At 30.9% G+C, this 57,671-nt stretch carries 51 protein-coding genes and 1 tRNA gene; 21 read left to right on the top strand and 31 right to left on the bottom strand.

From position 1 onward, the window contains the following. Nucleotides 1-203 precede the first annotated feature (203 nt). Complete coding sequence (locus tag HY951_15960) at nt 204-947, bottom strand: FkbM family methyltransferase (protein ID MBI5541558.1); 744 nt, start codon at nt 945-947, stop codon at nt 204-206. Further along, nucleotides 947-1,186 (bottom strand): DUF4834 family protein, encoded by a 240-nt coding sequence (locus HY951_15955; protein MBI5541557.1) that lies wholly within the window; start codon nt 1,184-1,186, stop codon nt 947-949. Before HY951_15955 ends, HY951_15960 begins: the two co-directional genes overlap by 1 nt. A 187-nt stretch (nt 1,187-1,373) precedes the next feature. Here HY951_15955 and rpmH point away from each other — a divergent pair, with 187 nt between their 5' ends. From rpmH to HY951_15915, 8 genes are all read left to right on the top strand, one after another. Next, the gene (rpmH, locus tag HY951_15950) at nt 1,374-1,529 is read left to right on the top strand and encodes a 50S ribosomal protein L34 (protein ID MBI5541556.1); all 156 of its coding nucleotides are present in this window, start codon (nt 1,374-1,376) and stop codon (nt 1,527-1,529) included. Between the two features lie 131 nt (nt 1,530-1,660). Further along, nucleotides 1,661-2,737, top strand: coding sequence for an aminofutalosine synthase MqnE (mqnE, locus tag HY951_15945; protein MBI5541555.1), 1,077 nt, complete (start codon nt 1,661-1,663; stop codon nt 2,735-2,737). A gap of 76 nt (nt 2,738-2,813) precedes the next feature. Further along, nucleotides 2,814-4,454, top strand: coding sequence for a hypothetical protein (locus HY951_15940; protein MBI5541554.1), 1,641 nt, complete (start codon nt 2,814-2,816; stop codon nt 4,452-4,454). 15 nt (nt 4,455-4,469) lie between these two features. Continuing rightward, nucleotides 4,470-5,939: a hypothetical protein gene (locus HY951_15935; protein MBI5541553.1), complete on the top strand. Its 1,470-nt coding sequence runs from the start codon at nt 4,470-4,472 to the stop codon at nt 5,937-5,939. Nucleotides 5,940-6,058: 119 nt separating this feature from the next. Next, nucleotides 6,059-7,288, top strand: coding sequence for a DEAD/DEAH box helicase (locus HY951_15930; GenBank protein MBI5541552.1), 1,230 nt, complete (start codon nt 6,059-6,061; stop codon nt 7,286-7,288). Nucleotides 7,289-7,403: 115 nt separating this feature from the next. Further along, complete coding sequence (locus tag HY951_15925; protein ID MBI5541551.1) at nt 7,404-7,742, top strand: hypothetical protein; 339 nt, start codon at nt 7,404-7,406, stop codon at nt 7,740-7,742. Nucleotides 7,743-7,801: 59 nt separating this feature from the next. Continuing rightward, nucleotides 7,802-8,092, top strand: coding sequence for a hypothetical protein (locus tag HY951_15920; GenBank protein ID MBI5541550.1), 291 nt, complete (start codon nt 7,802-7,804; stop codon nt 8,090-8,092). 103 nt (nt 8,093-8,195) lie between these two features. After that, a complete protein-coding gene (locus HY951_15915; GenBank protein ID MBI5541549.1) occupies nt 8,196-8,513 on the top strand; it encodes a hypothetical protein in 318 nt (105 codons plus the stop codon). A 16-nt stretch (nt 8,514-8,529) separates the two neighbouring features. On the opposite strand, the gene HY951_15910 is transcribed toward HY951_15915, so the two are convergent. The 8 genes from HY951_15910 to dnaE form a co-directional block, all read right to left on the bottom strand. Next, entirely contained in the window at nt 8,530-9,714 is a 1,185-nt protein-coding gene (locus HY951_15910; protein MBI5541548.1) for a hypothetical protein, read from the bottom strand. Between the two features lie 94 nt (nt 9,715-9,808). After that, on the bottom strand, nt 9,809-12,346 hold the full coding sequence (locus HY951_15905) for a carboxypeptidase-like regulatory domain-containing protein (GenBank protein ID MBI5541547.1): 2,538 nt from the start codon (nt 12,344-12,346) through the stop codon (nt 9,809-9,811). Nucleotides 12,347-12,351: 5 nt separating this feature from the next. Then, nucleotides 12,352-13,212, bottom strand: a complete 861-nt coding sequence (locus HY951_15900; protein ID MBI5541546.1) for an rRNA pseudouridine synthase — start codon at nt 13,210-13,212, stop codon at nt 12,352-12,354. A 127-nt stretch (nt 13,213-13,339) separates the two neighbouring features. Then, nucleotides 13,340-17,476: a choice-of-anchor L domain-containing protein gene (locus tag HY951_15895; GenBank protein MBI5541545.1), complete on the bottom strand. Its 4,137-nt coding sequence runs from the start codon at nt 17,474-17,476 to the stop codon at nt 13,340-13,342. A gap of 219 nt (nt 17,477-17,695) precedes the next feature. After that, nucleotides 17,696-18,478, bottom strand: a complete 783-nt coding sequence (locus HY951_15890) for a DUF3108 domain-containing protein (protein ID MBI5541544.1) — start codon at nt 18,476-18,478, stop codon at nt 17,696-17,698. Further along, entirely contained in the window at nt 18,475-18,786 is a 312-nt protein-coding gene (locus HY951_15885) for an MTH1187 family thiamine-binding protein (GenBank protein ID MBI5541543.1), read from the bottom strand. The genes HY951_15890 and HY951_15885 overlap by 4 nt, the downstream gene beginning before the upstream one ends. A 73-nt stretch (nt 18,787-18,859) precedes the next feature. Next, nucleotides 18,860-19,177 carry a thioredoxin gene (gene trxA / locus HY951_15880; protein ID MBI5541542.1) on the bottom strand — a complete coding sequence of 106 codons (318 nt, stop codon included), beginning with the start codon at nt 19,175-19,177 and terminating at the stop codon, nt 18,860-18,862. Nucleotides 19,178-19,264: 87 nt separating this feature from the next. Next, nucleotides 19,265-22,924, bottom strand: coding sequence for a DNA polymerase III subunit alpha (gene dnaE / locus HY951_15875; protein MBI5541541.1), 3,660 nt, complete (start codon nt 22,922-22,924; stop codon nt 19,265-19,267). 236 nt (nt 22,925-23,160) lie between these two features. Here dnaE and HY951_15870 point away from each other — a divergent pair, with 236 nt between their 5' ends. From HY951_15870 to HY951_15850, 5 genes are all read left to right on the top strand, one after another. Then, nucleotides 23,161-24,210: an arsenic efflux protein gene (locus HY951_15870; GenBank protein MBI5541540.1), complete on the top strand. Its 1,050-nt coding sequence runs from the start codon at nt 23,161-23,163 to the stop codon at nt 24,208-24,210. Between the two features lie 17 nt (nt 24,211-24,227). After that, nucleotides 24,228-25,667 carry a bifunctional metallophosphatase/5'-nucleotidase gene (locus HY951_15865; protein ID MBI5541539.1) on the top strand — a complete coding sequence of 480 codons (1,440 nt, stop codon included), beginning with the start codon at nt 24,228-24,230 and terminating at the stop codon, nt 25,665-25,667. A 5-nt stretch (nt 25,668-25,672) separates the two neighbouring features. After that, the gene (locus HY951_15860) at nt 25,673-26,134 is read left to right on the top strand and encodes an LEA type 2 family protein (protein MBI5541538.1); all 462 of its coding nucleotides are present in this window, start codon (nt 25,673-25,675) and stop codon (nt 26,132-26,134) included. A gap of 81 nt (nt 26,135-26,215) precedes the next feature. Continuing rightward, nucleotides 26,216-27,040 carry a universal stress protein gene (locus tag HY951_15855; GenBank protein ID MBI5541537.1) on the top strand — a complete coding sequence of 275 codons (825 nt, stop codon included), beginning with the start codon at nt 26,216-26,218 and terminating at the stop codon, nt 27,038-27,040. 3 nt (nt 27,041-27,043) lie between these two features. Continuing rightward, nucleotides 27,044-27,484, top strand: coding sequence for an SPOR domain-containing protein (locus HY951_15850; GenBank protein MBI5541536.1), 441 nt, complete (start codon nt 27,044-27,046; stop codon nt 27,482-27,484). Here the strand turns inward: HY951_15850 and HY951_15845 are convergent. Together HY951_15845 and HY951_15840 are read right to left on the bottom strand one after the other, a co-directional pair. Continuing rightward, complete coding sequence (locus HY951_15845; GenBank protein MBI5541535.1) at nt 27,481-28,776, bottom strand: T9SS type A sorting domain-containing protein; 1,296 nt, start codon at nt 28,774-28,776, stop codon at nt 27,481-27,483. The genes HY951_15850 and HY951_15845 overlap by 4 nt on opposite strands. Before the next feature lie 264 nt (nt 28,777-29,040). Then, a complete protein-coding gene (locus tag HY951_15840) occupies nt 29,041-32,211 on the bottom strand; it encodes a hypothetical protein (GenBank protein ID MBI5541534.1) in 3,171 nt (1,056 codons plus the stop codon). A 303-nt stretch (nt 32,212-32,514) separates the two neighbouring features. Here HY951_15840 and HY951_15835 point away from each other — a divergent pair, with 303 nt between their 5' ends. Then, nucleotides 32,515-34,416 (top strand): amidophosphoribosyltransferase, encoded by a 1,902-nt coding sequence (locus HY951_15835; GenBank protein MBI5541533.1) that lies wholly within the window; start codon nt 32,515-32,517, stop codon nt 34,414-34,416. A 2-nt stretch (nt 34,417-34,418) separates the two neighbouring features. Here the strand turns inward: HY951_15835 and HY951_15830 are convergent, their stop codons facing one another. The 7 genes from HY951_15830 to sucC form a co-directional block, all read right to left on the bottom strand. Then, nucleotides 34,419-35,402, bottom strand: a complete 984-nt coding sequence (locus tag HY951_15830) for a bifunctional methionine sulfoxide reductase B/A protein (GenBank protein MBI5541532.1) — start codon at nt 35,400-35,402, stop codon at nt 34,419-34,421. Nucleotides 35,403-35,603: 201 nt separating this feature from the next. Beyond that, nucleotides 35,604-36,434: a hypothetical protein gene (locus HY951_15825; GenBank protein ID MBI5541531.1), complete on the bottom strand. Its 831-nt coding sequence runs from the start codon at nt 36,432-36,434 to the stop codon at nt 35,604-35,606. A 35-nt stretch (nt 36,435-36,469) separates the two neighbouring features. Further along, entirely contained in the window at nt 36,470-38,002 is a 1,533-nt protein-coding gene (locus tag HY951_15820) for an NAD(P)/FAD-dependent oxidoreductase (protein MBI5541530.1), read from the bottom strand. Between the two features lie 64 nt (nt 38,003-38,066). After that, the gene (locus HY951_15815) at nt 38,067-38,684 is read right to left on the bottom strand and encodes a threonylcarbamoyl-AMP synthase (GenBank protein MBI5541529.1); all 618 of its coding nucleotides are present in this window, start codon (nt 38,682-38,684) and stop codon (nt 38,067-38,069) included. Nucleotides 38,685-38,887: 203 nt separating this feature from the next. Further along, entirely contained in the window at nt 38,888-39,349 is a 462-nt protein-coding gene (gene tnpA, locus HY951_15810) for an IS200/IS605 family transposase (GenBank protein MBI5541528.1), read from the bottom strand. Nucleotides 39,350-39,575: 226 nt separating this feature from the next. Then, complete coding sequence (locus tag HY951_15805; protein ID MBI5541527.1) at nt 39,576-40,172, bottom strand: DUF4294 domain-containing protein; 597 nt, start codon at nt 40,170-40,172, stop codon at nt 39,576-39,578. Nucleotides 40,173-40,284: 112 nt separating this feature from the next. Further along, entirely contained in the window at nt 40,285-41,472 is a 1,188-nt protein-coding gene (gene sucC, locus HY951_15800) for an ADP-forming succinate--CoA ligase subunit beta (protein ID MBI5541526.1), read from the bottom strand. 75 nt (nt 41,473-41,547) lie between these two features. Here sucC and HY951_15795 point away from each other — a divergent pair, with 75 nt between their 5' ends. Continuing rightward, the gene (locus HY951_15795; protein MBI5541525.1) at nt 41,548-42,081 is read left to right on the top strand and encodes an RNA methyltransferase; all 534 of its coding nucleotides are present in this window, start codon (nt 41,548-41,550) and stop codon (nt 42,079-42,081) included. Between the two features lie 171 nt (nt 42,082-42,252). Continuing rightward, nucleotides 42,253-42,327 (top strand) — tRNA-Met (locus HY951_15790). Between the two features lie 65 nt (nt 42,328-42,392). On the opposite strand, the gene HY951_15785 is transcribed toward HY951_15790, so the two are convergent. Further along, entirely contained in the window at nt 42,393-42,854 is a 462-nt protein-coding gene (locus tag HY951_15785) for a tetratricopeptide repeat protein (protein MBI5541524.1), read from the bottom strand. Nucleotides 42,855-42,912: 58 nt separating this feature from the next. Then, nucleotides 42,913-43,821 carry a tetratricopeptide repeat protein gene (locus tag HY951_15780; protein ID MBI5541523.1) on the bottom strand — a complete coding sequence of 303 codons (909 nt, stop codon included), beginning with the start codon at nt 43,819-43,821 and terminating at the stop codon, nt 42,913-42,915. Nucleotides 43,822-43,937: 116 nt separating this feature from the next. On the opposite strand from HY951_15780, the gene HY951_15775 reads away from it, so the two are divergent. Further along, nucleotides 43,938-44,486 carry a DUF2786 domain-containing protein gene (locus tag HY951_15775; protein ID MBI5541522.1) on the top strand — a complete coding sequence of 183 codons (549 nt, stop codon included), beginning with the start codon at nt 43,938-43,940 and terminating at the stop codon, nt 44,484-44,486. A gap of 51 nt (nt 44,487-44,537) precedes the next feature. Here HY951_15775 and HY951_15770 read toward each other — a convergent pair whose 3' ends face one another. Continuing rightward, on the bottom strand, nt 44,538-45,401 hold the full coding sequence (locus tag HY951_15770; protein MBI5541521.1) for a T9SS type A sorting domain-containing protein: 864 nt from the start codon (nt 45,399-45,401) through the stop codon (nt 44,538-44,540). A 237-nt stretch (nt 45,402-45,638) separates the two neighbouring features. Here HY951_15770 and HY951_15765 point away from each other — a divergent pair, with 237 nt between their 5' ends. Genes HY951_15765 through HY951_15750 form a run of 4 tightly spaced genes read left to right on the top strand, consistent with a single transcriptional unit; the run spans nt 45,639 to nt 50,117 of the window. Beyond that, complete coding sequence (locus HY951_15765) at nt 45,639-46,688, top strand: sulfotransferase (GenBank protein ID MBI5541520.1); 1,050 nt, start codon at nt 45,639-45,641, stop codon at nt 46,686-46,688. Nucleotides 46,689-46,690: 2 nt separating this feature from the next. Next, nucleotides 46,691-47,986 (top strand): polysaccharide biosynthesis C-terminal domain-containing protein, encoded by a 1,296-nt coding sequence (locus tag HY951_15760; protein ID MBI5541519.1) that lies wholly within the window; start codon nt 46,691-46,693, stop codon nt 47,984-47,986. Beyond that, nucleotides 47,967-49,025, top strand: coding sequence for a sulfotransferase (locus HY951_15755; protein MBI5541518.1), 1,059 nt, complete (start codon nt 47,967-47,969; stop codon nt 49,023-49,025). The genes HY951_15760 and HY951_15755 overlap by 20 nt, the downstream gene beginning before the upstream one ends. 15 nt (nt 49,026-49,040) lie before the next feature. Further along, a complete protein-coding gene (locus HY951_15750) occupies nt 49,041-50,117 on the top strand; it encodes a sulfotransferase (GenBank protein ID MBI5541517.1) in 1,077 nt (358 codons plus the stop codon). Between the two features lie 13 nt (nt 50,118-50,130). Here HY951_15750 and HY951_15745 read toward each other — a convergent pair whose 3' ends face one another. The 9 genes from HY951_15745 to HY951_15705 form a co-directional block, all read right to left on the bottom strand. Then, the gene (locus HY951_15745) at nt 50,131-51,462 is read right to left on the bottom strand and encodes a B12-binding domain-containing radical SAM protein (GenBank protein MBI5541516.1); all 1,332 of its coding nucleotides are present in this window, start codon (nt 51,460-51,462) and stop codon (nt 50,131-50,133) included. Between the two features lie 11 nt (nt 51,463-51,473). After that, nucleotides 51,474-52,277, bottom strand: a complete 804-nt coding sequence (locus tag HY951_15740) for a class I SAM-dependent methyltransferase (protein ID MBI5541515.1) — start codon at nt 52,275-52,277, stop codon at nt 51,474-51,476. 4 nt (nt 52,278-52,281) lie between these two features. After that, entirely contained in the window at nt 52,282-52,974 is a 693-nt protein-coding gene (locus tag HY951_15735) for a GNAT family N-acetyltransferase (GenBank protein ID MBI5541514.1), read from the bottom strand. Continuing rightward, on the bottom strand, nt 52,975-53,895 hold the full coding sequence (locus HY951_15730) for a glycosyltransferase family 2 protein (GenBank protein ID MBI5541513.1): 921 nt from the start codon (nt 53,893-53,895) through the stop codon (nt 52,975-52,977). A 4-nt stretch (nt 53,896-53,899) separates the two neighbouring features. Then, on the bottom strand, nt 53,900-54,637 hold the full coding sequence (locus HY951_15725) for an SDR family oxidoreductase (GenBank protein MBI5541512.1): 738 nt from the start codon (nt 54,635-54,637) through the stop codon (nt 53,900-53,902). Between the two features lie 4 nt (nt 54,638-54,641). Then, nucleotides 54,642-55,754 (bottom strand): ketoacyl-ACP synthase III, encoded by a 1,113-nt coding sequence (locus HY951_15720; GenBank protein MBI5541511.1) that lies wholly within the window; start codon nt 55,752-55,754, stop codon nt 54,642-54,644. Nucleotide 55,755: 1 nt separating this feature from the next. Continuing rightward, nucleotides 55,756-55,989: an acyl carrier protein gene (locus HY951_15715; GenBank protein MBI5541510.1), complete on the bottom strand. Its 234-nt coding sequence runs from the start codon at nt 55,987-55,989 to the stop codon at nt 55,756-55,758. A 214-nt stretch (nt 55,990-56,203) separates the two neighbouring features. After that, complete coding sequence (locus tag HY951_15710; GenBank protein MBI5541509.1) at nt 56,204-57,223, bottom strand: ketoacyl-ACP synthase III; 1,020 nt, start codon at nt 57,221-57,223, stop codon at nt 56,204-56,206. 8 nt (nt 57,224-57,231) lie between these two features. Then, nucleotides 57,232-57,671, bottom strand: a 440-nt coding sequence (locus HY951_15705; protein MBI5541508.1) for a hypothetical protein, incomplete at its 5' end; no start/stop codon positions are given.

Genomic DNA, 57,671 nt, shown 5'->3' with positions numbered 1-57,671 from the left:
GGTCGAAAGACTTGACGGCAACGGATGATATTGTTACTCTTCTAGTCCTTCAATAAGCTCAGGAGAAGCCATCATGGTGACATCAAAATAGATGCTGAAACAAGTTCAGCATTACGACAAGGTGTGTTTTAAATGCTGTCAGGTCTTTCGATCTGACGGGAAAATTAATTTTGTGAGTTTTTGTGTTTTTAGAGATTTTGTGGCTATGTTTTCGCTACAAAATAAAAATCATTAACACCGTGCAGTTTTTCATCAATACTCGCTTCGGTTAGTTCGTCGTTTTCTCTTAACAAACAAGTGGTATAGCCTAATTCTTCAAAAAGAGAAATTACGAATTTGCGATTTTCTTCACCACCAAGCTCAGATTGAACTAAAGGTTTGTGTTTTAAAAGTGTGCTTTTTAAATTTTCAAAAACGTATTGCTCATAACCTTCAACGTCACATTTAATAAAATCAACTTTTGCGATTTTTGCAAATAATTCATCCGGAATGCGCATTGGTACCTCAAAAGTCTGGGCAATATTTTCTTCTCCTTTTTTTACTATATGTGTCATCCCATGATGAACAACTCCATGTACAACAGGAGTACCCATATTTACTGTAGTATTTTCGCTACCCAAAGCAAAAGGAAGTAGTTCTGTTTTTTTGCAAATATTTTGAGAAACGTTTTTTTTCCAGATTTTTCCAAAAAGTGGAATTGGTTCTACCGAATATAATTCTCCATCTTTTCCAGCAAGTTTTGCTAAAAAATGACTGTAATATCCAACATTTGCACCAATATCAATACATGTAAATCCTGGTTTAATAATTTTTTTCAGAAAAAATAATTCGGGATATTTACTTTTTAAAAAACCAAGATTAACTAATCTTAGGTAAATAAAGCTTACAAAACTTAAGTAACCACCAAATCCTAAAATTTTAAGTAACAGATTGCGAATATTTTTCATTATTTTATTTCTTCAAAGTCAATATATTCGCCTTTATCTTTGTAATTAGAAGAACTATTTGACTGGGTTTTATTATGAAAAGTGGTTGTGTCTTGAGGTTGTTGTTCGTTAAACTGATTACTAAAATTTTTTGAAGCTCTTTTTACTGCTCTTCTTAAGAATAAAACCGCTACAATGCCTAGTATTACAAAAAAAAGAATAACAAAAAGAATAAATTTTAAAATAGAAAAGATAAACATATTTCGGCTATTTTATAATGAGCCAAAGGTAGTAACAAAAACAAATTTAAAAAAATCTATTGTAAGTCTCAGAAATGCTGAGATTAAACAAAAAAAGAATATTTTCTGAAAAGATATTTGTTGTTAATAAAAAAACAACTATTTTTGCAGTCCAATTTAAAAATAACGTTATAAACGATTAAATATCATGAAAAGGACTTTTCAACCTTCAAATCGCCGTCGTAAAAACAAACACGGATTCCGTGAAAGAATGTCAACAGCTAATGGTCGCCGTGTACTTGCATCACGTAGAGCAAAAGGACGTAAAAAATTAACAGTTTCTGACGAACGTAAGGGTAAGTAATTTATAGTTAACTACATATATTGAAAAGTAAAGAGAAATCTTTACTTTTTTTATTTTCTTTTTTTTACAAAAACCAATAAGGTATTTTAACTTTGTATAAATTATTTTTGATTAAGTAATAAGTGGAATCTGTGCAAAATCAATTAGATACTATACAAAATAAAGTTGAATTAAAGCAACGTATTTCGGTAGAAGAAGCAATTTTTTTATTTGAAAATGCTCCTTTGGGTTTGCTGGGATCAATGGCTAGTCATATTAAAGATCAAATAAATGGTAAAAATGTTTATTACAACCGTAATATTCATATTGAACCTACCAATATTTGTTTATATCGCTGTAAATTCTGTTCTTTTTCAAAAGATTCAACAGATGAATTAAGCTGGAATTACACTCATGAGCAAATTATTGATATAGTTAAGTCCCATATTAAAAATAAAATAACTGAAATTCATATTACGGGTGGGGTTTTCCCAAAACGTGATATTATTTGGTTTACAGAAATTATTTCAAAGATAAAAGCGGTTATTCCAAATGTACATGTTAAGGCATTTACCGCAATAGAGTTAGATTATTTAGCTAAAATAAGTAAAATATCTATTGAAGAATGTTTACAAAAACTTAAAACTGCAGGCTTGGGATCATTGGCTGGTGGAGGAGCAGAAATATTTAATAAAGAAATCAGAAATACTCTTTGTCCCGAAAAAGGTCCGGCAAAACTATGGTTAAATATTCACGAAACCGCTCACAAACTCGGAATTTTCTCAAATGCAACAATGCTTTACGGGCATATCGAAAGCTACATTCATAGAGTGGAACATATGGATGAACTTAGAAAACTACAGGACAGAACGCATGGATTTAATGCTTTTATTCCTTTAAAATTCAGAAAACAAAATAACTTTTTATCGCATCTGCCCGAAATAACTATGGTTGAAGATTTAAGAAATTATGCTGTTGCAAGAATATTTCTTGATAATATTCCACATATAAAGGCATATTGGCCAATGATTGGAAAAGAAACATCAAGATTTGCATTACATTTTGGTGCCGATGATTTGGATGGAACAATTCATGAAACTACCAAAATATATACTCTTGCCGGATCTGAAGAGCAATCACCAGTGATGTCTCCGACTGAAATTAATGAAATAATTACAAGTGAAGGTTTTATTCCTGTTGAAAGAGATTCTTTATATAATCCTATTTAGATTATTAAATAAGTTTATAACCAAACAACCTTTTTTCCGTAAAACAAGTCTTTAAAAAAGATTAAATATATTTGGTATGAATAAAAAACTTTTGTTTTTGTTATCAATTGTAACAGTTTCAATTTTAATGAATTCTTGTTACAAAGACAAGCTCGATTTTTCTAAGCTGTCAACTACTATGGAATGGGATCCAAACATGGCAGCACCGGCAATACATTCAACATTAACTATCCGCGATTTACTCAGAGATTATGATTCAACTGAACTATTTGTTGAAGACCAAACAGGTTTTTTATACTTAATGTATCACAAAGAGGTGTTTTCAATACCGGCATCTGATATAGTTACTTTACCTGATCAGAGTTTTTCGGATAATTTTACCGGAACTTCTTTTTCTCCGGGAGCTTTTCCTGCAGGTACAACTAGGTCTGCTACAAAAAATTATACTCAGACATTATTGCTTGGTACAGATGCAATTGATAGTTTAATTTTTAAAGATGCTACTTTTACAACTAATGTAACTTCTACCTTTTTGCATACAGGATTATTAACAATTACTTTTCCAACAGTTAGAAAAAATGGCTTGCCTTATTCTAAGACTATAAATATAAATACTTCAACAGGTACATTTTCTTCTAATCAGGTATTTACTGATTTAACAGACTATAAAGCAAATCTGAAAAATCCTAGCAATAACCAATTGCCAGTAAATCTTAGTCTTACTTTTGTTAGCAGTGGTGCCCCAATAACAGCAGGAAATCAGTTAACTCTTGATATGACTATAAGCAATGTAAAATATTCTATTTTATGGGGTAATATTGGTCAAAGAAATTTTAATATTCAGGAAGATACAGTAAATATTGAATTGTTTAACAATACAATAAATGCAAATATCTACTTTATGGATCCAAAGATTCGTTTGCATATAAGAAATTCTTTTGGAGTACCTATCAGAGCGACTTTTAATAATTTTAAAATTTATTCAACAGTCTCAAATACATATGTTCCTTATGTGTTCCCATCGGCATATTCACCTTTATTAATAGCCGGGGCCACAATACCTGGCACTTTTGCACCAACAGATATACAGCTTGATACTACAAATTTTTCAAATATCAGATCTATCGTTGCCGAAAATCCAAGGTTTGTTTATTTACAAACATCTGCTATGACAAACCCACCGGGAACAACACAATATAATTATGTTATGGACACTAGTCGTCTGGCTGTTGATTTGGAAGTAGAATTACCTTTATGGGGTCGTGCTTCTTGGTGGGTAATGCAGGATACATTGGATTTTGATTTTTCAGATTTTTATAAAGATTCTGTACCCGATTTAGATAATATTGATTGGGTTAAATTAAAAATTAATATTTTAAATGGTATGCCAACAGAGGCAGGTGTTCAGATTTACTTGACAGATACTTTGTATAATGTTATTGATACAATTTTTACACCGGCTAATATGGAAATTATTCAAAGCGGTATTCTTGGTGGAACAGGGAAAGTTGTTACTCCAACAAGAAAAACAACTGAGGTTATGATTTATGGAAGCAGGCTAGCTGGTTTGATGGGTGTTAAGAAAGCTCTTGTTAGGGGTTATGTACATACAACAAATCAAGGATCTACTAATGTTAGGTTTTATTCCGATTATGCTCTTGATGTAAAAATGGGAGTTCAGGTACAGTCACATTTTAATACAGGAACTGATTTTTAACAAGGAGGAAAAATAATGAAAACAATAAAAATATTATCCATATTTATAGTTTTTTGGTTTGCGGCTACAACTATTTTTGCTCAGCAAAACCATACACTTTATTACATGCATAGGGTTCCACAAGCGAATTTATTAAATCCTGCAATACAAAACGAATGTAAACTTTACTTAAGTGGAATGATACTTCCTGTAGTTGGACAAGTATTACCTCCGTTACATATTAATTATAATAATAATGGTTTTGCATTAAATCAGTTAATAAGACCAGGAACTGGAGCACAGGCTGATTCAATGGTTTTTGACATACCTTATCTTCTTAAAAAACTTAAAAAGGTTAATTATACTTCTATCGAGTCAGATATAAATTGGTTCTCTGCCGGTTATAAGTGGAAAAGCTGGTATTTTACATTTAACCTGACCGAAAAGTTAGATATACAAGCTAGCTTCCCTAAGGATATGGTTACTCTTGCCTGGGAAGGTAATGGAAAATCATTGCTTGGTAAAGAAGCATTCTTAAGTTATGTAGGTGCTGGTGTAAATTGGTATCGTGAATGGGCAATTGGAGCTTCAAAAACATTTGGCAATAAATGGACAGTTGGTGCTCGTGGTAAATTGTTATTTGGTAAAGAAAATCTTTGGTTTAAAAGTCACCAGTTAACTTGGAAAACAGATGAAGAAGATTTTGCTTATACATTTAAAGCTGATTGGGAACTTCATTCATCTCAACAGTTTTATAATATAACAAAGCTCCAGATGGACTACCTGAACGATTCATTGATGTTTGAAATGGATACAGTTCTTGACCCTGGTAACATTACAAGCAGTGATATTAAAGGAATAATTATGGATGGAAGAAATCCGGGAGGAGCAATAGATTTAGGATTTAAATATGTTTATAATAATAAACTGAATTTTTACGGAAGTTTGCTTGATTTAGGTTTTATACGATATAAGAATAATGTGAACAGTGTTAAAGCATCAGGCGAATTTGAATTTGATGGGTGGGATATTCAACCATATTTTAACGACAAGAATGATTCTGTAGCAAAAGCACATGCAGATGCTTTTAAAGATTCTGTAATTAAAATATTTGATCCTCAGTTAGAGAAAAAGTCTTATAGTTACTGGCTTGCACCTAAGATGTATTTAGGAGGAACATATACAATTAACAATAAATTTAACGTAGGACTTTTATTCAGAGGTGATGTGTTTTTGAAACGTTTGCATGGTGGTGTAACATTAAGCGGAAATGCGAATCTTACGAAATGGTTTATGGGAACGTTAAGTTATACAGTAGAAAATAATTCATTTAAACAAGTTGGAGCAGGGGTTTTATTTAAAATACCATGGTTTCAATTTTATGTTGTTACAGATAACGTTTGTGGAATTATATGGCCTCAGGCAACAAGAAATCTTAACGTGAGATTAGGAATCAATATGTTATTTGGTTGTGATAAAAAACAAACCAGTACGTTAGTTAACTAAGTTTATTTATATCGTGTTATGATATACTGATTTATTGCATTAAACTTTTCTTAACTTTACAAAATATTACTTTAAACATAGGTCAATACTCTATGCTTATATTTACTTAGATAAACAAAATGAATTTTAAAGAATTTGGTCTCGATGAAAGATTGTTAGAAGGCATTGATGCAATTGGTTACGAGACGCCAACGCCTATTCAGGAAAAGGTTATACCGGTAATTTTAAATGGAAGTGATTTGATTGGATCTGCACAAACAGGAACAGGTAAAACTGCTGCCTTTTTATTGCCACTAATAAATAAAATTATTTCTGAGGAACAGGATAATGATATTAAAGCATTGATAATAGTTCCTACACGTGAGTTAGCTGTTCAGATTGAACAACATTTAGAGGGAATTGCATATTTTGCAAGAGTAGGTTCAATATCTGTTTATGGTGGTGGTGACGGGTTGGCATTTTCAAGAGAACAAATGGCCCTAACACAAGGCACAGAAATTGTGATTTGCACACCAGGAAGAATGATATCTCATTTAAATATGGGAAATGTTAATATTTCAGAGTTGAAATATTTAGTGCTTGATGAAGCAGACAGGATGCTCGATATGGGGTTTTATGATGATATTATGAAAATAATATCTTTTCTTCCGGTTCAAAGGCAGACATTACTTTTTTCGGCAACAATGCCAACTAAAATCAGGCAGATTGCACGAAAGATTTTAGTTAATCCTGTTGAAATAAATATTGCACTTTCAAAGCCACCCGAAAAAATAAAACAGGAAGCATATATAGTGTACTATTCACAAAAAATTCCTTTGGTAAGTGCTATACTTAGCGAAAGAAAATTAAGGAGTGTTATAGTTTTTTGTTCAACTAAACAAGGTGTAAAAGATTTAACCAGAGAATTAAAAAGAGCTAGATTTTCTGTAGCTGAAATTCATTCTGACCTTGAACAAAGCGAAAGAGAAAAAGTGCTTTTAAATTTTAAAAACAGAACTTTAAATATTTTAGTTGCAACAGATATTCTTTCAAGAGGTATAGATATTGAAGATATTGATCTGGTAATAAATTTTGATGTGCCAAATGATGGTGAAGATTATGTGCATCGTATCGGACGCACAGCTCGTGCAGAAAATGATGGTTTAGCAATGACTCTTGTAAGTGAAAATGAACAGGGTAAATTTTCTGAAATAGAAGACTTGCTTGGAAGTGAAGTTCCGAAAATGATAATTCCAGAAAAATTTGGAAAAGTTCCTGAATATAATCCTAAAAAGAATAAACAAGCCAATAATCGCAGGGGTTTCAGAAAACCAGGATTTAACAATAAAAGATCATTTCGAAAGAGTTGATGTTAAATAATAGAAAAAAAACTGGTAATTAATTTTGACTTCCAGATATTTTTAATTTAACTTTGGTTTGTAAAACAGCTATTAGTAAATTAATTGCAATAAAAAATGAGTAATTATGGAAAGTCAGAACTCAAATATTAGCGGTACTACGCAACGAAAAAAAATGGCGCCAGAGGCAATGTCTGCAATGATATGGGGAATTGCATCACTTGCTGCAATGGCTTTGTTTGGTTTTATAGCATCATTTGTTGCTTTTTCAAAACGCAAAAAAGCATTAAGAGCTTATGAAGAAAATCCAGGTATGTATAACGAGAAGTCGTTAAACCTACTGAAAACTGCAAAAACATGTGCAACTATTGGTTTAATCACCTCAATTTGCTTTACTATATTTTGGATATTATATATTGTTTTAATAGTATATTTGGTTTCAATGTCAAATAGTTATTATTATTGATATTTAAAATCATTTTATAACTTTGAATTATATTAACAAACAATTTAAAACAAATAATTATGGAAGAATTAAAAAAGAAAGTTGTACCTGGTGCAGTTTCTGCAATGATTTGGGGAATAGCTTCACTAGCAGCAATGGCTGCTTTTGGTTGGATTGCAGCAATAGTTGCATTTTCGAAACGCAAAAAGGCATTAGCTACTTATGAGCAGAATCCTTCAGATTATAGTGAAAAATCCTTAAGTGTTTTACGGTCAGCTAAAACTTTTAGCATTATTGGCTTAATTGCATCAAGTGTATTTACTTTAATCTGGATAATTTATATAATTGCTGCTATCGTAATGTTTGCTTAATTTTAAAAATAAAATTATTGAGCCTGTGTAATAATACATAGGCTCTTTTTTTAACTGTATTTTAAGTAAATTGATTGAAAAATTAATTAAGAATAACAATATTATGTACGAACAAAAAAAGAAAATTGTACCAGGTGCGTTGTCTGCAATGTTTTGGGGTATTTCCTCAATAATGGCACTTTACATGTTTGGTTGGGTTGCATCAATAGTTGGTTTCTCTAAAAAAGCTGCTGCTCAAAAACTTTACGATGAAAACCCTAATGAATGGAATGAAAAATCATTAAATATCTTACGAACAGCAAAAACTTGTAGCACTATTGGTTTATGGGTATCTATTTTTTCTACGATTATGTTAATTTTATATATCGTTTTTATAGTTTCAATGGTATCTCATAGTTACTATTCTCCTTACTATTACTAAAAATAAAAAGTAAAAGTTAAAGGTTTTCTGGAAGGAATTTATTTTTAAGTAATTTATATTCTTCGGGGAAGCTGCTTTTAAGAATAGATGTATAATAATTATATGGCTTATGTTGAAAAAACATAGGCTCTTTTTTATATAATTCTTTGTTTATAAAATATCCGTCAGTTCCTTTTTTAAAAATTTTCATTAAAGAATCGTTTTTAAGAATTTTCGGGTCTTTTAAAATTTTGGGGTAAACTACCGGATTAATTTTTATTGTGTTTCCTAATCTGCAATAGTTGATGTCCTTTACATATTGAGGTAATTCAGATGTCCCTAAATCTTTTGCAATTTGTTTGGATGCAGATGAGCTAAACAAGTTTACCGATTTTGTAATTCCACCTTCAAAAAGGTTTACAACTCCATCTGATAATGCATCTTTAATGCTAAAGGACTCATAGTCAAAAAGCAAAGTTTTAATATTATCTTTTAAATAATTTGTGTCTTTATAACTTAATGGAAGTAGAGGAACCTGATCAGATGGATTGATTAGATTAAAGCTTGTATTGTTAATACAATACCTTATGTTATATTCATCAGTAAATTGTTTGTTGCCTATCATTGGGGCGCCAAAAGAATATGTTTTAAATTTATTGTCTTTAGAAATTTCATTTCCCGATAGATTCTCTAAATATGTTCTTAATAAATTTGCCAAAGCACCTCCCTGACTGTGTCCGGTGATAATAAAATTATAAATACCTTCTTTATTTAGTATATTAATTTGGTATAAAATATCATTATGCAAATATGCTAAACCTAATGCATATCCTGCATGTACTGCGGCATTAGAATCTTTTGCAAAACAATAGTCGAATTTCTCTCCAGAAATTTTAATTATGCCCTTGGCAGGAATCATAGCAGAACTAAAATTTTCAAGCCAAGAGATTTTTTTATCTGTTGAACCTCTTAAATTTATTACAGCTATTTTATCATTTATGTAAATCTGATATTTGTTATCCATGCCAAAAATACCAGATGTATATCTTTTTAAATATTTAGGTGGTATTATTTCAGCATCGGTATTATAAATATCTAAAAAGGTATAACTGCAGCAAAGAGCCATCATATCCCTTGCTTCATATTTACTAAATCCTTCTTTTATCTGAGCAAAAGAATTTATTGAGAAAAAAAGTATTATTATAAAACTAAATATCTTCATTAATTAAATCTTATACTTATTAAGAAACAGTTACAAAGTTCAAATTATTGTTATAATTATCAAAACAAATTTTAAGCGAATAAGTTTTATTTTATTAACCGAGCTTAATAGATATTTTAACTGTAAAATTTTCTTTTGTTTTTAAAAAACCATATGGTCCCCAACGGTAATAAAAAGCTATTCCATAACCTGCAATTGATTGAGTTAATAAATTTCCGAAAACAATTCCGGATTCGTAATATCCATTCTCTAAGGTGTTAAATTGAAGCCCTTTATGCAGCTCGCTTTTATCTAAACTACCAAATCCAATATTCTGGCAAATAGAGATGCTCGGCTGAAATTTTCCTACTTTAAATAATAATCTTCCAAAATTATGTGTAAAAAATACAGAAGCAAATTTATCAGAGTAAAATTCATTCATCCTCATTGTTGCAAAAGTATTTGATGCGTCAATTGAAAATTTTGAGTAATTACTGTAACCGTTGTATAATAAAGTTAATGGTAAAGTTCTGTCAACATAACCACAGCTTAATTGTATTGATGTTTTTCCTGCTAATTTTAAATCAAAATCAGCATTTATTTTTGCTTCGTATTTCCAGTATTCAAAATTATCTTTTGCGGTTTTAAATCCATGACTAACATTAAAGAAAATAACAGGGTATTTTGAACCCAATGAATATTTTCCAAAGAAAGTTTTCATGAATTTTTCTTTGTATGCATATTTTAATTTTATACCGGCTTCTGATGATGAAAAACTGTTTTTTAATGTGTCTGGAAGTAACTTGTAGAAATAATCAGATGATGGTGTGTAATATGTTATTTTCGCATAACCTTCAGTTTTTAAATAACGTAACCATCTAAATGAAAGTGATGATTTATATTCATCGTATTTATCCATTCTGTTAACAAGAATTTGTCTGTATAATTCAGTTGAAGTTAAGGATTTATACTCGAGCATAGAATATGATCCAACTTCACTAACATCGTGCGAATATGAAGCTGTAAACTGGGTTTCGCTTTGTAAACTTGGTCTGAATTTTAATCGCCCACCATATTTAAAATCTTTGTCTTTAATACCATATGCGCCATATCCGCCAACAGATAACCAAGATAAGATTTTTTCATTAGTCATAATATCCAAGCAGGGTCTTAACCCTTCAAAATGATTATATGCAAGAATTCTTGCAAAGTCAATATTAATAAAACCCCACGAAACATAGCCTTTAGTAAGTTTCTCGAGTACTTTAAGTTTTGTGTCTAAATGTTCTGCCTGACCAATACTGTCAATTATTTTATATGTTTCTTTTTCCTTATCATTTAAAGTTTCAGTACGGTATTTTGTCCAAAATGTACTATCTTGTTTTGCAGCATCTTTGGTGATTTCGAGTTGAATGTTATTAAATTGTTTTGGAGCTAAATCAGGGTTAATTTCTATCTTATCTATATAACTTTTTCCAACACCAAGAAGTGGTAAAACACGATTTCTTATTACTGCAATTGTGTCATTTAATAACAATGTGTCGGGATGATCGCTGACTTGTAATCCCGAAAATTTTAAATCTGTATTTAGTTGAACAGGAAACCACTGAGTGTTGTTAATAAACTCATATTTCTGCTGTATTTTTGCATCAAATCCACCTTTATTTTCAGATGGTTCTGCTTTCACAGATTGTAATGCATAATGATTTGAATTAATTTGAATAACACCTTTAAGTCCGTCAAATAAAGTTCCTTTTGATGGTCTGAATGAAATTACAAATACAGTGTCATTTGATTCAGTGTAAGTGGTGTCCTCTATTTGGTAAAAATATTTTTTTATTGCTGTTTTTGCGATAGGACTCAAATATTTTTTACCACCAACATCAACTAAATCTGTATAAAAAGAAAATGATTGTAATTGTGTTGCTAGAAGTATGAAATATGGTTGTTTCAATCCTGAACTACGCGAAGCAATTACTTTTTCCTGGTTTTTATCCGGAAATAAGAATTTTCGTTCACTTACAGTCTCAGTTAAAAAAATATGTTGTTTTGAAAAAAATGCTTCGATACTTTTATCTGTTAGCGAGTCATCTGTTAATGTGTCTTTTGTTTTTACAGTTCTGTATTTTTCAAATTTTGATTGATTTTTTGTTGTAACTTTTATTGTATCATAAGTAGCATCTTTCATTTTAGGATCAATAGTAAAATACATTTTGTTATATGAGATGTAAGCAAATGAACCCATTTTTTCAGGATTGTTTCTATCTCTATTTTCAATAACAGCACTAATAATACGATGTGCAGAGTTTTCACCTGCAACTACAGTAATCTCAGAAAGATCTAATAAAGTTGATTTTAAAGATATTTTTAATGTTTCTTTTTGCTCAAAAGTGTTAATTGTAACAGATTTATTTGAGTAACCAATATAACTAAATATAAGGGTAACCTTATCAGAATTAGTTTGAAAAGAAAAATAACCATCTATATTTGTTGAGGTACCTAAATTTTTTGCACCGTAAACAACGTTCACAAATGCTAATGGTTCATGAGTTATTTCGTCAGTAACTTTACCTGTTATTCTATATGATTGTGAAAATGCAGAAAATGAAAACAAATTGAAGAATAAAAAAAGAGAAATGAATATTTTCTCCATTGTTATCATTCAAATGCGCCCATTTTTATCATACTAACTTCGTCAGGTGTAAGAAATCTCCAGCGTCCGCGTGGTAGTGCTTTTTTTGTTAAGCCAGCAAAATATACTCTGTCAAGTTTAATAACTTTATATCCGAAATGTTCAAATATACGCCTTACAAGATGATTTCTACCAGAGTGAACTTCGATTCCTATCTGACTTTTATCAACAGGATCGGCGTAGTTAATTTCATCTGCTTTAATAAAACCATCATCAAGTTCAATGCCTGTTGCAATAGCATCCATATCATCTTTCTTAATGTTTTTGTCAAGAAACACATGATATATTTTTTTCTTATTAGAACGTGGATGAATTAGTTTAGCTGCAAGTTCACCATCATTAGTAAGTAAAAGAATCCCGGTTGTATTGCGGTCTAAACGACCTACAGGCATAACACGCTCTTTACATGCGCCGCGTATTAATTCAAGTACAGATTTGCGTCCACGGTCATCTTCTGCTGTTGTTATATAATCTTTAGGTTTATTTAATAAAATGTAAACCTTTCTTTCCTGGCGTATACTTTCATTATTAAATTTAACCACATCGCCCGGATAAACTTTAGTTCCGAGTTCAGTAATTACTTTTCCATTTATAGTTACAACACCTGATAAAATATAATCATCTGCCTGACGCCGGCTGCAAATACCTGCATTTGCCAGATATCTGTTTAGCCTCATCGAATCATCGGTTTTCTTAAAAAGTGATTGTTTTGAAGGCTTATCTTTATTGAAATTATTTTTTTTGAAGGCAGGCTTTTGCCTTGCGGGTTTGTCGTTACCGTTTTTTGCTTTAGTTATCACGGTTTTTTTTCCGCCTCTATGTTCCATAATGTGATTATTAATATTGCAAAGGTACAAATTATAGTTTTATAAAAGGATAACTGATTGCATCATAAATAATATAAAAAAAGGAACACTTTTAAAGCATTCCTTTTTTTAAATATATTTCGATTAATTATCTTACAACCGTAACAGCTCCTGTTGCTTCGTGTTCATTACCTCTGTTGTCTTTAAACTTAGCAATCCAGGTGTAAGTTCCTACAGGTACAATCTCGTTATTCTTAGCTCTTCCGTCCCATTTTTCAGTTTGTTCTGTAAGTTCACTATATATTTTCGTATCCCATATAATTTCTCCCCATCTGTCGTAAACAGCCATATAAAATCCCGTTTCTTTAATTCCATGAGCAAGACCGAGGAAGAAATCGTTAACTTTATCACCATCCGGCGAGAATGCAGTAGGAGCGTAGAATGTATATTCTTCTTGTATAACAACCGGATAAACAACCGTATCATAACACCCTTTATTTGAGATAGCAATTAACTCAACCGAATAACTTCCTGCGTCATTGAATTTGTGTGTAGGATTAATAACTCCTGTAGAATCCCCATCTCCAAATGTCCAGATGTAGTTAACCGCATTGATAGACATGTTAGTAAATTGTACAACAGGCTTAATAATAGAAGCAAATTCTGGTGACCAAACAAAATGAGCTTCCGGTTTAGGCCAAACAGTAATCATGTCAGTATATGTTCTGATTGTTTTGCATCCGTATTTAGATGTAACTGTAAGTGTAACTGTAAATGTTCCTGAATGTGTGTACACATGAACCGGGTTTTTCGCAAGCGAAAGATTTTCATTATCTCCAAAATCCCAAAGATATGTTTGACCGTTATCCGGGTTAATCTCATTAAAATGTACCGTAAACGGCTGACATCCCTGAACAGAATCAGGAAGCGCGTCAGCAGGTGGGAACGGATATACAAATATGTTAACTCCACTAGTATCAAATGTTCCGCAAGCGTCCTCAACATAAACCGAATAATAGCCGGTTTGCTCGGGATATACATAAATAGGAGGAGTAACAACCATTCCATCTTGATTAATAATCATGTATGGTGGTCCTATACCGCCTGTGATAACCGGAGTAAGCATAACTGCTTCTCCATGACAAACGCTGTCTGCATTTTGTATAAGAGTTACATTAATTTTCGGCGAAACGTGAACAGTAATAATAGCCGTATTACTAGGGCATCCGTTACCGTCAATTGCTGTAGCAATATATTGTGTGGTAGTATCCGGATTAACAAGAATAGCGGGATTAGAAGGCACTCCATCCCAGAAGAAACTATATGTTCCGCTTCCCCCTGTCGCACTAATAGTAATCGGTGCCGATTGTCCCAAACAAATAGTCATGCTTGGAGTACAACTGATAATAAATGGCGAAGGTTCAATTATAGTAGTTCCGTTAGTAGCTGTACATCCATTAAGGTCAGTAATTACAACCGAATAAGTTCCTGCTCCAATACCAGCTAAATCTTCCTGATTAGAACCGTTACTCCAAAGGAACTGATACGGGAATGTACCACCTGATATATTTAAATTAGCAGATCCGTTCATTTGTCCGTAACAAAGTAAATCTGTAGGAGTAATACTATGAACTAAAGGAGTAGGATTATTAAGGTTAACAATAGTTTGAGCAGATGTACATCCGTTAAGTGAAACTGTTAATCCAACAGACTGTGGTCCCGGTGTAGCCCATGAAACCGAATGTGGTCCTGCTCCTGTTCCTGGTAATGCAGTGCCTCCGTTCCATGTCCAATTATATGTACAAAGTCCGTTACAGTTGCCGATGTAATTAATAGTAGATATGCCTCCTGTACAAGCAATCGCAGTTGCAGTGAAATCCGAACTAGGTGTTTGTGTAAGCTGAACAACAACATTATCCTGATCGGTACACCCGTTGCCATTATTTTCAGTCCAGGTAAATGTATATGTTCCCGAAACTCCAACTGTAACTGTAGCATTAGGGTTGTTAGGGTTGTCGAATGAGGCATTGCCAGGACCCGAAGCCAATGTCCATGTACCTGTGCCAACACTTGCAACTGCCTGCATAGTGTTAGAAAGTTGACAAACAGATACGTCGGGACCTGCATTTGCTATGGGGGTAGTGGTAAATACAACATTTACGCTGGCAGAACTTGTACAACCATTGTTATTTTCAGTCCATGAAAAAGTATATGATCCATCAGTTGTGACTGTGACATTTGTTGAGGCGCTGTTAACATTAGCAAAGACCACACCCGTTGAAGGAGCTGCTGTCCATGTTCCTGTTCCAACACTTGCATTACCTGTTAAATTAAAAGAATGAGAACATGTTTGTCCACCTATTCCTGCATTGGCAACAGGTTGCTGGTTAAATGTTATTGTTACAGCATCACTGGCAGTACACGATACGCTGTTTGCTTCTGTCCATGTAAAAGTATATACACCTCCGGTTGGTACAGTAACATTACTGGTAGGGCTTGCCGGATTTGTGAAACTTGCAGTTGCAGGCACACTAGTCCAGACACCAACTGGAATTGATGCAACTCCTTCTAAATTTGTAGTAAGAGAGCAAACTGTTTTGTTAACTCCGGCGTTTGGTGTTGGCATAGTGCAACATTGTGGGCTACCTGCAGCATAAACAATAACATTTTGTGTTGATTGTGAACTTATACAGCCATTTTCGGTAACTGTAAGTGTAATGTTATATGTTGCATCAGTTGTCCAAGTAATTGTGTATGGTCCTTGACCGGAGCCACTTTGAACAGTAGCGCCATTAAAATTCCAACTATATGTGGCTCCAATACCGGCATTGCCAGTATATGTCACAGTACAAGGTTGGTTAACGCAAATTGGAGTTGTAGCTGTAAAAGTTGATGTTGGGTTAGGGGTAACAGTAACGATTACCTGATCTGTGGCTGTCTGACCACATGCATCAGTTGCTGTAACTGTATATGTTGTTGTAGTTGCAGGAGAAACATTAACTGTTGCACCGGCTCCTCCGCCATTATTCCATGCAAAAGTAATAGGTGCAGCACCACCAGAAGAAATTGCTGTTAGTGTAGCAGGCATTGCACTGGCACAAAGACTTTGGTCAATACCGGCATTTACTGTTAAAGCAGAATTATTGGAAATGTAAACAGTGTCATAACTAAAACCTCCGCAGCCACTAGGCATAGTAAATATTACGGTTTCAGTACCTTCAGCTATTCCATCTAAAGTAGGATTTATTACAAAAGAAGTTGATGTGCTTCCGGCTGGAATAGTAAGAGATGCCGGAATTGCAGGAAAATCAACACCATTTGTTGCAGTTCCACTTATAGTATAATTTACAACAAGAGGCGATGCTGGTGCATTACCTACGGTTGCAGTTACTGTAGCTGTTGAACAACCTTCTCCTGCTGTTGTGCCATTGGAATATGTTACAACAATATCCAACGCATCTGTAGAAAATGAATTAGCTTCAAGAAAAACACCTGAATCTAATGCTCCATCTCCAACATCACCTACAGCAATTTTGATGTGATAAGGGACACATGGTGTAACATTACATTGTGCAGTAAGTACAGTTGTAAATCCATTATATACAATGGTAGAGCCACTCCCATTATCGACAAAATAGGAAGAGTAACCTAATGAAGTACATGTGCCTGTTCCAAAACTTCCAGCTGAACCACTATTAACTGAATTAATCATTACAGGAATAGTTGTACTTGGAATTAATGCAATATTTTGATTTGTATAGTTCCCACCTAGCGGATTTGGTCCGGTTACAAAAAAACCAAAAGCATCATTATATGTAGAACAAACATAATCAGGGTATTCTTCAGAAGCAAAAACATATCGAAATGAAAAAGTATTCTGTAAGGGAGTGAAATCGAATTCTAAAACAGCTGCATCCTGTGAAGTGTTACTAGAAATAGCATCAAGTTCGGATGTACCAGGCCCTCCAATAATATCACTCATCCCTGTACCAGCCGTATTTGGAATATTTGTAACATAACCAGTTGCTAAAACGATTCCTTGATTAAGACCTAGATTTGTGGTATTTCCATTACTAAATCCTGCGATTTGACATGCTGCTGAAGTATTACAGGAAACACCTTGAAATGTTACATTCGAAACAGTAACACCTCCTCCTACCAAATCATTCTGAACCAATTGGGTTGGACTTGATGTTGTATTCAATACTAACTGGCTAAATACATGCGATACAAAAAAGATATTTACAAATATTAATGTAAATATTATAATAATCTTATTTTTCATATTATGTTTTTTGGGTCAATTATATTTAAGACAGTCTTTTTAAAAAAAAGTTGCCTATAAATTTAAAAATTGTTGATAAAAAAACATTAAAAAACGAAACATTTTTAAAAGCAAGTAAAAACCTTTCTGCTATTGAAAAACATAAACGAAAAGAAAGTATTTAAATAAGAAAGTTAGAGGAAAAACTAAAATAGCTGCCTAAAAAAATGTAAAAACAGATTATTTATTTCCGTTATATGATGAAATAAATGCTTTTACAGAACCCACAAGAATATCTGCTTCTATATATACCGGTATATGGAAATTGTCATTAGTTACCCAAATTTTCATATTTTCACCTGAAGTAAAAATTGTTCCGGAAACCAGACTGGCAGAGAATTTTATACAATTTGTTTTTTTTCCTTCTCTATCTTCAAAAACTGCTGGTCCCAAATATTTTACATATAAAGGTTCATATTTATTATCCATAAATATTAAAAACGGAATTTTGGAATTAATAGAATATTTTGAGAAATCTAAATTTCTGCAAACATAAATAGCAGATAATAAGTCGAAGGTGTTTTGTCTTAATGCTATGGTATCTTTAGTAAGTTTAGTATTACTGTTTTCTATTTGAGAATATAATTTATTTTTTTGATAATCGAATTCATATATTTCATTGGCAAAATAACTTCCCTCAATTGATTTTCTTGCATATTTTATAGGTTTTACAGTTAAGCAGTCAAAATAAGATGAAAAAACTTCTCTTACTTTCATTACCCAATCATAAGAAGAATATGAAGATCCGGAGCTTTTAAAAATATATGTAGGTTTGTTGTTAAAGCTTATACTATCAACAGAAAATTCAACTTTACCTGCATTAACCCAAATAAAGCCGAGGTTGTACATAATATTATATGAAATCCTTTCACCTGATTTAAATGCCGAATTATCCATAAAGCTTTGAGAAAAAATTTGCTTTGATGGAATAATCAGAGCGAAAAAAAGTAGAATTCTGATCATTTATTTACATCACCGATTCTATTTTCGATTGATTTAATTTTTTGATCTAATCTATGGTTACAGTTTTTTCTAATATCAAATTTTACTGTAGAATAAATTCTTTCTGTGTGTGGAAGAAGAATATCCTGAGCTTTCTGAACAACTGCCAGTGCTTCTTCAAGTGTTTCTGTTTCAATTATTGTTCCCATCGCTGTAAGTTTATAATTAGGAACATCATTTCTGATCATCTCTATTACTTTACTTACAAATTCACTCTTGCTTGTTCCAACATCTGTTGGAAACATTGCAAATTCCATTAATACTGACATCTTATTTTAGTATGGATGATAAATTACGAATGACAAATATTACCATTCGTAATTTGTAATCCGTAATTAATTATTATAATAGTTTGTCAATTTTTTCAGCTAAAGCTTTTTTAGGAACAGCTCCAACTTGTTTGTCAACTACCTGACCGTTTTTAAAAAACAGAATTGTAGGAATATTTCTTATTCCATATTTTGAAGCTACTCCAACATTATTGTCTACGTCTACTTTTCCGAAAACAGCTTTTCCATTATATTCTTCGGCAAGTTCATGAACTAATGGAGCTATCATTCTGCATGGTCCGCACCATTCAGCCCAAAAATCAACTAATACAGGTTTGTCAGATTTTACAACTAATTCCTCAAAATTAGCATCGGTAAATTCAATAGTCATTTTATAAAGTTTTTAATTTGTTAAAATTACATTAAAAATATATTCATTAAATAAATTCCCAAAATTTAGTTTTCCAATTTTATTAACTCAATTTGATTTAAATTCCAAACCATTATCAGTAAAGTAATCAATTAAATCATTGTTTAAAGTTATTGCAAAATTTCTTGTAAACATATCTATTGAAAGTCTATCATTATCAGAATATATGGAAAAATTCAACTGAGATTTTCCTTTGTGTTTTTTACATAGTTTCTCGATTTCGGATATAAATTCTTCGTTAATATTATGAACAGGAATTTTTAATATAACTTTTTTAATTTCTTTTCTGGATTCTGACAACAGAGAAATTTTTGAAAATTTCAATTCCAGTTCACCTTGATTATCGTCTCGCATTCTTCTTTTTACATTTGCTTTTATCAGAAGACACATGCCAACCTGCATATATTTTCCGTACTCAACAAAATCTTTTCCAAACAAGCTAAATCTGAATGTGTCTGAGAAGTCTTCAATAGTTGAAGAAGAGAATGGATTACCAGTCTTTGACATTTTATTTTGTGTACTCGTAACAAATCCTGCAATAGTTATTTCTTTTCCTTCAAAAGAGGATAAGTCATGAATCTCTGAAAGTGAATTTGAGGTTAAACTCTCGATATCGTACCGATAGGGATCAAGAGGGTGTGCAGATAAATAAATTCCAATTAGTTCCTTTTCTTTTTCGAGTTGGAATAGTCTTGACCATTCCTCATTTTTCGGAATTTCTGGTCGTTTTATCTCAATAGGATTTATATTTCCAAATAATGATTGTTGCGTATTGTTTTTATCCGATTGAAACTTTGAACCATATCTTATTAATTGTTCGATAAAAGAGATTTCGCCATCTCCAAAGTATTGATATCGTTTTAATTCTGTAAAGGAATCAAAGCCACCTGACATTGCAAGTGCTTCTAAGTTTCTTTTGTTAACTGTACTTGGACTAACTCTTTCAACAAAGTTAAAAATATCTGTAAAATTACCATTTGCGTTTCTTTCTTTGATAATAACTTCCGCAGCAGATTCTCCTAATCCCTTTATTGCACCTAATCCAAATCTAAGATTACCATCTTTGTTTACAGTAAATTTTATATGACTTTCGTTAACATCAGGACCGAGTACTTTTAAATTCATGCGTCTGCATGCATCCATTAACTTGGTAATTTCTTTTATATCGTCTAAGTTACGACTAAGGTTGGCAGCTAAAAATTCTGCAGGGTAATGAGCTTTAAGATAGGCTGTCTGATATGCCAAATATGCATAGCATGTTGAGTGTGATTTGTTAAATGCGTATTGTGCAAATGCCTCCCAGTCTGTCCAAATTTTTTCGCAGGTAACTTCTGCGTGTCCATTTTTCTTGCAACCCTCCATAAACGAGCCTTTCATTTTATCAAGAACTGCACGTTGTTTTTTTCCCATTGCCTTACGTAAACCATCTGCGTCACCTTTTGTAAAACCTGCTAATTTCTGAGAGAGTAACATTACCTGTTCCTGATAAACTGTAACGCCATAAGTGTCTTTAAGAATACCTTCCATGTCGGGTAGGTCGTAATGTATTGCTTCCCTGCCATGTTTACGGCTTATGAAGTTTGGAATATACTCCATTGGACCTGGTCGGTAAAGTGCATTCATCGCAATTAAATCCTCAAAACGATTCGGTTTTAGTTCACGCAAATACTTTTGCATATTTTCCGACTCAAACTGAAATACTGCTGTGGTTAAGCCTTTACTAAAAAGTTCGAACGTCTTTTTATCTTCAAGACTTATCTTATTTATGTCGACAACAATTCCTTTTGATAGTTCTACATTTGTAACTGCATCTTTCAAAATGGAAAGAGTTTTTAAACCTAAAAAGTCCATTTTAAGCATGCCAACTTCTTCCAGATAATGGCCGTCAAATTGTGTTACTAATAAGTCAGAATCTTTGGAAATGCATACAGGAATATATTCTGTTAATGGATTTCTGCTAATAATAATTCCACAGGCGTGAATTCCGGTTTGGCGAACTGAACCCTCAAGTGTCTGTGCATATTTTAAAGTAGACATTACTTCTGGGGTTCCCGATTCTTTTTCTTTTCTTAATTCGGGAGATTCTTTAAATGCTTTAACCAGATCCATGTCCGGTTTTTCAGGAATCATTTTAGTTAATCTTTCAGCTTCGCTCAAAGATAATTTTTGGACTCTGGCAACATCTTTAATAGATGATTTTGCTGCCATTTTGCCAAATGTTATAATATTAGCTACCTTATCTTTTCCGTATTTATCAACAACCCATTTAAGAATATTCTCTCGTCCGTCTTCGTCAAAGTCAATATCAATATCGGGCATTGAAATACGTTCAGGATTTAAAAAACGCTCAAAAAGTAAATCATATTTAAACGGATCAATATCTGTTACCTGAAGGCAGTAAGAAACTACTGATCCTGCGGCTGAACCACGACCTGGACCAACCCATATGCCCATTTTACGTGCTTGTGAAATAAAATCCTGAACAATTAAAAAATATCCGGGAAATCCCATGTTTTTTAATGTCTGAAGTTCAAAACTGATTCTTTGATTTACTTCATCGCTTGGGTTTTCGCCATAACGATTTTTTGCTCCAATCTCTACAAGATGTTGCAAATAGTCAGCTTCAAACTTAATTCTCAGAACGTTGTTATAACCTCCAAGCCTTATAAAGGTTTCGTTTGTAAATTCAGAAATTAAATCTTCCTCAGAAAAAGTTTCTTTATACTTTTCGATTGTTCCAAACTCCTCAGGAATAGGGAACTTTGGCATAACAGGAGCTTTATTTAAATTAAATGGCTCTATTTTGTTAGAAATTTCTATAGTATTGGCAATAGCTTCAGGATGGTCTTCGAAAATTATAGCCATTTCCTCGGGCGATTTAAACCATTCCTGTTTAGTGTAATGCATTCTTGAAACATCATCAAGTTGACTACCTGTATTAATGCAAATTAAACGGTCATGTGCTTCTGCATCTTCAGAATTAATAAAGTGCACATCATTTGTTGCAATTACTTTTACTCCTGTTTTTGCTGACAGCTCTACTAAATGTTTGTTTACAAGTTGTTGCTGAGGATAAACTTCGCTATCGGCATTGGGATCTGTTGCCTTATGGCGTTGTAATTCTAAATAAAAATCTTCCCCAAATTCTGATTGGTATTCTTTTACCAGATTTTCTGCAAGTTCTATATCGCCCGAACGTATTGCGCGTGGTATTTCTCCCGCAATACATGCAGTAGAAATTATTAAACCTTCTTTGTGTTTAAATAATAGTTCTTTGTCAATTCTTGGTTTAGAATAAAATCCTTCGGTAAAAGCTACTGATGAAAGTTTGATTAAATTTCTATAACCTGTTTCGTTTTTTGCAATTACAATTAAATGGTTTCCGCTTCTGTCTTCTTTTACGTCTTTCTCTTTAAGATTAAGACTTCTGCGGGCAACATACATTTCGCAACCAATAATAGGTTTTAAAACTCTTGCTTTATAAATTTCACCTTTTTCTTCTGCCTTTTTTTGAAGTTTTTGTTCCTCGTCATTATGAGCTTTAACGGAATTTAAAAAATCTTTAACTCCAAATAAATTACCATGATCTGTCATTGTTACAGCAGGCATGTTGTATTCAGCGGCTTTTTTAATTAAGTTTTTGATATTAGACGCACCATCTAGTATGGAATACTGAGTGTGAACATGCAGGTGAACAAACTGGCTCATAAAAATGAATGAATTACAAAATTAAATTGATAAGCGTAAATTTACTAAATCAAATCAGGACTTCAATTCAAATGTTTAAAAATTGATGAATAGATATTAACATATTTGTATTGTGCAGAAACACAAGCTTATGTTAACCATTTTAATAGTAAATTATTTTATTTGTTAATGCCGATTCTTAAATATTGTGTTATAGTTTTTCTTTTATAACTTTGCTATTTATATTCATTCTAAAAATGGAATTAAACTGGCTAGATATATTTAAGCAAACCTTTATGATTTCTGGGTTTGTGCTGTTTCTGATGCTCATAATTGAGTATATAAATGTACAAACAAAGGGAAAATGGAGTAACCCAATAAAAAATTCTCGTTGGCTTCAACTTTTTATTGCAATATTTCTTGGAATAACTCCTGGCTGTGCAGGTGTATTCACAGTTGTGTCGCTTTACACACATAATATAATTAATTTTTCAGCTTTACTTGCCGGGTCAATTGCTACCGTAGGCGATGAAGCCTTTGTAATGATTTCTGCATCACCTGTACTGGCACTTAAAATTGCTGCCGGTGTTATTATTATTGCAATTGTCGCCGGTGTCTTTTTTAATTTATTTATTAAAAGTAAACCAAGAATTCAGAATGAAAAGCATTTTGTGACACATGGCGATGAATGTTGTTCAACTAAGCCAACATTATACACAATAAAATTGCAATTGCAGAAATTTACATTTGCAAGAGCAATGTTATTAATGGTTTTAATTTTTATTATATTTAGTCAGATTATTCCTTTTGGTGAAGCAGGAGGAGGAGAACACGAGGAAGGACTTTTCTCTGCAGAGTCAATTATATTTATGCTAATGGGATTAATTTCAACTTTTATTATTTTAACTGTTCCCGAGCATTTTCTTATGGATCATTTATGGGAGCATGTTCTTAAAAAACATTTTTTCAGATTGTTTTTATGGACATTAGGTTCAATTATTGCAATTTCAATTCTTACTAACTATTTCTCGTTTAATGAATGGGCAAAATTAAATTTAATATATGTTTTGTTACTAGCTTTAATTATAGGAATAATCCCAATTTCAGGTCCGCATATTTTATTTATAACATTATTTATGGATGGAATTATTCCGTTTAGTTTTCTTCTGGCAAATTCTGTAGTTCAGGAAGGACACGGTGGAATACCATTACTTGCAGAAGATAAATGGAGCTTTGTTAAAATAAAGGCAATTAAAATTGTTATTGGACTGATAATAGGACTTTCCGGAATGTATTTTTCATTTTAAAAAAAAACAAAAGAATCATGAAATACAGAATATTATTTTATCTGTTGTTAATAATACCGGTTGTTGTATTTAGCCAGGGTAAATCTAAAAAGTCAACATCAGAAATTGTAATACTACATGTGAATGATATGCATGGAAGAATTGATCAATTCCCAGTACTTTCTGCAATGGTACAAGACATAAAAACAAAGCATAAAAATGTAATTCTAGTTTCGGCAGGTGATTTATTTAGTGGAAATCCAATCGTTGATAAATACTCTGAGAAGGGTTATCCGATGATTGATTTTATGAATGATTTAAAATTTGATCTTTCAACTTTAGGAAATCACGAATTTGATTTTGGTACAGCAACTCTGGCTAAAAGAATTAGCGAAGCAAAGTTTCCGTTCATTGTCGCTAACATTAAGCCTAAGAATAAAGAATTTCCACAACTAGAACCTTATAAGAAATATAAATTTGGAAAAACAAAGCTTGCTATATTAGGATTAACTCAGGTAGAACCAAGTGGACATCCTGATACCAGACCTGAAAATTGCGCTGGTGTTGAATTTACTGATGGAATAAACAAAACTAAAGAATATAGTTTTCTTTCAAAAAAATCTAATGTGTTTGTTGTGCTATCACACATGGGTGTTGCTGAAGATTCAATTTTAGCTACAAAAATGCCTGAAATTAATGCAATTATTGGTGGGCACTCACATAAAGCTCTTCAACCACAAATGACTGTTAATGGTGTAACGATAGTACAAGCAGGATATTATCTGAAATATTTGGGAATGTTAACAATTAACATGGAAGGAAATAAAATTGTTTCAATTCATGATACATTATTGCCATTAAAAGGATATAAACATGCCGACACGTTGTTAATCAGAAAAGTTAATAATTATAATAACAACGAGGAGTTTAAAAAAATAGCAGGTTATTTAGGGTCCGATATTAAGGGAGACAACGAGCTTGGTGGGTTTATGGCAGATGCAGTTTTAAGATCTGTTAAAGCAGATTTTTCATTTCAAAATAGCGGAGGAATTAGAGTTTCGGAAATTCCTGCAGGACCTGTTACTATTAAACAGGTTTATGAGTTAGACCCATTTGCAAATGAAATTATGGTATGTAAAATGACTCCTTCTCAAATTCGTGAATTGATAGAATATGGTTATAAAAAAGAAAAAAAGGCGGATATAATTTCTTCAGGATTAAATTCAGTGATTTATTTAAATTCTGATAAATCGGTTAATAAAGTTGAATTATTTTTTCCTGATGGGAGTACTTTAGATGAGAACAGAGTTTATATGGTTGCAATAAACAGCTATGTTGTGAGTTCATATAAATTTGGAAAAACCGGTGAAGTAAAAGGGACTGGAATAACAACAACCGATGCATTAATTCATTTGTTGTCAATAATAAAATCAGCTAATTATTCAGGAGTTTCAAGTACAAAAATTGTAACAAATTAAATCTCATGAAAAGAATATTTTTGTTTTTAGTAGTTATAACTTTTCTTAGCTCTTGTACTATTAAAGAAGTCGAGATTGGTAAGATAGAAGGTGTTAGTATAAAGGACATTAACAAAGAGCATGTGAGTTTAGAATTAATGGTGCCTGTTAAAAACAATAACAATTTTGCTTTTACAATTTCTGATGTTAATTTAGAATTAACTTTAAGTAATGTATCATTAGGAAAAGTAAAGAAATCAAAAAAACTTAAAATCCCGGCTAATTCAAATGCAATTCAGACAATGGAATTTGATATTAAATTTAGTAAATTAGCAGAGAGTCCATTAACTCTTCTTACATCAATAATTAAAAACAAGGTTGATTTAAAGGCAAGCGGTTATATTAAAGTTAGGAAATGCTTAATATGGAAGAAATTTAATATTAATGAAAATCAGTCGGTTAAGTTATTTAGAAAAGGGTTATTTTAAAGGTTTTGGTTTAAGCATATTTTTTACTTATTTTTGAACACGTTCAAATTAATATTTTTCTGAACTTAAAATTTATTTTTTATGAAAAAAATTCTTGTTCCTATTGATTTCTCTGCTGATTCAGTAAATGCGTTAGAGCATGCAATTTCTTTTGCTAACATAATTGAAGCTGATGTTAGAATGATTCATGTTAAAAGAAGTAAGAATTTTGAGATGCCTTTCTATTTCAAAGATTTTGATATGGTAGTAGGTAAATCATTGGATGATTTTATGAATATTTTAATTGAAAAATATAAAGGAAAGATAAAAACTAAGTTAGATTATAAAATTCGTGAAGGAAATGTATTTAAAGAAATAACAAATCAGGCAAAATATGATGATGCTTATTTGATTATTATGGGAACTCATGGTGCCAGCGGATTTGAAGAGTTAATGATCGGTTCAAATGCATTCAGAGTTGTTTCAAATGCTCCATGTCCAATCATTACTATTAGAAATGGGTTTGAACATAAAGATCTTAAGAATGTTGTTATGCCTATTGATTTCTCAAAAGAAACCAGACAAAAGGTGCCATTTGTTACCGAGTTAGCAAGATTTTTTGGTGCTACAGTTCATGTTATTGGAGTGGCAGAAATAAGTTCTGTAGATATTACATCTAAAATAAATACTTATTGTACACAGGTTGAGGAATATTTAAAAGAAAAAGGTGTTAATTGCACAAAAGAAGTTTTAGTTGGCTCAAATATTACCGATATAACAATTGATTATGCAAAGAAAGTTAATGCTGAATTAATAACAATTATGACAGATCAATTAACAAATGCTGCATTCTGGTTAGGTCCATATGCCCAACAAATGGTAAATCATTCACCAATCCCGGTTTTAAGTATTCGTAGCCAAGGTTAAAATATGCGTTGTTCTATTTTTGTGATATTATTTTTGTTATGTTCATTGGTGTCTTATTCCCAACCTAAAATATTTGCTACAATTGCAGAATCAAAACAGGGTTGGGGTAAAGTTACTATTCAACAGGAATCTAGAATTGAAGCGATTATCGGAAAGCATATTGAAATAAACCAAAAAGCAAAAGGTTTTCCTGGTTATAGGGTACAGGTTTATTTCGGCTCAGGATCTGATGCTAAAAATACAGCACATAAAATAAGAACAAGTTTAAATACAGCTTTTCCAGATTATGATTCATATTTGGTATATGAAGCTCCATATTTTAAAGTACGTGTAGGCGATTTTCGAAATAGAAACGAGGCGTATAAAGCATTTAAAATAATTCAGTCAAGCTATCCGGGTGCTTTTATAGTTGATGATCTTATAGGGTTGCCAAGATTGGATTAATTATTTATCAGTTTCATTGTTATAGTTTTTTCTCCTAAAATAGCTTTTACAAAGAAAATACCTTTAGGGAAATCAATTAAAGTCAGATTCGCTGACACATTGTTATTTTTTGAGTAAAACACTTCTCTTCCTGAGATATCTGTAATAATTATATCAAAATTTGTTATTTCATTTGAATTTGACGAAACAATTACTTTTTCACCATTTGATGGGTTTGGGAAAAGTGATATAGAAAAATCGGAATTTGAATTCATACTAACAGAAGATATTGAGGAATAACTTTCCTTACCATCAAAATCTACTTGTTTTATACGATAGTATGATGTTCCATGGTAAGGAGTATAGTCTGCATAATTGTAATTATTCACATTGTTACTATTACCGGCCCCAGTAGTTTTTCCAATACTTGTAAAATCAATTCCATTTTTTGATTTTTGAATTGTAAAATAATCGTTGTTAATTTCTGTAGCAGTAGACCAACTTACATTAACAGTTTCTTTTTCTGTTGTTGTATTAATGTTTGAAAAAGTAACAGGCAAATATGTACTTGAGCCAATTACTCCATTAATAGGACAGGCTCCTAGATTATTTGCAGTTAGGTTATCAAAATTCCAAAAACCAATTAAATCTGTTGCATCGTAATTAATTCCTGTTACTGATGTTGGGTTATTCATTAAATCTGTAATTTGAGTTTGGGTAAGAGCTTTTTTCCAGATAGAAACTTCATCAAGCTTACCGTTAAAATGTCTGTAATTGTTGCTGGGATTTGACCATCTTCCCATATTTAGTCTTGAAGCAGTAGGAAATGCTCTTATATTTCCTGTTTTATTCATGGTTGCTTCCTGAACACCGTTTACATATAATTTCACATTATTATTTGCAAGTGAGCCGTCATATACAAGAGTTAAAAAGTACCATGTTCCATTAGTAGGATTTGTAGTTGAATATAAATATTCACGAGAGTTTGTATGAATCGCAAACTCAAATTTAGAATTATCTGAATTATGTTGAACCCAAAAAACTCCATTGTCACCACTATTTGTTGAATCGGCTAGTGTAAAAAGATTTGCCCAGTTTCCAACACCGGGATCTGTCTTGTTTGTCCATCTTACCCATAGTGAAATTGTCATTTTATTACTTATACTTAAGTCAGTTAAGCAAGTTAAATTTAATCCTCTTCCGTAATCAATATAACTGTTTACAGATGGAGTAAAGTTTGCAAAAGGTGCGTGTTGTGCAATAATTAGTTTTGAAAAAAGTGTGAAAAATAATATTAGTAAAATATTTTTCATAATTATTAACTGTTTTTGTTGGGTGTGTTTACTTTGTTAAACTATTAAAAACACGTAAAGTTGGCATCTGCTGAGGCCCATAAATACTGTGTTTTATGAATTTCTCAAATGTTTGATTAAAAGTCAGAAATCAGTTGATGAAATTCTTAAGTTATGATGAACTTTAATCTTTTTTAGACTAAAAACACAAAAAGAGTGTTAATGTTAATAAAATAAGCTAGATGTGTAATAACCAAGATTAGTTAATCCTCTGTTGGGAAACATTTATAATCCTATTTTAATGCCAAACCTAAAAATTCTTGGAATATCATAGTTGTAAGAATTGTTAATATAATTCGAATAATAATTACGAAAAGCAGCAGGATTATTTTGCGAGTTTATTGAAATCTGATTATACGGATTCGCTAAGTAACCATCGTCTTCTGGTGTCCCAGAAGAGTTATAGTAATATATAAAGTTCTTTTTATTTAAGATATTTTCAATTATTGCATATATTGTTACAATATATTTACTATAATTTGAAAAGAAAGACTTTTGAATATGAACACTAAAATTCTGATTGTTTTTTCCGGCTCTTAGTACATTATCTTTATAATAAAAATATGGTAAATGATTAACATCAGTAACCATTTGTCTATAGTCGAATAATATAGAAAATGATAGATGCTTAGAAAATTTCTTGTAAAAATTAGTATTGCCATGATGTGAATTATCTACAGAATAAATAATCCAACTCTTTGCTATTGTCTTTGGAAAAAACAAATTGTAATATTTTGTATTTTCTCTATGCTCCTGAATACATACACTTCCACCAAAATTAAAACCGGTATTAAAAATTTGATACGTTGTTATATCTAAAGTGACTCCTCTTGTTTTCAAAGTATTTGGATTATTGTAGTAAGAAAAAAACGAAAAAGGAACACCTCTTTCATATCTGCAAATATCAAAAATATTTTGTGTCCAATTCTGCTGGTAATTTAATCCGATCTTTGTTCTTTTTCCAATAATATTTGATATACCTGCTTCAAAATATTTAGAGTACATGGGTTTTAGGGCTGAGTTTGTAAAAAGATCGTTTTGGTGGCTATAAATTGCCAGATAATTAATAGGATTAAAGATAGATTCAAAACCCGGATTTCTTGAATTAGAATAATATTTAATATTAAACATATAATTTTTAAAATAGTAATTTACCTGAAAAAATGGCAATATTTTATATGCAGTTTTATATTTTGAGAAATTATCTGAATAAAAACTGGGACTATTAAAATCAAAATTTGCAAAATATGGTTGTGCCAAATTGCTTGCTACTTCTATTGTTTGACCATTGTTATTATACCAGTTATTTCCATCTCTATATGCCAGAATCTGTGTTGGTGAAATAAAATTGTCAACATAAACTGCATAATTATTTCCTATATTATTAGGATGTGTAACATTATTACCATTAATTGAAGTTACTTCACTGGCTTTTCTTATTTTATAAAACGAATATGGATCTTCAACTACAGGTTGGTTTGAATTATAAGCATTTAACTTTATTCCTAACTCTATATCGTAATTCTTTTTTTTATATTTCGAATTAAAAAAAACATTATAATTAATTGGTTCAAATGCACTTGTTGGTCTTGTGTGTAACCCATAGTCATTTGTTTTTGAAAAAAAATCGGAATAATTATTTTTTGAGATTTTACCTGTAAAATCATACCCGTATGTTTGAACAATGTTATTAGCGAGAACATCATCTGCTGAGAACATTTCTATTGAAAAATCAGATGGCAAATAATCATCTATATATAGATATTCCGTGTTATTATATGGTTTACCTAGATTTAATCTTAAATTATAATCAAAAAATGTTTGTAGAGTTGGGTTATATAATCTGTCATATGATATTGTGTCCTGAAAAACCCAATTCTCATCATAAAGAAGATGTGGAATTGATGTGTTAAGTTCTTGTATATGATAATTTGTCGATGCTCTTGCTAAAGTCCAAAGTCTATTAGGTAGTATATTATAATTTCTTGATATCATTTTACTAAAATCACCTCCTATTTCAATCATTATATTTTTAAAATCAAAATTGAAATTTCCTGCTAAATACCAATTATTTTCTGCTTTTTCAGAGTATGTGTTATTTGGCAAACCTGGCAGATTCCATAAATTGTAAACTCTTGAAGGCTCGTCTCCATTGAGCAAACCTCCAAAAGCTTGAAAAGAATTATTGTTATATATTTGAACACTTTGGTAAATATTAAAAAATGAATTATTCCATGATGTGTAAAATGGAATGCTGAAATTATTAGAATTAAACGTTATTAATGTGTCGCGAAACCCATCTTGTTGGAAAACACCTGTTGAGAATCCTGGCAGTGTGTCTGTCCAACTATAAGATTCTGTAGTATAAGTTTTAAATTTCCCGGCATAACCATATCTAAAAAAATCCTTTTTAAATTCCTTATTTTCAATAACTTTTTTATGCAATGAATAACTTGCATTTATATTGTACTTTATGTTAATGTTTTCATATTTATATAAGTTTTGTTCAAATTTAATATAGCTGGTTGTATAATATTCTTTATAGTCAGGATTATTAGAACTATTCATTAACAAATTCTCGTATACAGGTGAATTCCCATTTTTATAAACACTATAATTGCCAATTGTTACAAAAGTACTTTTTGATAAAGGGAGCAATACTTTAGCATAAACTATTTTTGATTTTATATTATCATTTTTTATAAAACGACTTTTATAAAAATTATCACTTGAAAGATAGTCTGCAGAATATGATGAAAATGGAAAGTTTACGGAATTATTTAAAGGGTTAGTATATATCTCTGTTTGTTTATCTGTATTCAAATAGTTCTTGTTAACATTGGTTGGATTAGGCTCCTCGTCATTTTTAAAGCTTAATGCTAAAAGATATTTTGGTTTAAATTTTTCGAATAATTTTATTGTTCCGTCAATTTCTAATGACCCCTCAATAATATTAGGGTATTTGTCGTTTTTAACATTAGAATAAAAATTTGGAATGTCTTTTCTGAGATTAAAAGTATAATTTATTGAGTCAGATGGTTGCAATGTGTTTAATCTAAAGTTTCCATTAATTGAATTTCCTGAATTTGCCTGACTACAGTTTTTCGTAAAGGTTATATTATTAATTATTATTATCGGGAAATCAGTATGCATGATTATTGGAATATCATCAAGATATATTGAATTATCAAGACTCTCCATGTTATTTAACAACATACTGTTTTTATAAAATAAAAAAGTGTTTGGAAATAATTTTATAGCAGTATTTATATTATAAACTGGTAATTTGTTAAAAAGTGAATCATTATATTTAGAATGAAAATTTAATTTCTCTGAGTTTTGAGAAAATGAAATATTTGTGACAACAATAAATAAAAAAAGTATTTTATATTTCATGTAAATTAAGGTTAAATTATGTATAGTGTTATAATATATTTATAAATTATAAAAGATGAAGATAATAATTCCTTAAAATAAATACAATATATTTTCTGAAATATATTCTTAGAAATTATTATTTAGAAAGTATGTTTTTTTATTACATAATACTTTGTAAGTAAAAGAAGTCTAGGTGTATACAAAATCATAATACGCAAAGTTGAAAAAAAATTATAAAATCCATTTTTAAATAGACTAACTCTCATAAATAATAAAATGGAAATTATACCTTTGTTGAGCAGAAATTATTCCTGATAATAAATGAGTGACGAATTAAAACACGAATGTGGTTTTGCATTATTAAGATTGCGCAAACCACTTGAATACTATAAGCTTAAATACGGAACGTGGATGTATGGCATAAATAAGCTGTACCTTTTAATGGAAAAACAACACAACCGTGGGCAAGATGGTGCTGGTGCTGCGTGTATAAAATTAGATCTTCCACCAGGGAAAAAGTATATTCACAGATATCGCTCAAATGCTTCGCAATCAATACAGGAAGTTTTCGGACAAATCCATAAGGAATTTGAAAATGTTGAACTTCGTCGCCCCGATCATTTAGCCGATCCACAGTGGGCAAAGCAAAATTTACCATTTGCCGGTGAACTTTTTTTAGGACATCTCAGATATGGCACTTTTGGAAAGAATAATATAGAAAATGTTCATCCTGTAATGCGTGAAAATAACTGGAAGTCCAGAAATCTTGTTGCTGCCGGAAATTTTAACCTTACTAACGTTAATGAACTTTTTAATCACCTTATTGAATTAGGGCAACATCCAAAAGATTATTCAGATACAGTTTCTATGCTCGAAAAAATCGGACATTTTCTGGATAAGGAAGTAGAACGGGTTTTTGCAAAGAAAAAAGAATTAGGACTTTCAAATAGTGAGATTTCTGAACATATTGAAAGACATATTGATATAAAAAGAATTCTTAATGATGCAACATGGAGATGGGATGGAGGTTTTGCTGTTGCAGGTATGATTGGACATGGAGATTCTTTTGTAATGCGCGATCCATGGGGAATTCGCCCGGCTTTCTATTATTACAATGACGAAATAGCAGTTGTAACAAGTGAGCGTCCTGTTATTCAAACTGTATTTAATGTGCCAATTGCAGAAATCAGAGAAGTAAAGCCAGGGCATGCTTTAATTATACGAAAGGATAATGTTATAACAGAGGAACTAATAGTTGAACCTTATCGCAAAGCAAGTTGTTCTTTTGAAAGAATATATTTCTCCAGAGGAACTGACAGGGATATTTACAGAGAAAGAAAACAATTGGGTAAGTTGTTAGCTCCATTTGTTTTAAAAGCGATTGAAAATGATGTAGAAAATACTGTATTTTCATATATACCAAATACAGCAGCTGTTGCTTTTTATGGCTTAACTGAGGCAATGACTGAATTCTGTAATACCAGAAAGAAAGAGAAAATTCTTGCACTTGGTAATAACATTACACCTGAAGAATTGGATAAGTTTATTCATTTTTCTCCAAGAATCGAGACTGTTGCCGTAAAAGATGCAAAACTCAGAACATTTATTACTCAGGACGCAGCACGAAAAGACCTTGTTGAGCATATTTATGATGTTACGTACGGTATTGTTCGTGATCACGAAGATACCTTAGTTATTGTTGATGATTCAATTGTTCGTGGAACAACACTTAAGGAAAGTATTTTAAGAATGCTCGACAGGTTGAATCCAAAAAGAATAATGATTGTTTCATCTGCTCCTCAGATTCGTTACCCGGATTGTTATGGAATAGATATGGCAAAGCTTGGCGATTTTATCGCTTTTCAGGCTGCTATTGCTTTACTTAAAGAAAGCGGTCGACAAAGCATAATTAACGATGTTTATAATAAATCAAAAGCTCAGCAGGAATTTGCCAAGGAGGATATTGTGAATTATGTTAAACTTATTTACAAACCATTTACTCCTGAAGAAATTTCTGAAAAAATCACACAACTCCTAAAACCTGCAGATATAAAAGCAGAAATAAAAATTATTTATAATTCAATTGAAAATCTTCATCAGGCAATTCCTGAAAACCGTGGTGACTGGTACTTTACAGGAAACTATCCAACTCCCGGTGGAAATATGGTTGTAAATAATTCTTTTATAAATTATATTGAAGGAAGAAATCAGAGAGCTTATTAGAATTAGAAAACAGTTTTTCTGGCGTGACAGTAAGGAATTCCTCCTTTTTTCTCATAATAATCCTGATGGTATTTTTCTGCAGGCCAAAAAACTTTTGAGGCTGTTACTTCAGTAGCAACTTTGTATCCTTTGTTAGTAAGAACATTTACTAAAGAATCTGCAATTTGTTTGTGATTTTCACTTAAATAAAAAATTGCCGAACGATACTGATCTCCAACATCTGGACCCTGCCTGTTTATTTGTGTAAAATCATGAATCTCAAAAAATAATTTTGCAAGTTTTTCAAAAGAAGTTACTGTCGGATCATAAAAGATTTCAATTGCTTCTGCATGACCGGTTGTGTGTGAGCAAACTTCTTCGTAAGTAGGATTTTCTGTCTTCCCATTTATATAGCCAACAGTAGTAGAAAGAACGCCAGGGTTATTATTCATATAATATTCGACACCCCAGAAACAACCACCGGCAAAAATTGCCCGTTCGGGAATTAAGTCAATTTCTTTTGGGAGAAATCTAAGTGAGATTGAGTTAACGCAATGCCGAACATTTTTATCAGTTAATTCTTCGCCTTCGAATACATGTCCAAGATGAGCGTTACAATTTGAACAAAGAATTTCTGTACGTTTCCCATCTGCATCTGTTTTTCTAGTTACAGCACTTTTTATTTCGTCGTCAAATGAAGGCCAACCACATTCTGATTCAAATTTATCTGATGAGCGATACAAAGGTGCATTGCATTGACGGCATAAATAAGTTCCTTTATCTTTCTTCTTTGTGTATTCTCCGGTGAATGGATATTCTGTACCTTTTTGAATTATTACTTTTTCTTCTTCTTTTGAAAGAGGATTATATGTTTTCATTTGAACGTTGTTGTTAAAATTTGTTTTCGCAATTGAATTTTTGTTTTTTGGAACATCAGTTTTATTGCTTTCCTGAGCGCATGAATGCAGAGAAATTAATAAAAGAAATATAAAAATATTACGAAACATAAATAGAATAATTTTTCTTATGTAAAATTATTCTAAATAAGTAAAAGAAAAAATAATTTTCTGATAAAAAATGTTAATGGTAAAATGTAATTTTAAGAACATGATTTTGTTCTTAAATAGTTGAGCGAAATTCTCAATAGTATTTTGCACTAGATTCTTCATCTGCTTATGCGTTTGAAGAATCTAGAGAATAGACTTTACTTACTTATTCCTTGCTGCTGTACTTGCGGCATCAATTTCGAAAGAAGCCTTTTGATTTGACAAAGGTTTTGCTGTAGATTCACTAAAAGTTTCTTTCCAAACAATATTCATTGTTGTAAATTGCATATCAGCTGTTTTAGCTGGAATTTGAAAATCTGCAATAAATTTTGATTCTTCCCCTGGTAACATCATTTCTGATTTTGATTTCAGGTTAGTTGATGCAAATTCCTTTCCGTCAGGTAATTTTATAACGCATTTGGCAGGATTTATAAATCCTATTTTTTGACCGTTATATTTACAGCTAAATCTTGCCCATGTACTTTGTGTTTCCTGTTCTGTTCTTAACAATGTACATACAAATTGTCCAGAAGTGAAGTCTTTTGAACTTGGTGGAAGCTGAAAATCAGGTGCAGTAAAAATATTTTCACCAACAGCAATTCTGTACAATCCTTTAATTTCAACATTAAATTTATCTAAATGTAAACCTTCTGTTCCTTTAAATTCTATTACTTTGGATTTTGATGAGAATGGATCGATAAAAGCTGGTTTTTCCTGTGCTTTTATTGTAGTAGCATCTGCTACATAAAGGCATTCTTCACCTTTAAAAAGTAAATAGTCAGATGTTTTATTTGTTATTTTTAGTTTAAATTTTGCATATTTTACATTTGAAACAACATCTTCAATTGTAATAATATACTCATCTGTTTCAATTTTTGGTGAATCGTTGTAAACATTAATATGTTTAGGGTCAGTATTACTAATCTGGCTATATCCTGAAAAAGCAAATACTGCAAAAACTAAAATTAGAGTAAGTCTTGTAATTGTTTTCATAATTATTATTTTTTTACAAAGTTATTAAATTCTTATTATTGGATTTTATTTTTAAATGCAATTTTATTCATTTTGCAAATTAGCATTGTTAGTTCTCTTGAATTTTTAATTACAACAGGAAGTCCTCCGCCAGGTGTATTCCAATGACTAGAATAGAAGAAATTATTTAATCCTTTAACTTTAAATCCAACAGGTGAAGCTGCAAGAAAATATTTTCCGGGTAACCAACCCTGTGTACTTCCTTTCCAGTTATTGGTATATCTTAGTATTGTTGCAGGACTGGCTATATCAACCATATCAATATCATTTCTTATTTTTCCTATTTGATTTTCTAAAGCATCCAAAATATCATTGCTGAATTTTTCTTTAGCAATATTGTAATTGCTTATGTTTTCATTTCTTAAATTTATCCAGAAGTCGCCATTTTTTGTATAAAGACTTACCGAAAGAAGTGATTTCCCTTTGGGAGCAATTGTTTCATCGAAATTAGAAATTCTTAGTTCTAATCTCGAATATTCTGTACCATCTGGAGAAATAATAGGTTTATTAATCGGAAACCTAGAGAAATGTGGAAGGTTTGAAAAATCTTTTTTTACTCCGTATGAGAAAAGTATTGCAGAGAAAAATACTTCAAGTTTTTTTTGCTCACTTAAAAGTCTTGCATTTTCATCAACATATTTTCCGTTAAGAGCTTTAAAAATTGTGTAATGCCAATCAGCTGTTGAAAGGGTATAATCTGATTTACTTATTTTGTTTTCGTTATAATTTATTCCTACTGCAATATTATCTTCTATTATAACATTATTTACATTACAATTATAATTTATTTTACCTCCAAGTAATTTGTATTTTTCAACTAATTTATTAGTAAAACTATTTGAGCCACCAATAGGGTATCCGGCACTTTTTTTGTCGAAATATGCATGCGGTAATGTAAAAACAAGCATCTTTACTTCTTCTTCATCATAAATTAAGCTAAATGCTTCCTGAAGAAAAGCACTCTTAAATTTTCTTGCAAATGTAAAATTTGTTTCCTTACTCCATTTATATAACAAAGGAAAAACTTCAAAATATTTAATCATTCCCATTCCTTTAATTACCGACTGAATAAATGGAAGTTTCTCACTGATGGGAGGTAAGTCGTATTTTTGTAATAATCTTATTCTTTTTATAAATTTCTTAATAAGAGCAGTGTCTTCAGGAGATAAGTCAATAAGATAATTTTCTAATTTGTTAAGATTTGTATAAAAGTGAAAGATGTTATCGTTGTATTTGTCCCTATTGTTATTTAATTGAATATCGATTCTTAATTCGTGATTATGAAATTCAATAGATTCCATTTCTAAAAGTTCCGACCACATTTTATAAAAAGAACTTCCTTTATCGGAACCCATAATCCAATGAGCACTATAATTGATTATATAGTTATTTCTTTTCCAACTGGTACAAAGTCCACCTGCAGTTGAATGTTTTTCGAAAATCTCGGTCTTAAATCCGTTCATTTGTAAATAACATCCTGCAGTAATACCTGAAATTCCTGCGCCAATTATATTTATAGTTTTATTCAAAATGAATGATTATGCTGAAAATAAATATGAGTAAAGAAATAACAAATTATAAACCATAATTATTTTACATTATTAATTCACCTATACCTTGTCTTACAATTGTAATTTCTCCGCCTGTACAATCAACAATAGTTGATGCCACATTTTTACCATAACCGCCATCTATAACAACGTCCACTTTGTCTTTATATCTTTCGTATATTAATTCAGGATCAGTTGTATATTCAATAATTTCATCGTCATCAATAACAGAAGTTGTAAAAATAGGGTGACCAAGTTCCTTAACAATCTCAAGAGCTATTGGATTATCGGGAATTCTTATTCCAACAGTTTTTTTCTTGTTAAGTTTAAACATTTTTGGAACATTGCTATTTGCTTCAAGAATAAATGTAAAAGGACCTGGAAGGTTTCTTTTCATTACTTTAAAAACATTATTTTCAAGCTGTTTGGTGTAATCGCTAATGTTACTTAAATCGTGACAAATAAGACTAAAATGTGCTTTGTCAACGTCTAAGTGTTTTATTTGAGCAATTCTTTCTGCTGCTTTTGTTGAATAAATATCGCAGCCAATTCCATAAATTGTATCAGTTGGATAAATTATAACTCCGTCTTTTTTTAAAACCTTAACAATTTTCTGAATCTCTTTTGCATTTGGGTTTTCAGGAAAAATTTTTGTTATCATATTCTGATTTATTAAAAATCAAATTTACTTCTTATTAAGAAGTATTCAAAAAGAAAAATAAAAATTGTATATCCGTTATGATTTTATGGGCAATAATTTTGAAAATAACTGTTATTGGTTATAGTTTTATCTGAACCTTGTAGAGGTTCCAAAATTGTAATATTAATTAAATTAATAAAACATCTTTGTATAAGATGCACAGGCTAAAAGAAATTGAATAAAAACTCTTCTTTAAATTCTATTTGCGAGCTTTTTAAAAAATCTAAATATTCTTCTTTAAACGTTATTTTATTGTGGTGTATTTGTTGATTCTCAATATACTTGTAAATATTGTCTAATTGTGATCGGCTATATGAAAATCCGGCATAGCCATCTTGCCATAAAAATTTTCCCGGAAAGATTTTTTCTTCATTTATAAAATGGCTACTAGATCTTTTAATATCAGCAACTAAATCAGATAAAGATTGTTTAGGGTTTAAACCAAATAAAATATGAATGTGATCTGTCATTCCATTAATAATAATTGGTTTGTGTCCCTTATTATTAATGATTGAGCTGATATACGGAATTATTCTTTCTCTGTGTTTTGGTTGTAATAATGCTTCTCTAAATTTTGGAGAAAAAATTAAGTGAATGTAAATTTGGGTATAGGTGCCTGGTTTCATGGAATATTGTTATATGTTTTATGAAGATAAAGAAATGTTGAAAATATGTAATATTGTGAAAGGTCTACGACCTTTTGTAAAATAATTTAATTTCTTTTTTTTACAATTCTTAATGGTCTACAACCATTTTATTTATTATTGTTAAATGTTTAATAATTTACATTCTATTCTTTTATCTGCAGCATAACAATAGCTTAATTATTCTAAAAATGACTTGTTAAAATAATTAATACTCTCCGTTCTCTATTCTTATAACAATTTCTTCAATTAATTTATCGTCACCTTTTGCATCATATTCGTCTTTTAGGTTTTCGCCAAATATTCTTGCAATAGATTGATAAAGAAAAGCATTAAATGAACCTTTAAGTTCTTTAATTAGCTCGTATGAGGTGGCGCCGGTTTCTCTGTCAATAAGTTTTATGAGTAATCTTCCCTGAGTCATTGTGAGGTTGGTGATTTCATCCTGAAAATCTTCTTTTAATGCTTTTTCGGCTAGTTTAATATATTCTTTTTTAGCATTCTCGTTAGGAAGTTTATCTAATTCACTTTGAATTATCAATAGTTTAGTTCTTACTATTTTAGCGTAAGGAAGTACTTTTTTTATGTTTTTTACAAGTTTTGCAAATTTTAATAATTCTTTTTTTGAATGGAACTGATGAGGAGGAAGAATCACTATTTCGCGCAAATTAATATGCGGTAACGTGTCTCCGTCAATAATTTTTGCAAATACTACAAAACCCTTTGATGTTTGAGGTGTTATGTCTTGGGAGTAGGTATAACAACTTGCAGTAAGTAAAAAAAATATGGTTAGATATCGAAACATGTTTTAGTAAATTGCAATTCGTATGCCAACCATTAACTTTTATTTTTTTACAAAAGTATAAAAAAAACTCCTGTTGTTTATAACAGGAGTTTTAAAACTAGTGTTAATTATTTTAAACTAGACTTTTAAGTGTTTCTGCAGCCTCTTGTAATGTTATTGCAGAATATACTTTAAGTCCTGATTCATCTATCATTTTTTTAGCTTCAACAGCATTGGTTCCTTGAAGTCTAACAATTACAGGTACTGGAATTTCTCCGATTGATTTATATGCTTCAATTACACCACTTGCAACTCTGTCACATCTAACAATACCGCCAAAAATATTAATAAGAATTGCTTTTACTGCCGGATCTTTTAAAATAATTCTGAATCCTGCTTCTACAGTCTGAGCATTTGCTCCACCTCCTACGTCAAGGAAGTTAGCAGGATCGCCACCTGAAAGCTTAATAATATCCATTGTTGCCATTGCTAAACCTGCACCGTTAACCATACAGCCAACGTTTCCATCTAGTTTAACAAAGTTTAAATTATAATGACCAGCTTCTGTTTCATCAGGGTTTTCTTCACTTAAGTCGCGCATTTCCTCAAAATCAGGGTGACGGAATAATGCATTATCATCTATTGTTACTTTTGCATCAGCAGCAAAAATTAAATCGTCGGATGTTTTAATTACTGGATTAATTTCGAAAAGTGATGCATCGGCTTTTTCGAAAGCATTGTATAAAGCAGGAACAAATTTTAACATTTCTTTAAATGCCTTACCTGATAGACCTAGGTTAAAAGCAATTCTACGAGCCTGAAAATCGGCAACGCCTGTTAATGAATCAATTTCTTCTTTAAAAATAAGATGTGGTGTTTTTTCAGCAACCTCTTCTATATTCATTCCACCTTCGGTAGAATACATAATAATATTTCGACTTGTTGATCTGTTTAGTAACACGCTCATATAAAATTCTTTAACGGGGCTTTCGCCTGGATAATAAATACCTTGTTCGACAAGAATTTTATGTACAAATTTACCAGCAGCACCAGTTTGAGGAGTTACTAAAGTCATTCCTAAAATTGCTTTTGCATGATCCTGAACCTGATCAATATTTTTTGCAATTTTTACTCCACCGCCTTTTCCTCTTCCACCAGCGTGTATTTGTGCTTTAACTGCCCAGGTATCTGTTCCTGTTTTTTCTTTGATTGCTTTCGCCAAATCCAAAGCGGCTTCAACATTATGTGCTACACCACCTTCGGGTACAGATACTCCGTATCTTTTTAAAATGCTTTTTCCTTGATATTCGTGTAAATTCATGATAAATTTATTTGATAGCAAAATTAGATTTTTTTCAATAAAATCATATATTACTTTTGCAAATATTAATAAAAAATGAAAAAACTTTCATTAGACGAGCTTGGACGAATATCTGTTGAAGAATATAAAAATTCTTTAAAGACATCTATTGTAGTGGTACTTGATAATATAAGAAGTCAGCATAATGTAGGTTCTATATTTCGCACTGCTGATGCGTTTAGGATAGAAAAAATTTATTTATGCGGAATAACCGCACAGCCTCCAAGCCGAGAAATTCAAAAAACTGCATTGGGTGCAACAGAATCTGTTAATTGGCAGTATTTCGAAAATACAATACATGCAATTGAAAAACTAAAAGAAGAAGGATTTTTAATTATTTCGATTGAACAGGTTAGTAAAAGTTTGTCATTGGTAGATTTTAAACCAGAGAAAAATAAAAAGTATGCTTTGATTTTTGGAAACGAAGTTGATGGTGTTCAGCAGGAAGTAATAGATAAATCAGATAATTGTGTCGAAATTCCGCAGTTTGGAACAAAGCATTCATTTAATGTGTCGGTAACTGCAGGAATAGTTATATGGGATTTGTTTAATAAAATAAAAAACAGTTAAACCTAACTGGTTATTAATATCTGTTAGTTTTTATTAATTTGGTTCGAACCCAGTCCCCGCTAGAAGATTTAATTCATTAAGTAAATTAAAGAGCATTATATTAGCTGATTAAATAAAAATAAAAATTTTGTTTGATTTTGTAAATTATTAAAACTACTTTTGCACCCACATTGCGGGGTAGAGCAGTGGTAGCTCGTCGGGCTCATAACCCGGAGGTCATTGGTTCGAACCCAGTCCCCGCTACCAGAAAGAGATAAGTTGAAAAGCTTGTCTCTTTTTTTATTGAATAAAAGTAATGCATATAATAATTGTCACTTACAATACTTTTTAATTAGTGCTTTATCTTCATAACCTAATACTGCTGCTTTTTTTAAATCAGAACAACCGTTTTTTCCTAAAGCAATTTTTGAAGCTCCTCTGCAATAATAGTCCATTGCCGATGAGGGGTTAATTTCTATTGATTTATCAAAATCCAGAATTGCTCCAGTAAAATCTTTTGTATTAGATTTTAAAACTCCTCTGTAGTAATATGCCATAGAATGTTTTGGGTTTAACTCAATTACTTTTGATAAATCCTCAATGGCAGATTTGTTATCTTTTAAACTAAGTTTAGCAAGTCCTCTTTTGTAGTAGGCTAATGTGTCTTTAGGGTTTAATTTTATTGCTTTATTATACTCAATTATTGCACCTTTATAATCCTGCAATGCTTCTTTTGCTTTGGCATTTTTTAAATACTCTTTTGATGTTTGACTGTAACAATTTATAAATGTCATGATTATAATTATAACAAAATAAAAATATTTCATAAATAGTAAATGTATAAATAAGTTGTTATTTGCAATATTTTTGTATGTATTCATCAACGTCTGTATAGCCTAATTCACTGGCTTTTGCCCAATCGGCGCATGCTCCATCTCTGTCTTCCATATAATATTTTGCATTTCCCCTGTTTGCAAATGCAATAGCATAATCAGGTTTTATTTCAAGTGATTTGTTATAATCATCAATAGCACTTTCATAATCTTCAAGATAATCAAATGCTAATCCTCTATTATTATATGCTTGGTAAGAATTTGGTTTTAGTTTTATTGCAATATTATAATCATCTATTGCACCCATATAATCTTCAAGCTCATTTTTTGCAAACCCACGATTGTTGTATGTTTCAGCATTGTTTGGATCTAGTTCAATTGATTTGTTATAATCTTTAATAGCTCCTTCGATATCACCAAAATCGTCTTTTACACTACCTCGATTATAATATGCAAGTGCATAACCAGGGTCAATCTCAATTGCCTTTGTGTAGTCATTTATGGCCCCAAGAGTGTCATTCATATTATTTTTTGCTAACCCACGATTGTTATATGCTACGGCAAATTTTGGATTTAACTCAAGAGCTTTGTTATAATCATCTATTGCACCCTCGTAATCTTTAAGTGAATTTTTAGCAAAGCCACGATTATTATATGCTTCAAAAAGTTTGGGGTCTAATTCAATTGCTTTTGAATAATCATCAATGGCTCCTTTATAGTCGCCAATATCATCTTTAGCCAGACCTCTTTCGTAATATGCATCAACGTTTTCAGGATTGTCTTTAATAGCTATATTGTATTCATTAATTGCACCCTGAAAATCGCCTTTATTATATTTTTCTTTACCAAGTGCTACATTTTTGTCACCATTAGATTTGCAAGAGAATAATAGTGCAATTGCCATTAAAATTAGAAAAGTATTTTTCATATTTTATTTATTTGTGTAATGCAATATAAAAAATATTTATGATTCTTTAATTAATTTGAAAGTATGAGAAATAACTTATTAAGCTAATTTTTTATCTTTGATTAAAATATTCTAAAATGAGTACAGAAACATCAACTCCTGATTTAGATAAAATAAGAGAAACTCTTAAAAAGCTTGCTGTTCTTGCCGAAAGAGGCGAAGAAAATGAAAGGCAAACTGCTTTAGGTTTACTTCAAAAACTATTGCATAAATATAATTTAACAATACCTGATTTAGTAAATACCGATTTAAAAGAAAGAGAGTTTAGTTATTCTTCACGTGATAATTTAACAATACTTTCTCAATGTATATGGTCAATAAATCCAGATGCTCAGGTAAATTTTGATTCGGGAAAAAATAAGGTTTATGTTAAATTAAAAAGCTCAGATTATATTGAGGTGGTTGAAAAATTTCTTTATTACTATCCTTTATATGAAAAGGAGAAAATGAAATTAATGCTGGCTTTTATTTGTAAGCATGGTTTAACAACTACTACAAACAGTTGTTCAGGTAATGATAACAATATGACAGAAGAAGAAGTAAAACAGGTAATGTTAATAATGTCGGGCATGACTAAAGGTAGTTTTGCAACAACGAGAAAAATGGTGGATAAAAATTCTAAATAATAAAAAAGGTTGTCCTTTTGAGACAACCTTTTAATTAATTTAATTAATTAATTATTTGCTGATAATTAATTTTAATGAATAACTATTTGTTTTACTTTCTAAATTAACATTGTAAATACCGTTTGGTAAATCCATTGTATTCAGATTAAATAATTTGTCGTTAGTTGTTACTGTTGTAACAGTCTGACCAATAATATTACTTACGCTAATATTATATTGTTCTCCATCAAGATTAAAGTTAACATTTTCTTTTGCAGGATTTGGCCACATTGAAGGTTTAAATGTAGAAGTTTCTTCTATACCTGTAGCTGTTGTAAATGCAAGATCGTCAACCCAGGCTATTGTACCAACTACAGCAGTTGTTTTAGATGATTTAACAATAATATTAAATGTGTCGGGAGTAATTGTTGTTGGATTATAAGTTAGAGGAATTGTAAACTGTGTATATGCAGAAACTGTTTGACCTGCAACGCTTGTAAATGTAGCATTAGCAAGAGTAAGCCTTGTAGTGCCGGACCATTTTGTCATTATAACATTAATAGTCATTTGATCTGCTCCATTTCCTGCTGTATATTTATAAAATCCGTGCAAATCTGTTGGTTTGCTGGAAATAGGGAAACCACCACTTACTGTTTGGGTTGCAGCATTAATTGTTCCTAAAGTTAAAATGCCTGAAAGATTTCCTGCAGATCCGTTTGCTTTAGAAGAGATTTCAGCTGCATAAGTTCCACTATGTGAACTTGTTGATTGGCGTAAAAAGAACACCATGGAAGTGTTATTACTTTTCCATCCATTAGCTGCATTCACATTTGTCCAATTTTCAAATCCACTATTGGGAATTGTTTGCGCCATTGAATTATATGAAAACATACAAATCAGGAAAGAAAAACTTAAAATGGTAAAAATTTTCTTCATATTTTATAGTTTATTAGTATTCACATTGCAAATATAATAAAGAAACTAAAATAGCAAACAGAAAATCTAATTATTTTAGTTAATTATTTTTGCATTAATTAAAACAGTGGTTATGAAATTAAAAACTAGACTTATAGCATGCTGTTTTATCCCGGAGGGCCAGCCCTCTAAAAGCCGTTATTTTAGTTAATTTTAAAATAAAATCTTACTTTTATCATAAATTGAATTGAGTAAAAAATGTCGGAAGATTCCCATTTTACACATGAAGGCATAAAAAAGCTTCAACTTTTTTTTATTATTGGCAGATCGAGATCGGGAACAACTCTTTTAAGATCAATGCTTGATTCTCATTCAGAAATATCAGTTCCAAAAGAATGCACATTCATTTTACAGCTTGCAAAAAAATATAACAGAATAAATTTCTGGGATATAAAAACAGTAAATAGTTTTTTGAATGACTTAAAACTTTGCTGGCAATTTACAGGATTGGGAATCGATGAAACTAAGCTTAGGGCCGATATTGCAGTATATGCCCCGGAAATTGACTATATTACTATTTGTAAAATAGTACTGTTTAATTCTAAAAAATCAAAAAGTAATATTAATTTTTTAGGTGATAAAAACCCTTCATATTCTATTTATTTTGATGAGTTATATAAGTTGTTTAAGAATGAATGTAAATACATATTCATTCAGCGTGATTATCGTGATCAGTTTTTTTCTCAAAAAAATGCCGGTATAGAAATACCCAATGTTGTAGTTTCTGCTAAAAGATGGGTGAGAGCCTATAAAATTTTTTTAAAAATTTCAAAAAAGAATTCATCAAATTGCCACTTTCTTAGCTATGAGAATTTAGTAACAAATACAGAATTTGAATTAAAAAAAATCTGTAAATTTCTATCAATCGAGTTTGAAACAAATATGCTAAGCTTTAATAGTAATGGGTCACTCTCTGTTTTTACTGAAATCGAAATGCATGGTATTCATAAAAGTTTAAATCAGCCTGTATCATCCGATAAAATAAGTTCATGGCGTGGTAAACTAAAAGAAAGTGAAGTCGCAGTTATTGAAAAAATAACCGATAAATATGCAATAGAATCAGGATATTTTAAAACTTCTAAAATTAGTGTGTTAAATTATTTATGGGTTTTAATTCCGGGTTTGTTCATTTATTATTCTGTGTTATTATCTTCGTGGCTTATTAAATTTTTACCAACAAAACTTTACTTAAAATTTTCTGCAGGGGCATTTCTCGGAAAAATATGGAATCATACTTTTAGATATTAGAAATGCAGAAAAAAATTTCAAATAGAATTATATTAATAAGTAGTGTTTTTACAGTATTATTATTAGCAATATCATCTGTAATACTTATTAGATTCTTAGGTCCTGCTCAGATAGGATTATTTATTTCAATATACTTAATACCAAGTATGTTAATTAGATTAACCATGATGGGTTCTCGAAAAACTGTAATTGCCCATCTGGTAAAAGGTTTTTATTCCGATAATGAAATTGTTTCATCGCTTTTCTTTTTATGGATATTCAGTAGTATCATGGCTATTGGTATTTGTATGATTAATTTTGCTATAATGCAACATGCCGACATGACTCCTCTTTCACAGTTCTTTATTTTAGTAACAATTCCACTTCGGCTTTTTCTTGTTTATTCTATTTCTGTTTTTTTTGGTAAAACAAAATTTAATTTTTCAATTTTATTTAGATTACTACCTGATTTATTTAGTGTAATAATCATCTTTATATTGGTTTTTTCAGGTAAATTAACCATTGCAGGTGCCATTATAACTTATTTCTTTTTAAGTTTAATATTTGCATTGTTTTGTTTTATACTCTTAGTTAGATTATTTAACATTAGATTCAAATACAATAAAGTAATAATTAAAGAGCTATCATCAATAGGGTTAATATCTGCACTGGCTTTCTTTATTATGCAACTTAATTACAGATTTGACATTATTTTGCTATATAAATATACTTCTAATTATGATGTTGGAATTTATGCTTTGGGAACTGCATTTACAATGTTTTTATGGATAATTCCAGATGCTATTGGTTTTATTGTTAAGAAAAAGATATCTGAAGATTCAAGTCCCATTATTTTATTAAATGAAATATTAAGTCTAATAAGATGGTCACTAATCTTCGGAATAATAACAATTGCAATAATGTATATTCTGGCACCTTATCTTGTGACATTTATTTTTGGAAATAAGTATCAGGAAAGTGTAGTTATTTTAAGAAACATCCTTCCCGGAATTTTTTTCTTTATTATTTTCAGAACGTTAAGAAGTTTTTTATATGTATTATGGAAACCTGGCATTATTATAAAAATTTTAGTTCCTACGCTTATAATAAATATTATTTGTAATATTTATCTGATACCTGTTTATGGTAGTATTGGTGCCGCCTGGGCGACTAATATCAGTTATACTTTGGGTGGTATTGCAACAATAATTGTATTTTCTTATAAAATGAAAATATCTTTGATTAAGATTTTTTATTTTCGCTTACATGATTTTCTTATCTTAAAAAAAATAGCAAAAATTGGAATCAGAAGAAATTAATAACCTTCCTTTCTTTTTTATCATTGGGCGACCTCGTTCAGGGACTACTTTATTGCAGCTTTTTTTTGATGCTCATCCAAATGTGCAGATTCCTTCGGAGTGTTTAAATATAGGACAGCTATTCGTACACTATGGTAAAATAAAACAGTGGAATAAGGATCTGGTTGTAAATTTCATGCAGGATTTTTATAAAACATGGATGTTTACTTTTGACAAGTTTAACAATGTTCAGATAGAAAAAGAATTGAATGAAAATCTGTCTATACTTAATTATAGTATGATTTGTAAAATAATTGCAAAAAATTACAATTCGGTTTATAACAAAGAAAAGCTTTTAATTTGTGGCGATAAAAATCCATTGTATTCACAGATGTTTGCAGGAATATTTCCAATTATTAAAGATTCAAAATTTATTCATCTTGTAAGAGACCCGCGTGATACTCATATTTCATTATTTAATACTCACTTTGTTTCTCCATCTATAACATATAACACAAGAAGATGGCTGAACTCTGTAAGAACTCTTGATGCATATTCCAAAGTATTTCCAGATAAAATATATACTCTCAGATACGAAGACCTGGTAGTGGACCCGGAAAAATATCTAAAAGAAATATGTATTTTTTTAAATATCCCGTTTGCCCCTGAAATGCTTAACTATCTTGATAAGAAAGATGATATAACCAAAGTTGCTTTTGTTAATGATAATTATAAAGAAAAATATCATCTTAGTGTTTGTGAAAAAGTAAATAATAAAAAGGTTGGTCAGTATAAAGCAAGGTTAAAACCGTCAAAAATCAGAAAGGCTGAGCGAGTTGCAGGAGAGTGGTTAACGAAGTATGGCTATGAAAAACAATATGAAAAACATGGATTGTGGTCATTTATTACAACAATACCTGGATTAATGTTATATCATTTTATAGAATGGGAGAGAAAACAGGTAATTCATTTGCCTAAAAAATGGCAACTGAAAATAGCTTTAAAATCTCATGTCCCTTTTCAATATTGGTGGAAGTTATATGGAAAAAAGAAATTATAATTAAATCTCTTAACCATGAACGAAACAAAAGTTAATAAATTAAAAGATATCCCGTTTTTTTACATAATAGGAAGGCCTCGTTCAGGGACAACTTTACTGCAATTATTTTTTGATGCTCATCCAAATGTACAGATTCCTTCAGAGTGTATGTACATTGCTCATTTGTTAGGACATTATCGTAACATTAAATCATGGTCAAAAACCAATATTGATAACTTTATAAGAGATCTAACCAATATATGGTTATATAGCTCAACAAAGTTTGATATAAATAAGATTGAGGAAGAACTAACATTAAATATTGATTCTTTAAGCATTGATATTGCACTAAAGATAATTGCTAAGAATTATAAAAGTGTTTACGAGAAGAAAGAACTTATGCTTTTGGGCGATAAGAACCCTTTTTATTCTCAGGTTTTTGGAGTAATATTTACTGCTATTCCTAATGCTAAGTACATATTGTTAATTAGAGACCCGCGCGACAATCATGTTTCATTATTTAACTCGCGATTTACTGCTCCATCCATAACATATGATACAATGTATTGGAAAAAGGCTATTCGTTCTGTTGAACTTTTTCAGAAATACTATCCAAATAGATTTTATGTGCTTAGGTATGAGGATTTAGTAACTGAAACAGAAAAATATGTTAAGGAAATGTGTAGTTTTCTCGAAATTCCATATGTTCCCGAAATGCTGAAGTACAGGGAAAGAAAAACAGAAGAATTTACAAAAGTTGTATTTACAAACGAGGAATTTTTTAAGGCAAATCATACAAGTATTCTGGAGCCTGTTAATACAAAAAAAATAGGCGGGTGGAGAACAAGATTAACAAAATCTTCTATCAAAAAAGCTGAGCGAGCTGCCGGTGAATATTTAGATAAATATGGTTATGAAAGATTAAGTAAAACCCCCGGATTATGGTCACGTTTTTCTACAATACCTGGTAAGACTTTATATTATTTTATGGAGTGGTTAAGCAAGAATGCTCATAAACTTCCAAAAAGTTGGCAAATTAAAATTGTACGTAATAATCATAAAGTATTTGCTTTGTTATGGAAGATATTTGTTGGGAAAAATAAAAAAATATAATAAGATTTTAGCTTTATATTTTTCTTGCATTAGGGTTATTTTTCAGATATTTATCATAAGCTCTTTTATAGCTTAAATAAGTTCTCATATTTAAACGATAAGAATTTTTGGTTATTTTGTAGCTTCTTGTTTGAATAAATGTAACAAGTGCTCTCATTAAAATATTTTTTCTTTTATATAAAGCAACAATAATATCAAAATATTTTTCTGCTAATTCTTCCGGAGTCATATTTTTTGGCTGGTATAATACATTCAGAAAATTATACTTTGACCAGTCTTTAGGGTAATCATTTTTAATTATTCTGTTTTCTTTTACCAAATTGTTATATGATTTTGTTCCTGGAAGTGGAGTTAAATAAGCAACCGACATAGAATTTATTCTATGTCTTAGCATAAATTTTAAACGTCTGTCAATGCTTTCTTTTGTGTCAGTATCAAAACCTATAATAAAACCGCCCATTACTGCAATTTTATGTTTATTTATTTTTTTTACTGCTTCTGAATAAAGATGTGATCCAGATTTTACATTTAATCCTTTATTCATTTCTTTTAGCTGCTCGTCATCTTCAGCTTCAAATCCTATAAAAATCATTTCGCAACCGCTTTCAGCTGCAGCTTTAATAATTTCAGGCTTATCAGCAAAATTTACTGATGCAAATGAGAACCATGGTTTATTAATTTTCTCTTCTTTTATTCTTCTAAATAATTCTAATGCCCTTTCTTCATTTTTCTTGCCAACTCCTAAAATATTATCATCTAAAATAAATAATCTTTTTGCTTTAATAGTTTTAAGTTCGGCAATAACTTCATCAATAGGGCGTAGTCTGTATTGGTTACCATTAAATAATGAAACTGAACAAAAATCGCAATTAAACGGACAGCCTCTTGATGTTTGAATTGCACCCATTTGATAATATGGATGTAATAAGTCGTGACGTGGTATGGGCCAATTTTCATAAGGAAGAAGCTCCGCTTTATATGTTTGTTTTAATTCTCCTTTAACAAAATCTTCAATTACTTTATTCCAAATACCTTCAGCTTCTCCAATTACAACACTGTCCACATAATTTAATGCTTCATCGGGTAAAATAGAAGCATGAATACCACCCATAACAACTTTCATGTTGTTTTTTCTATACAATTTAGCTATTTCATAAGCCATAGGCGCAGTGCAAGTGAACGATGTTATACCAACCAGGTCGGCTTTTTTTATAGAAAGTGGAGTGAAGTTTAAATCCAATATTTCTACTTCCCAGTCAGAGGGAGTAAGTGAAGCAATTATTGCTAGACTTAAAGGGGGATATTTTTGGAAGGCGCTGTTGGGATTGATTAAAAGAAGTTTCATCTTATTTATTTTTATTTCTTTTTCAGAACATAGAACAAATATTTAATAGTTCCATTTGTTAATCCATCATACAAAGGTGTGCCCGGTAATGCAACCATATCAGAAAGTTTTTTATTAGGAGTAGCTTTTCCTTTTACGTAATGCATTCGAATTTTTGATTGTAATTCGATTGAACGCATGATGGGCTTTGTAATATCTTCTTTTTTAACGATATAAAGTCCGATTTCTTCAAATTGTTTTTCCATTTCTAATGTAAGATGGTCAAACCAGAACAAGTCAGAATATAAAAATGTACCATCGTCTTTAAGAATATTTTTTACATTTTTATAAAAATTCATTTTGGAAGCATAACAATGTGAAGATTCAAGGTTTAGTACAACATCAAAACTTTTGTCAGGAAATATTTGTTTTTCTGCATCGCCCCTGATAAATTGAACTCCGTTACCTTTATTTATTTTTTTTCCGTACCTTATGTTAGTATCAGAAATATCAACACCTACTGCTTTAGCAGGCTTATAAGTATTCATTAGTAATTCAAGACCGGCACCTCTTCCACAGCCTATCTCCATGTAGTTTTTACCGTTAATTTCGGCTTCGCGCATAAGATGTAAATATAAATTCTGTGAAAGCTTTCTGAACAATAAAGGATTAAACTGATCCATAGTAATATTTTCATGATCCTCAATAATTCCGTGATTCAGAAATCTTGCTTTTTTTAATATTCCAATTGTTCCGATATAATTATAGAATACCCTCCAAAAGAGTTTTTTATAATGTTTTTTTAATGGTTTGGGAACGTATTTGTAAATCTGCATAATATTAAATTATTAATGTTCCTGAATAAATTTTACCTCCGTTATGTTCTATGCATTTTATTGAAGGATCTTCCCACATTAATGGAAAAATATATAAATTCTCCATCATCTGTGCAAGACCAGATTCATAATCATGTTTCTCCAGTTCTAAAGATAATTCACCGTTAGAATTTGTATTGATCATAATAGTCTGGCGAAGTTTCTCGGTTCGTGATTTAAAATTTTCTTTAGTAAGTTTGATTTTGATATACCGACTACGAGGTTTTCTTTCTATAACATCGTACCCTATTATGTTGTTATACTCAATGGCTCTTTTGTTTCTTTTAAGAACTTTTGCATAAGAATCGCCACCTTTCATAATGTAAAATCCAATTTCGCAAAGCAGTATTGATGCAAGTAATGGAGCAAAATCAAAACTGTCATTCCAGATAAATATTCCGGCTTCTGAAGATTTGTCCTTGGTTTCAATATTCTTATTATTAATTAATCCGATTTTTTCGTTTTTATATATGATAAGATAATAAGAATTTTGATTGTTGTTAATTTTATGAAACCATTTTATTTGTTGTTCAGAAGTAATATGGCTTCTGTAAATCATATGCTGACTTACCTTAGGATCATTTCGCCAACACCTGATCAGCTCAATGTCATCTTCCGTAATCCGGCTAAGTGTTATGCCATATCTATTCCACTTCATTTAAATCTTTTCTTTTACAAGATAAGCCGGACGTTTATTCTGCATTTTATAAACCTTGTGGAGGTATTGTCCTATAATCCCAAGACTTAAAATAATAATACTGGTCGAAAAAAGTATTGTAACAATAATTGATGTATATCCAGGAGGAACTTTATAAAATACTTTGCGAAAAATATAATAAAGTCCAAAAAGAAAAGTAATAATTGATGAAAGAAATCCTCCGTAAACCATTATCTTCAATGGAATATCTGTACTTACAACCAATAGTTTAAATGCAAGTTTGAATAAATTAAAAGTTGTATATTGTGTTGTGTTATATACTCTTTTTTTATGTTCTACCTCTACAAACCCAATGGAGGTAGTATACCATAACAATAAATCGTCAATATATACAAATTCCTGACTGTGTTGTACAAGGCTATCTGTAATTTCTCTTCTGATAAGGCGAAAAGAAGAGCCTTCTCCAGGTGTCTTGTATATTACTTTTGAAGATTTTTTAATAACGTTGCTTCCGAAATTTCTTACAGCTGAATGATTTTTCTTTGTAAAATATCCGTAAACAAGATCATATTGTTGGTCTTTATTACATTCAATTAGTTTTGCAATATCTTCGGGTTGAAGCTGTAAATCATCATCAATTGTTATAACATATTGCCCTTGAACTTGTGCAAAACCACAAAGCACAGCGTTATGCTGACCAAAATTACGAGATAATTTAATTCCTTTTACTATTTCCGGATGAGTTGTTTTTATTCTTTTAATTACTTCCCAGCTTCCATCCCAGCCTCCGTCTTCAACAAAAATCATTTCAAAAGTTTTGTTGATTTTTGAGAATATTTTATTCGTACGTTCGAATAACTCTTCTAACGAATCTTTGCTGTTATAAACTGGTACTACAACTGAATATTCAGGTTTATTCATAATTCTAAAATCCTCCCATAACAATGTTTGCTCCTGTAATCCATTTTGCTCCGTCTGATAATAAGAAAATTACAGTACTTGCAACATCCTGAGTTGTCCCAAAACCAAGTGGATGAATAGCTCTCATCCCTTCCAAGGCTTCTGCGGAAATAGTTTGGGCTGTTTTTTCAAGCATAGGTGTTTCAACCATAGCAGGTGAAATGCAGTTTGACCGTATTTTTCTTGGTGCTAATTCAAGTGCAAGTGTTAATGAATATCCTTCAATAGCTTTTTTTGATGCAGAATATAAACTGCCTCCATAGTATGGGTGTAGGGTAGCTATTGTAGAAAGAAAAACAATTGAAGAACCATCCATAATTTTTCTGAGCGAAATTAAATATCTGTTAAGTAATACAGGTGCATGAAAATTAATTTTCATTACTTCGTCTAATTGCTTTGTCCCGATAAGTTGTGCAGGCATATGACTTGTAATACCTGCTGAATGAACTACACCGTTAATGTTACAGGGAATCTTCTGTACTAATTCTTTAATTTGTTTATCATCGCTCAAATCTGCAACAATACGCAGATTATTATTGCCTTTTAATTTTGAAAAAGTTTCATTTAGTCTTTCTTCATTTCTTCCTGCAATAATTACATTAGCTTCAAGTTCTGAAAGATTAATTGCAATTTGTTGCCCAATTCCTGAGGAAGCTCCTGTAATCAGGATACATTTACCTTTTAGTGAAAATGGGTTCTGCATATTATTATTTGAATGATTTTATATCTTCTATTTTTGGTTGGGGTGTTTTGTCTCCCAGATTAGGATATTCAATAAGTTCTGGACATATAATTTTATCAGTCTCAATTGCAGCACTGGCCCATGATAATCCTACACCGAATCCTGAAAAGATTAATGAAAGAGGTTTTTCTTCAAGTTCTTTTCTTAATTCCGAAACCATAGTAAGAGGAATAGATCCGGAACTCGTATTACCATATTTATGTAAAGTATATGGTACTTTCTCTGGAACAAGTTTCAGTTTCTTTCTTATTGTTTCATTCATCAGTTTATTTGCCTGGTGAAAAAGATAATATTGATAATCTTCAGTTGTTTTTGAAAGATGCTTAAGAAGAACATTTATGTTAGGTGCGACTTCTCTGAGTGTAAAATTAAAAACATCTATTCCGTTTAATTGCAAATGAAAACGACTGCGTTTAATACCAGGCGCTACTTCCTTTATTAGAAATGAATCTTCTTTAGGATAATTTCTGGTTCCTCCTTCAGGAATACTTATTGCTTCCCAACCTGAACCGTCTGATTGCATATTAAACCACATTGGTTTTGCTGCTGGATCGTATTCAAGTATAGTTGCTGTTCCTGAATCTCCGAAAAGAGGGAAAGTACTAGGATCAAGATAACAACTGCTTAATGAACTAATATCACCAACAAGTAATAATCCTTTTTTTAATTGACCTTTAGAAAGTAAACTTCCCAAAACATATATACCGTAAACATATCCGGAACAGCCTAAAGGAATATCAAAAGCTAAAGAGGTTTTAGGTAAACCCATTTTATCCTGAAGCACTATAGCTGTACAAGGCAGGACATAATCGCGGGATTGGCTAACAAATATCAGAATGTCAATTTCCGAAGCATTTACTGACATTTGGGAAAGAAGTTTTTCAGCAGCCATTTGACACATATCGGAAGCAGTGATATGTGGACCTGCCATTCTTCTTTTCTCTACACCAATTGTCTTTATTAAAAGTTCGTTGTCTTCTTTTGAAAGCAGGTCATAATCAATATTATTGTACTCAAACTGCGGAACACAAGCAGCGAGACCGGAAAATTTTACATTTTCAACACTTACTAGCGCCATATTACGTGTGTCTTGTTTGAATTATTGAAAAAATATCATTAACAATTACAGAAGATCTTAAATCATCTGCTGTTAAAATCACATCGTATTCTGTATCAACCATTGCAATAAGAATTAATGCATTTATTGAATTCCAGTTCATTACTTCTCTAAAAACTGAATCTGGCAATAGTTTCCCTTGTTCCATATCAGGAAATTCAGCTTCTATTTTGAGAATAAATTCTTCAACAGTCATTTTGTAATTATTATTTTTTAGTAAAATACATCAATTTCCAAAAATACATAAAAACCTTATTAAAATGTATGTTTAGAATCAATTTTATTAAAATTATATATGTCTGTTTATCAGTCTATGTGCATTTAAAGTAAGAGTTGACTAGAAGGCTGGCACCCTAATGCAATTAGCAAAAAGAGTTCATTAAAATCAATAAGTACAGAGATATAAAATTTTATTCTGCTGTAATAATAGTTGCTCCCCATGAATAGCCAACGCCAAAAGCAACAAGCATTATTCTATTCCCTTTTAAAAATGAATATTTTGAAAGTACATTTTTTAAGACAATTGGTACAGATGATGAAACTGTATTACCAGTATGTTCAATATCAATTATGAGTTTTTCTTCGGGAATACAAAGTTTCTTTCTAATGGTATCAAGAATAATTTTATTTGCCTGGTGAAAAACAAACAGGTCTATATCATTTAGTTTTAATCCTGATTTTTCAAGAATCTGTGTTACAAGTTTAGGAACTACATTAATTGAGAATAGAAAGACTGAATTTCCATTCATAAAAAAATTAGATTCGGTACGGATATTTCCATATTCATCTTTAATTTCTTCTGTACTTGCCTCAGAAATAGCATGTCTGGCAGCACCATATTTTATTATTATATTTTGGTACCCTTTACCATCTGTTCCAAGAATAAACTTGCCGATTTTCATACCAAGTTTACCCGGTGTGTCAGAAATAATTGCGGCAGATGAACCGTCACCAAAAAGGAAACGACAACTTTTATCTTTTTTGTGAATATATTTTGAGCTTGTTTCTGCAGTTAATAGTAGTATGTTTGAGGCAGTTCCGGCTTTAATTAAACCATCTGCAATAGAAAGCCCATATATGAAACCTGTGCATCCCTGATTTAAATCAATTGCTCCGGCAGTAACTGGAAGGCATAATCGTTTTTGTAAAATACATGCAGTAGTGGGAGTAATATAATCATTGCTTTGAGTAACAAATAAAATAAAATCAATTTTTGTTCTGTCAATAGAATTCTCGTTTAGTAAGTTTTCTGCAGCAATAAAAGCTAAATCAGAAGGTGTTTGGTTTGATTCTGCTATATGCCTAGAAAAAACTCCTGTTGACTGATACATTTCATCTACATTCCATTTTGGAAAAGTTTCTTTTAGCTCAATGTTTGTGAGTGTTCTCTCTGGTAAATGATAACATAAATATGAAATATAACTTTTCATGCTTAATTTCATTTAAATGTAATTGATGGTATACCTGCTATATTTCTGTATTTCTCGGCTTTTACATTATCTTTTCCTTGATAATAATTAAAAAGAATACCAGCAACAACATTATTTGACGGAGTTTTTTCAGATGCTAATTCCAAATATTTCATTGCATTTACAGAATCGGCTTTTATGAGATAATATGTAGCAATATTTACGTAAGGCAAATCAGAGTTTGGTATAATTTTCATAATTTTCTGATTAATAATTATCGCTGAGTCCATTTTGTCAAGGTAGTCGTTGTAAATATTTGCCATATTACTCCATGCATTAACATAAGTCGGATCAACTTTAACTGCCCATCCATAAAAATATACTGCTTTTTTGTAATGGCGTAATTGTTCATGTGAGAAAGCTAGATTATATATTGCATCAAAATACCGGGGTTTCCATTTTAAAGCTT

The sequence above is a fragment of the Bacteroidia bacterium genome (assembly GCA_016218155.1).
GTDB lineage: Bacteria > Bacteroidota > Bacteroidia > Bacteroidales > GWA2-32-17 > GWA2-32-17.
Note: the sequence above shows the minus strand (reverse complement) of the source record. Positions and strands in the feature narration are given on the sequence as shown.

What these genes read in the sequence shown, in the direction of transcription:
- HY951_15960 (MBI5541558.1), bottom strand. Translation starts at nt 947, where the DNA reads ATGAAAAATATTCGCAATCTGTTACTTAAAATTTTAGGATTTGGTGGT.
- HY951_15955 (MBI5541557.1), bottom strand. Translation starts at nt 1,186, where the DNA reads ATGTTTATCTTTTCTATTTTAAAATTTATTCTTTTTGTTATTCTTTTT.
- rpmH (MBI5541556.1), top strand. Translation starts at nt 1,374, where the DNA reads ATGAAAAGGACTTTTCAACCTTCAAATCGCCGTCGTAAAAACAAACAC.
- HY951_15940 (MBI5541554.1), top strand. Translation starts at nt 2,814, where the DNA reads ATGAATAAAAAACTTTTGTTTTTGTTATCAATTGTAACAGTTTCAATT.
- HY951_15935 (MBI5541553.1), top strand. Translation starts at nt 4,470, where the DNA reads ATGAAAACAATAAAAATATTATCCATATTTATAGTTTTTTGGTTTGCG.
- HY951_15930 (MBI5541552.1), top strand. Translation starts at nt 6,059, where the DNA reads ATGAATTTTAAAGAATTTGGTCTCGATGAAAGATTGTTAGAAGGCATT.
- HY951_15925 (MBI5541551.1), top strand. Translation starts at nt 7,404, where the DNA reads ATGGAAAGTCAGAACTCAAATATTAGCGGTACTACGCAACGAAAAAAA.
- HY951_15920 (MBI5541550.1), top strand. Translation starts at nt 7,802, where the DNA reads ATGGAAGAATTAAAAAAGAAAGTTGTACCTGGTGCAGTTTCTGCAATG.
- HY951_15915 (MBI5541549.1), top strand. Translation starts at nt 8,196, where the DNA reads ATGTACGAACAAAAAAAGAAAATTGTACCAGGTGCGTTGTCTGCAATG.
- HY951_15910 (MBI5541548.1), bottom strand. Translation starts at nt 9,714, where the DNA reads ATGAAGATATTTAGTTTTATAATAATACTTTTTTTCTCAATAAATTCT.
- HY951_15905 (MBI5541547.1), bottom strand. Translation starts at nt 12,346, where the DNA reads ATGGAGAAAATATTCATTTCTCTTTTTTTATTCTTCAATTTGTTTTCA.
- HY951_15900 (MBI5541546.1), bottom strand. Translation starts at nt 13,212, where the DNA reads ATGGAACATAGAGGCGGAAAAAAAACCGTGATAACTAAAGCAAAAAAC.
- HY951_15895 (MBI5541545.1), bottom strand. Translation starts at nt 17,476, where the DNA reads ATGAAAAATAAGATTATTATAATATTTACATTAATATTTGTAAATATC.
- HY951_15890 (MBI5541544.1), bottom strand. Translation starts at nt 18,478, where the DNA reads ATGATCAGAATTCTACTTTTTTTCGCTCTGATTATTCCATCAAAGCAA.
- HY951_15885 (MBI5541543.1), bottom strand. Translation starts at nt 18,786, where the DNA reads ATGTCAGTATTAATGGAATTTGCAATGTTTCCAACAGATGTTGGAACA.
- trxA (MBI5541542.1), bottom strand. Translation starts at nt 19,177, where the DNA reads ATGACTATTGAATTTACCGATGCTAATTTTGAGGAATTAGTTGTAAAA.
- dnaE (MBI5541541.1), bottom strand. Translation starts at nt 22,924, where the DNA reads ATGAGCCAGTTTGTTCACCTGCATGTTCACACTCAGTATTCCATACTA.
- HY951_15870 (MBI5541540.1), top strand. Translation starts at nt 23,161, where the DNA reads ATGGAATTAAACTGGCTAGATATATTTAAGCAAACCTTTATGATTTCT.
- HY951_15865 (MBI5541539.1), top strand. Translation starts at nt 24,228, where the DNA reads ATGAAATACAGAATATTATTTTATCTGTTGTTAATAATACCGGTTGTT.
- HY951_15860 (MBI5541538.1), top strand. Translation starts at nt 25,673, where the DNA reads ATGAAAAGAATATTTTTGTTTTTAGTAGTTATAACTTTTCTTAGCTCT.
- HY951_15855 (MBI5541537.1), top strand. Translation starts at nt 26,216, where the DNA reads ATGAAAAAAATTCTTGTTCCTATTGATTTCTCTGCTGATTCAGTAAAT.
- HY951_15850 (MBI5541536.1), top strand. Translation starts at nt 27,044, where the DNA reads ATGCGTTGTTCTATTTTTGTGATATTATTTTTGTTATGTTCATTGGTG.
- HY951_15845 (MBI5541535.1), bottom strand. Translation starts at nt 28,776, where the DNA reads ATGAAAAATATTTTACTAATATTATTTTTCACACTTTTTTCAAAACTA.
- HY951_15840 (MBI5541534.1), bottom strand. Translation starts at nt 32,211, where the DNA reads ATGAAATATAAAATACTTTTTTTATTTATTGTTGTCACAAATATTTCA.
- HY951_15835 (MBI5541533.1), top strand. Translation starts at nt 32,515, where the DNA reads ATGAGTGACGAATTAAAACACGAATGTGGTTTTGCATTATTAAGATTG.
- HY951_15830 (MBI5541532.1), bottom strand. Translation starts at nt 35,402, where the DNA reads ATGTTTCGTAATATTTTTATATTTCTTTTATTAATTTCTCTGCATTCA.
- HY951_15825 (MBI5541531.1), bottom strand. Translation starts at nt 36,434, where the DNA reads ATGAAAACAATTACAAGACTTACTCTAATTTTAGTTTTTGCAGTATTT.
- HY951_15815 (MBI5541529.1), bottom strand. Translation starts at nt 38,684, where the DNA reads ATGATAACAAAAATTTTTCCTGAAAACCCAAATGCAAAAGAGATTCAG.
- tnpA (MBI5541528.1), bottom strand. Translation starts at nt 39,349, where the DNA reads ATGAAACCAGGCACCTATACCCAAATTTACATTCACTTAATTTTTTCT.
- HY951_15805 (MBI5541527.1), bottom strand. Translation starts at nt 40,172, where the DNA reads ATGTTTCGATATCTAACCATATTTTTTTTACTTACTGCAAGTTGTTAT.
- sucC (MBI5541526.1), bottom strand. Translation starts at nt 41,472, where the DNA reads ATGAATTTACACGAATATCAAGGAAAAAGCATTTTAAAAAGATACGGA.
- HY951_15795 (MBI5541525.1), top strand. Translation starts at nt 41,548, where the DNA reads ATGAAAAAACTTTCATTAGACGAGCTTGGACGAATATCTGTTGAAGAA.
- HY951_15785 (MBI5541524.1), bottom strand. Translation starts at nt 42,854, where the DNA reads ATGACATTTATAAATTGTTACAGTCAAACATCAAAAGAGTATTTAAAA.
- HY951_15780 (MBI5541523.1), bottom strand. Translation starts at nt 43,821, where the DNA reads ATGAAAAATACTTTTCTAATTTTAATGGCAATTGCACTATTATTCTCT.
- HY951_15775 (MBI5541522.1), top strand. Translation starts at nt 43,938, where the DNA reads ATGAGTACAGAAACATCAACTCCTGATTTAGATAAAATAAGAGAAACT.
- HY951_15770 (MBI5541521.1), bottom strand. Translation starts at nt 45,401, where the DNA reads ATGAAGAAAATTTTTACCATTTTAAGTTTTTCTTTCCTGATTTGTATG.
- HY951_15765 (MBI5541520.1), top strand. Translation starts at nt 45,639, where the DNA reads ATGTCGGAAGATTCCCATTTTACACATGAAGGCATAAAAAAGCTTCAA.
- HY951_15760 (MBI5541519.1), top strand. Translation starts at nt 46,691, where the DNA reads ATGCAGAAAAAAATTTCAAATAGAATTATATTAATAAGTAGTGTTTTT.
- HY951_15750 (MBI5541517.1), top strand. Translation starts at nt 49,041, where the DNA reads ATGAACGAAACAAAAGTTAATAAATTAAAAGATATCCCGTTTTTTTAC.
- HY951_15745 (MBI5541516.1), bottom strand. Translation starts at nt 51,462, where the DNA reads ATGAAACTTCTTTTAATCAATCCCAACAGCGCCTTCCAAAAATATCCC.
- HY951_15740 (MBI5541515.1), bottom strand. Translation starts at nt 52,277, where the DNA reads ATGCAGATTTACAAATACGTTCCCAAACCATTAAAAAAACATTATAAA.
- HY951_15735 (MBI5541514.1), bottom strand. Translation starts at nt 52,974, where the DNA reads ATGAAGTGGAATAGATATGGCATAACACTTAGCCGGATTACGGAAGAT.
- HY951_15730 (MBI5541513.1), bottom strand. Translation starts at nt 53,895, where the DNA reads ATGAATAAACCTGAATATTCAGTTGTAGTACCAGTTTATAACAGCAAA.
- HY951_15725 (MBI5541512.1), bottom strand. Translation starts at nt 54,637, where the DNA reads ATGCAGAACCCATTTTCACTAAAAGGTAAATGTATCCTGATTACAGGA.
- HY951_15720 (MBI5541511.1), bottom strand. Translation starts at nt 55,754, where the DNA reads ATGGCGCTAGTAAGTGTTGAAAATGTAAAATTTTCCGGTCTCGCTGCT.
- HY951_15715 (MBI5541510.1), bottom strand. Translation starts at nt 55,989, where the DNA reads ATGACTGTTGAAGAATTTATTCTCAAAATAGAAGCTGAATTTCCTGAT.
- HY951_15710 (MBI5541509.1), bottom strand. Translation starts at nt 57,223, where the DNA reads ATGAAAAGTTATATTTCATATTTATGTTATCATTTACCAGAGAGAACA.